This window comes from Ornithinibacter aureus (assembly GCF_009858245.1).
GTDB lineage: Bacteria > Actinomycetota > Actinomycetes > Actinomycetales > Dermatophilaceae > Fodinibacter > Fodinibacter aureus.
The window spans coordinates 742,851-800,521 of the sequence record NZ_VMSB01000001.1 but is presented as its reverse complement, the minus strand read 5'-3'; the positions used below and the strand labels follow the sequence as shown (position 1 = coordinate 800,521).

The 57,671-nt window shown below is 71.3% G+C and carries 52 protein-coding genes (2 of these 52 cut by a window edge); 33 read left to right on the top strand and 19 right to left on the bottom strand.

Annotation, left to right across the window (positions count from 1 at the left end; genetic code table 11):
* Together C8E84_RS03860 and C8E84_RS03855 are read left to right on the top strand one after the other, a co-directional pair.
* Nucleotides 1-455, top strand: the final stretch of a protein-coding gene (locus tag C8E84_RS03860; protein ID WP_159899623.1) for a class II 3-deoxy-7-phosphoheptulonate synthase. It extends 898 nt beyond the left edge of the window; only the last 455 of its 1,353 coding nucleotides appear in the window; the start codon falls outside the window, past its left edge; its stop codon occupies nt 453-455.
* Between the two features lie 5 nt (nt 456-460).
* A complete protein-coding gene (locus C8E84_RS03855; RefSeq protein ID WP_159899621.1) occupies nt 461-1,507 on the top strand; it encodes a threonine aldolase family protein in 1,047 nt (348 codons plus the stop codon).
* Between the two features lie 136 nt (nt 1,508-1,643).
* On the opposite strand, the gene C8E84_RS03850 is transcribed toward C8E84_RS03855, so the two are convergent.
* Both C8E84_RS03850 and pknB read right to left on the bottom strand, forming a co-directional pair.
* Nucleotides 1,644-2,564, bottom strand: coding sequence for a DMT family transporter (locus tag C8E84_RS03850; protein ID WP_159899619.1), 921 nt, complete (start codon nt 2,562-2,564; stop codon nt 1,644-1,646).
* Between the two features lie 8 nt (nt 2,565-2,572).
* The gene (gene pknB / locus C8E84_RS03845; protein ID WP_246196760.1) at nt 2,573-4,540 is read right to left on the bottom strand and encodes a Stk1 family PASTA domain-containing Ser/Thr kinase; all 1,968 of its coding nucleotides are present in this window, start codon (nt 4,538-4,540) and stop codon (nt 2,573-2,575) included.
* Between the two features lie 101 nt (nt 4,541-4,641).
* On the opposite strand from pknB, the gene C8E84_RS03840 reads away from it, so the two are divergent.
* The gene (locus tag C8E84_RS03840) at nt 4,642-5,052 is read left to right on the top strand and encodes an Rv2175c family DNA-binding protein (RefSeq protein ID WP_159899617.1); all 411 of its coding nucleotides are present in this window, start codon (nt 4,642-4,644) and stop codon (nt 5,050-5,052) included.
* Between the two features lie 66 nt (nt 5,053-5,118).
* Entirely contained in the window at nt 5,119-6,135 is a 1,017-nt protein-coding gene (locus tag C8E84_RS03835; RefSeq protein WP_211675381.1) for a serine hydrolase domain-containing protein, read from the top strand.
* Nucleotides 6,136-6,160: 25 nt separating this feature from the next.
* On the opposite strand, the gene C8E84_RS03830 is transcribed toward C8E84_RS03835, so the two are convergent.
* A complete protein-coding gene (locus tag C8E84_RS03830) occupies nt 6,161-7,246 on the bottom strand; it encodes a polyprenyl synthetase family protein (protein ID WP_159899615.1) in 1,086 nt (361 codons plus the stop codon).
* 101 nt (nt 7,247-7,347) lie between these two features.
* On the opposite strand from C8E84_RS03830, the gene metF reads away from it, so the two are divergent.
* Nucleotides 7,348-8,253: a methylenetetrahydrofolate reductase [NAD(P)H] gene (gene metF / locus C8E84_RS03825; RefSeq protein ID WP_159899613.1), complete on the top strand. Its 906-nt coding sequence runs from the start codon at nt 7,348-7,350 to the stop codon at nt 8,251-8,253.
* 18 nt (nt 8,254-8,271) lie between these two features.
* Here the strand turns inward: metF and C8E84_RS03820 are convergent, their stop codons facing one another.
* The 3 genes from C8E84_RS03820 to C8E84_RS03810 form a co-directional block, all read right to left on the bottom strand.
* Entirely contained in the window at nt 8,272-10,797 is a 2,526-nt protein-coding gene (locus tag C8E84_RS03820) for a polynucleotide kinase-phosphatase (RefSeq protein ID WP_159899611.1), read from the bottom strand.
* 42 nt (nt 10,798-10,839) lie between these two features.
* A complete protein-coding gene (locus tag C8E84_RS03815; RefSeq protein ID WP_159899609.1) occupies nt 10,840-12,261 on the bottom strand; it encodes a 3' terminal RNA ribose 2'-O-methyltransferase Hen1 in 1,422 nt (473 codons plus the stop codon).
* A 248-nt stretch (nt 12,262-12,509) separates the two neighbouring features.
* Nucleotides 12,510-13,034, bottom strand: a complete 525-nt coding sequence (locus C8E84_RS03810) for a YbaK/EbsC family protein (protein WP_159899607.1) — start codon at nt 13,032-13,034, stop codon at nt 12,510-12,512.
* A gap of 122 nt (nt 13,035-13,156) precedes the next feature.
* Between C8E84_RS03810 and C8E84_RS03805 the strand changes: the two genes are divergently transcribed.
* The 3 genes from C8E84_RS03805 to C8E84_RS03795 all read left to right on the top strand — a co-directional run bounded on the left by C8E84_RS03805 (nt 13,157) and on the right by C8E84_RS03795 (nt 18,094).
* Nucleotides 13,157-13,456, top strand: coding sequence for a DUF6504 family protein (locus C8E84_RS03805; protein ID WP_159899605.1), 300 nt, complete (start codon nt 13,157-13,159; stop codon nt 13,454-13,456).
* Between the two features lie 80 nt (nt 13,457-13,536).
* Nucleotides 13,537-13,968, top strand: a complete 432-nt coding sequence (locus C8E84_RS03800) for an SAV_6107 family HEPN domain-containing protein (protein WP_159899603.1) — start codon at nt 13,537-13,539, stop codon at nt 13,966-13,968.
* Nucleotides 13,969-13,975: 7 nt separating this feature from the next.
* Nucleotides 13,976-18,094, top strand: coding sequence for a DNA polymerase III subunit alpha (locus C8E84_RS03795; protein WP_281348903.1), 4,119 nt, complete (start codon nt 13,976-13,978; stop codon nt 18,092-18,094).
* 152 nt (nt 18,095-18,246) lie between these two features.
* On the opposite strand, the gene C8E84_RS03790 is transcribed toward C8E84_RS03795, so the two are convergent.
* A complete protein-coding gene (locus C8E84_RS03790) occupies nt 18,247-19,221 on the bottom strand; it encodes an IS5 family transposase (RefSeq protein WP_159904451.1) in 975 nt (324 codons plus the stop codon).
* A 135-nt stretch (nt 19,222-19,356) separates the two neighbouring features.
* Here C8E84_RS03790 and C8E84_RS03785 point away from each other — a divergent pair, with 135 nt between their 5' ends.
* From C8E84_RS03785 to C8E84_RS03775, 3 genes are read left to right on the top strand one after another with little or no spacing between them, the layout of a single operon-like run.
* Nucleotides 19,357-20,142: a class I SAM-dependent methyltransferase gene (locus C8E84_RS03785; protein WP_159899601.1), complete on the top strand. Its 786-nt coding sequence runs from the start codon at nt 19,357-19,359 to the stop codon at nt 20,140-20,142.
* An 18-nt stretch (nt 20,143-20,160) separates the two neighbouring features.
* Nucleotides 20,161-21,417, top strand: coding sequence for a DNA polymerase IV (dinB, locus tag C8E84_RS03780; protein ID WP_159899599.1), 1,257 nt, complete (start codon nt 20,161-20,163; stop codon nt 21,415-21,417).
* Between the two features lie 57 nt (nt 21,418-21,474).
* The gene (locus C8E84_RS03775) at nt 21,475-21,864 is read left to right on the top strand and encodes a DUF3040 domain-containing protein (protein ID WP_159899597.1); all 390 of its coding nucleotides are present in this window, start codon (nt 21,475-21,477) and stop codon (nt 21,862-21,864) included.
* 32 nt (nt 21,865-21,896) lie between these two features.
* Here C8E84_RS03775 and C8E84_RS03770 read toward each other — a convergent pair whose 3' ends face one another.
* Together C8E84_RS03770 and C8E84_RS03765 are read right to left on the bottom strand one after the other, a co-directional pair.
* Complete coding sequence (locus tag C8E84_RS03770; RefSeq protein ID WP_159899595.1) at nt 21,897-22,391, bottom strand: DUF456 domain-containing protein; 495 nt, start codon at nt 22,389-22,391, stop codon at nt 21,897-21,899.
* Nucleotide 22,392: 1 nt separating this feature from the next.
* Entirely contained in the window at nt 22,393-22,611 is a 219-nt protein-coding gene (locus C8E84_RS03765; RefSeq protein WP_159899593.1) for a DUF7455 domain-containing protein, read from the bottom strand.
* Between the two features lie 268 nt (nt 22,612-22,879).
* Between C8E84_RS03765 and C8E84_RS03760 the strand changes: the two genes are divergently transcribed.
* From C8E84_RS03760 to C8E84_RS03750, 3 genes are all read left to right on the top strand, one after another.
* A complete protein-coding gene (locus C8E84_RS03760; RefSeq protein WP_159899591.1) occupies nt 22,880-25,006 on the top strand; it encodes a DNA gyrase/topoisomerase IV subunit B in 2,127 nt (708 codons plus the stop codon).
* Nucleotides 25,003-26,802, top strand: a complete 1,800-nt coding sequence (locus C8E84_RS03755; protein WP_159899589.1) for an ABC transporter ATP-binding protein — start codon at nt 25,003-25,005, stop codon at nt 26,800-26,802. Before C8E84_RS03760 ends, C8E84_RS03755 begins: the two co-directional genes overlap by 4 nt.
* Before the next feature lie 90 nt (nt 26,803-26,892).
* Nucleotides 26,893-28,359, top strand: coding sequence for an APC family permease (locus tag C8E84_RS03750; RefSeq protein ID WP_159899587.1), 1,467 nt, complete (start codon nt 26,893-26,895; stop codon nt 28,357-28,359).
* 10 nt (nt 28,360-28,369) lie between these two features.
* Here the strand turns inward: C8E84_RS03750 and C8E84_RS03745 are convergent, their stop codons facing one another.
* The 6 genes from C8E84_RS03745 to C8E84_RS03720 form a co-directional block, all read right to left on the bottom strand.
* Nucleotides 28,370-29,356: a LacI family DNA-binding transcriptional regulator gene (locus tag C8E84_RS03745; RefSeq protein ID WP_281348902.1), complete on the bottom strand. Its 987-nt coding sequence runs from the start codon at nt 29,354-29,356 to the stop codon at nt 28,370-28,372.
* 56 nt (nt 29,357-29,412) lie between these two features.
* Nucleotides 29,413-30,363 carry a carbohydrate ABC transporter permease gene (locus tag C8E84_RS03740; protein ID WP_159899585.1) on the bottom strand — a complete coding sequence of 317 codons (951 nt, stop codon included), beginning with the start codon at nt 30,361-30,363 and terminating at the stop codon, nt 29,413-29,415.
* Nucleotides 30,364-30,366: 3 nt separating this feature from the next.
* On the bottom strand, nt 30,367-31,383 hold the full coding sequence (locus C8E84_RS03735; RefSeq protein WP_343041386.1) for a carbohydrate ABC transporter permease: 1,017 nt from the start codon (nt 31,381-31,383) through the stop codon (nt 30,367-30,369).
* A gap of 118 nt (nt 31,384-31,501) precedes the next feature.
* Nucleotides 31,502-32,869 carry an ABC transporter substrate-binding protein gene (locus C8E84_RS03730; protein WP_159899583.1) on the bottom strand — a complete coding sequence of 456 codons (1,368 nt, stop codon included), beginning with the start codon at nt 32,867-32,869 and terminating at the stop codon, nt 31,502-31,504.
* Between the two features lie 208 nt (nt 32,870-33,077).
* On the bottom strand, nt 33,078-35,531 hold the full coding sequence (locus tag C8E84_RS03725) for a DNA gyrase/topoisomerase IV subunit A (protein ID WP_159904444.1): 2,454 nt from the start codon (nt 35,529-35,531) through the stop codon (nt 33,078-33,080).
* An 87-nt stretch (nt 35,532-35,618) separates the two neighbouring features.
* Nucleotides 35,619-36,248 carry a nitroreductase family protein gene (locus C8E84_RS03720; protein WP_159899581.1) on the bottom strand — a complete coding sequence of 210 codons (630 nt, stop codon included), beginning with the start codon at nt 36,246-36,248 and terminating at the stop codon, nt 35,619-35,621.
* A 68-nt stretch (nt 36,249-36,316) separates the two neighbouring features.
* On the opposite strand from C8E84_RS03720, the gene C8E84_RS03715 reads away from it, so the two are divergent.
* From C8E84_RS03715 to C8E84_RS03700, 4 genes are read left to right on the top strand one after another with little or no spacing between them, the layout of a single operon-like run.
* The gene (locus tag C8E84_RS03715) at nt 36,317-38,983 is read left to right on the top strand and encodes a bifunctional acetate--CoA ligase family protein/GNAT family N-acetyltransferase (RefSeq protein ID WP_246196758.1); all 2,667 of its coding nucleotides are present in this window, start codon (nt 36,317-36,319) and stop codon (nt 38,981-38,983) included.
* 8 nt (nt 38,984-38,991) lie between these two features.
* On the top strand, nt 38,992-39,591 hold the full coding sequence (locus tag C8E84_RS03710; protein ID WP_159899578.1) for a DUF5998 family protein: 600 nt from the start codon (nt 38,992-38,994) through the stop codon (nt 39,589-39,591).
* Nucleotides 39,592-39,599: 8 nt separating this feature from the next.
* Entirely contained in the window at nt 39,600-40,781 is a 1,182-nt protein-coding gene (locus C8E84_RS03705; RefSeq protein ID WP_159899576.1) for an alkaline phosphatase family protein, read from the top strand.
* Between the two features lie 11 nt (nt 40,782-40,792).
* Entirely contained in the window at nt 40,793-41,482 is a 690-nt protein-coding gene (locus C8E84_RS03700) for a thymidine kinase (RefSeq protein ID WP_159899574.1), read from the top strand.
* 25 nt (nt 41,483-41,507) lie between these two features.
* Here C8E84_RS03700 and sepH read toward each other — a convergent pair whose 3' ends face one another.
* Nucleotides 41,508-42,761 (bottom strand): septation protein SepH, encoded by a 1,254-nt coding sequence (gene sepH, locus C8E84_RS03695; protein WP_159899572.1) that lies wholly within the window; start codon nt 42,759-42,761, stop codon nt 41,508-41,510.
* A 109-nt stretch (nt 42,762-42,870) separates the two neighbouring features.
* Between sepH and C8E84_RS03690 the strand changes: the two genes are divergently transcribed.
* From C8E84_RS03690 to C8E84_RS03660, 7 genes are all read left to right on the top strand, one after another.
* Nucleotides 42,871-43,980, top strand: coding sequence for a ferrochelatase (locus tag C8E84_RS03690; RefSeq protein ID WP_159899570.1), 1,110 nt, complete (start codon nt 42,871-42,873; stop codon nt 43,978-43,980).
* A complete protein-coding gene (locus C8E84_RS03685) occupies nt 43,980-44,855 on the top strand; it encodes an inositol monophosphatase family protein (RefSeq protein ID WP_159899568.1) in 876 nt (291 codons plus the stop codon). The genes C8E84_RS03690 and C8E84_RS03685 overlap by 1 nt, the downstream gene beginning before the upstream one ends.
* Nucleotides 44,856-45,003: 148 nt before the next feature.
* Nucleotides 45,004-45,303 (top strand): DUF4193 domain-containing protein, encoded by a 300-nt coding sequence (locus tag C8E84_RS03680; RefSeq protein ID WP_159899566.1) that lies wholly within the window; start codon nt 45,004-45,006, stop codon nt 45,301-45,303.
* Nucleotides 45,291-45,755 carry a dUTP diphosphatase gene (gene dut / locus C8E84_RS03675; RefSeq protein WP_159904442.1) on the top strand — a complete coding sequence of 155 codons (465 nt, stop codon included), beginning with the start codon at nt 45,291-45,293 and terminating at the stop codon, nt 45,753-45,755. Before C8E84_RS03680 ends, dut begins: the two co-directional genes overlap by 13 nt.
* A gap of 37 nt (nt 45,756-45,792) precedes the next feature.
* Nucleotides 45,793-46,605 carry a DUF3710 domain-containing protein gene (locus C8E84_RS03670; protein WP_159899564.1) on the top strand — a complete coding sequence of 271 codons (813 nt, stop codon included), beginning with the start codon at nt 45,793-45,795 and terminating at the stop codon, nt 46,603-46,605.
* Nucleotides 46,605-46,964, top strand: a complete 360-nt coding sequence (locus C8E84_RS03665) for an OB-fold nucleic acid binding domain-containing protein (RefSeq protein ID WP_159899562.1) — start codon at nt 46,605-46,607, stop codon at nt 46,962-46,964. Before C8E84_RS03670 ends, C8E84_RS03665 begins: the two co-directional genes overlap by 1 nt.
* Nucleotides 46,961-47,659 (top strand): DUF3159 domain-containing protein, encoded by a 699-nt coding sequence (locus C8E84_RS03660; RefSeq protein WP_159899560.1) that lies wholly within the window; start codon nt 46,961-46,963, stop codon nt 47,657-47,659. The genes C8E84_RS03665 and C8E84_RS03660 overlap by 4 nt, the downstream gene beginning before the upstream one ends.
* A gap of 53 nt (nt 47,660-47,712) precedes the next feature.
* Here C8E84_RS03660 and C8E84_RS03655 read toward each other — a convergent pair whose 3' ends face one another.
* Entirely contained in the window at nt 47,713-48,237 is a 525-nt protein-coding gene (locus C8E84_RS03655; protein ID WP_159899558.1) for a hypothetical protein, read from the bottom strand.
* A 167-nt stretch (nt 48,238-48,404) separates the two neighbouring features.
* On the opposite strand from C8E84_RS03655, the gene C8E84_RS03650 reads away from it, so the two are divergent.
* A complete protein-coding gene (locus tag C8E84_RS03650) occupies nt 48,405-49,577 on the top strand; it encodes a sensor histidine kinase (RefSeq protein WP_159899556.1) in 1,173 nt (390 codons plus the stop codon).
* Nucleotides 49,574-50,281, top strand: coding sequence for a response regulator (locus C8E84_RS03645; protein WP_159899554.1), 708 nt, complete (start codon nt 49,574-49,576; stop codon nt 50,279-50,281). The genes C8E84_RS03650 and C8E84_RS03645 overlap by 4 nt, the downstream gene beginning before the upstream one ends.
* A 15-nt stretch (nt 50,282-50,296) precedes the next feature.
* Here the strand turns inward: C8E84_RS03645 and C8E84_RS03640 are convergent, their stop codons facing one another.
* Nucleotides 50,297-50,998 carry a potassium channel family protein gene (locus tag C8E84_RS03640; protein WP_159899552.1) on the bottom strand — a complete coding sequence of 234 codons (702 nt, stop codon included), beginning with the start codon at nt 50,996-50,998 and terminating at the stop codon, nt 50,297-50,299.
* Between the two features lie 18 nt (nt 50,999-51,016).
* The gene (locus C8E84_RS03635; protein ID WP_159899549.1) at nt 51,017-51,679 is read right to left on the bottom strand and encodes a potassium channel family protein; all 663 of its coding nucleotides are present in this window, start codon (nt 51,677-51,679) and stop codon (nt 51,017-51,019) included.
* A gap of 91 nt (nt 51,680-51,770) precedes the next feature.
* On the opposite strand from C8E84_RS03635, the gene C8E84_RS03630 reads away from it, so the two are divergent.
* The 6 genes from C8E84_RS03630 to acnA all read left to right on the top strand — a co-directional run.
* Nucleotides 51,771-53,780: an APC family permease gene (locus C8E84_RS03630; RefSeq protein WP_425495945.1), complete on the top strand. Its 2,010-nt coding sequence runs from the start codon at nt 51,771-51,773 to the stop codon at nt 53,778-53,780.
* Nucleotides 53,780-55,075 (top strand): class I SAM-dependent RNA methyltransferase, encoded by a 1,296-nt coding sequence (locus C8E84_RS03625; RefSeq protein ID WP_159899547.1) that lies wholly within the window; start codon nt 53,780-53,782, stop codon nt 55,073-55,075. Before C8E84_RS03630 ends, C8E84_RS03625 begins: the two co-directional genes overlap by 1 nt.
* Nucleotides 55,076-55,333: 258 nt before the next feature.
* Complete coding sequence (locus tag C8E84_RS18315; RefSeq protein WP_281348900.1) at nt 55,334-55,465, top strand: hypothetical protein; 132 nt, start codon at nt 55,334-55,336, stop codon at nt 55,463-55,465.
* Between the two features lie 41 nt (nt 55,466-55,506).
* Nucleotides 55,507-56,229, top strand: a complete 723-nt coding sequence (locus tag C8E84_RS03620; protein WP_159899545.1) for a helix-turn-helix domain-containing protein — start codon at nt 55,507-55,509, stop codon at nt 56,227-56,229.
* A gap of 253 nt (nt 56,230-56,482) precedes the next feature.
* A complete protein-coding gene (locus C8E84_RS03615; protein WP_159899543.1) occupies nt 56,483-56,776 on the top strand; it encodes a hypothetical protein in 294 nt (97 codons plus the stop codon).
* Nucleotides 56,777-56,990: 214 nt separating this feature from the next.
* Nucleotides 56,991-57,671, top strand: the 5' end (the start) of a protein-coding gene (gene acnA, locus C8E84_RS03610; RefSeq protein ID WP_159899541.1) for an aconitate hydratase AcnA. Its footprint extends 2,001 nt past the window's final position; only the first 681 of its 2,682 coding nucleotides appear in the window; the start codon lies at nt 56,991-56,993; its stop codon lies off the right edge, out of view.

Sequence of the window (57,671 nt, the reverse complement as noted above, 5' to 3'; positions counted from 1 at the left end):
CCGACGACCTGCTGCGCATCATCGACAAGGTCGACCCGCAGCGCGAGCCGGGCCGCCTGACCTTCATCACCCGCATGGGGTCGGGCCGCATCCGTGAGGCGCTGCCGACCATCGTGGAGAAGGTCACGGCATCCGGCGCCTCGATCACCTGGGTGTGCGACCCGATGCACGGCAACACCTTCGAGTCCGCGTCGGGCTACAAGACCCGCGACTTCGACGACGTCGTCGAGGAGGTCGAGGGCTTCTTCGAGGTGCACCGTGGCCTCGGCACGGTCCCCGGCGGCATCCACGTCGAGCTGACCGGCAACGACGTCACCGAGTGCATCGGTGGGTCCGAGAAGATCCTCGACGCCGACCTGAACCTGCGCTACGAGACGGTGTGCGACCCGCGCCTGAACCACCAGCAGAGCCTCGAGCTGGCGTTCCTCGTCGCCGAGATGCTGAACCAGGACTGACGTCGGTGCGCGCCGACCTGCTCTCGGACACCCTGACCCGGCCGACTGCGGCCATGCGCCAAGCCATGGCGAACGCCGAGGTCGGTGACGACGTCTTCGGCGAGGACCCCACGGTTCGCGCGCTCGAGGACAAGGTCGCCGCGCTGCTCGGTCACGAGGCCGGGCTGTTCGCGCCGACCGGATCCCTGGCCAACCAGCTCGGGCTGCGCCTGCACGTCGGCCCCGGCCAGGAGCTCGTCGCCGACCAGCTGGCGCACGTGCTGCGCGCCGAGCTCGGGGCCGCGGCGGCGTTCTCGGGCATCACGAGCCGGTCCTGGCCCAGCGAGCGCGGGCTGCTCGACCCGGCGGGGCCGATGTCGCTCGTCACGACCGGGGTCGGGCCCTACCAGGTCGAGACCTCGCTCGTCGTGCTGGAGAACACCCACAACTTCGGTGGCGGGACGGTGCAGCCGATCGAGGCCATCCGAGAGGTTCGGGCAGCCACCGCGCCCCTCGGGGTGGCGATGCACCTCGACGGGGCGCGGCTGTGGAACGCCCACGTCGCGACCGGGGTGCCGCTCACGGCATACGGCGAGCAGTTCGACACGGTCAGCGTGTGCCTGTCCAAGGGGCTCGGCGCCCCGGTGGGTTCGGTGCTCGTGGGCTCGGCGGAGCGGATGGCCCAGGCTCGGATCTGGCGCAAGCGGTACGGGGCGGGGATGCGGCAGGTCGGCATCCTGGCGGCGGCCGGCATCCACGCCCTGGATCACCACCTCGAGCGCCTCGCCGACGACCACGCCCGGGCGGCGCGCTTCGCCGCGGCGTGTGCCGAGGCGGCTCCCGGGTCGGTGGACGCCTCCACCGTCGAGACCAACATCGTCGTGCTCGACGTCGGGGCTCTCGGCTGGCAGGCGCCGGCGTTCGTGGCGGCCCTCATGGAGCAGGGAGTGCGCACGTATGCCGTCGGGCCGGGTCGGGTGCGCCTGGTGTGGCACCTCGACGTCGACGACGCGGGCACGGATGCCGCGATCGACGCCGCCACCACCCTCCTGCGTACCCCGATCGACCAATAGGGCACTGGGGGTACGGGCCTGCACGGGCGTTGGCGTACCCCGAACGACCAATAGGTCACTCGGGGTACGGGCCTGCACGGGCGTTGGCGTACCTCCATCGACCTATTGGGCACTGGGGGTACGGGCCTGCGATCGCTCAGACGTCGTGGTGCAAGGCCTCCACCGGCGGATCGTCGGCAGCACTGGCGTCCGGATCGCGCGGTGTCGACTTGAGCTCGACGAGGTACATGGCCGTCACCACCATGGCACCGCCGATCAGCATGCGCCGGGTCAGGCTCTCACCGCCGAGAAGCACGGCGAAGAACGCGGCGAACACCGGCTCCAGCGCCATGACGATGGCCGCCCGGGTCGCCGTGAGGTGGGCCTGCGCCCAGGTCTGCGCCCACAGCGCACCGGCCCCGGCGATGAGCGCCATGTAGAGCAGCGACGCCCACTGCCCCCCGTCGGCCGGCAGGGTCAGCCCGCCCGGGACGGCGGCGACGCCCGTGACCACGGCGATCACCGCGGCCTGCACGGTGGCCAGCCCGACCGCGGCCCGTGCCGTCGACCACCGCCCCAGAGCGACGATGTGGCCGGCGTAGAGCACGGCGGAGAGCAGGGTCAGCGCCTCGCCCGCCCCGACGGCGAAGCCCCGGAGCGACAGCACCGCGAGCCCGGCCGTGGCCAGGGCGACGGCAGCCCACGTCACCGGCCGGATGTGCTCGCGCAGCAGCACCGCCCCGAGCACCGGGGTCAGCACGACGTAGGTGCCGGTGATGAAGCCCGAGACCGACGCGTCGGTGTGCTGGAGCCCCATCGTCTGGAGCACCTGTGCCGACCCGTACAGCACCCCGAGGACGACCCCGATGCGCAGGTCGCGGCGACTGAGCGCCAAGGTCTGGCGCCGGAAGAGCGCGAACATCACGATGGCGGCGATGCCGAAGCGCACCGTGAGGAAGTCGGCCGGGGGAACGGTCTCGACGAGGTCGCGGATGAGGAAGAACGTCGAGCCCCACACGGCGGTGACGCCGATGAGCAGCAGCGTGGCGAGCCGGGTCCGCCCGGCGGGAGCACTCATGACGGCGCTCAGACGATCGTCAGGGTGATGGTGCTGCCCTTGGGGGCCTGACCGCTGCCAGGCTCCTGCAGTCGCACGGTGCCGAAGAACCCGCCGAGGGCCTTGCGCACGGTGACCTTGAAGCCCGTGGCCTCCAACGCGGCGCGGGCTTGGTCGACCTGCTGCCCCACGACGTTGGGGACGTCGACCATGACCGGGCCCTTGGACACGACCAGCGTCACGGTGTCGCCCTTGAACAGGGTGCCGTCGCTCGGGCTCTGGCTGATCACCTTGCCCTTGTCGACCGTGTCGCTGTTCTCCTCCTTGCTGGCGTCGACCACCAGTCCGAGGTCGGTGAGCGCCTTGCGCGCCGCGGCGGCATCCTTGCCGGTGTAGTCGCGCACCTCGATGGGTTTGCGGCCCTTGCTCACCGTGAGGTTGACCTCGACGCCCTTCTTCAGGCTGGCGCCGGGCCCGGGATCGGCCGAGATGACCTCGTCCTTGGGCACGGTCTCGTCGAAGACCTCCTTGACCTCACCGACGACGAGGTTGACCTCGCCGATGCTGGCCGTCGCCTGGGCGAGGGTCATCCCGACCACGGGCGGCACCTCGTAGCGTTCCGGCCCCTTCGACACGACGACGGAGACCCCGGCGCCACGGCGAATCGTCTCGCCTGCGCCCGGGTCCGTGGAGATCACCTGGCCGGCCGGGACGACCTCGTCGAAGGCCTGCGTCACGGTCGCGGTGAGCGACGCGTCGTCGACCGCGGCCACGGCGGCGGACTCGGTCTGGCCCTGCACCGAGGGGACGGTCGCCATCGCGCCGGGTCCGAACATGAAGAACCAGGCCGTCAGGGCGGCGATCAGGGCGGATGCCGCGATGGCTGGCCACCAGCGTCGCGTGCCACCCGATCGGCCACCACCGGCGACCACCCGGCCCTCGAGCGGTGCGGGGGCAGAGGGGGGCGAGGGGGGCAGGGTGAGGGCCCGCGTGTCGGTGTGCGAGCGGGTCGGGACGCTTCCGGATGCCGTCGCGGAGCTTCCCGGGATCGGCAGCGCGGCGGTCGCGGCAGGGGAGGCAGCAGCGGTGGTCGGCACGGCGGCAGCCGCGAGGGCCTCGGCGCCGGCGGGGCGCGAGTCCAGGGCCGCGGGGGACAGCAGTGCGCGGGTGCGCCGCAGCATCGTGAGCAGGGCCGCGGCATCCGCGGGGCGGTCGTCGGGGTCGCGGGCCGTGGCGGCGGCGACGAGGTCGTCGAGCGCGGGGTCGAGACCGGGCACCCGACTGGAGGGCAACGGCATCCCCCCGTGGACATGCTGGTAGGCGACGTGGATCGCCGTGTCCCCGGTGACGGCCTTGGTGCCGGTGAGCATCTCGAACAGCATCAGCCCGGCGGCGTAGACGTCGCTGCGGGCGTCAGCGATGCCGCGCTCGACCTGTTCGGGGGAGAGGTAGGCGACGGTGCCGAGCAGCACACCGGAGGTGCTCGTCACCGTCTGGCTGGTCACGGCCCGGGCCAGACCGAAGTCGGCGACCTTGACCGTGCCGTTGTCGTTGATGATGACGTTCTCGGGCTTGACGTCTCGGTGGATCAGGCCGTTGGCGTGCGCCTCGCCGAGGGCGAGCAGCACCGGTTCGAGGACGTCGAGCGCGGCGCGTGGGGTCAGGGCCCCCTCCTCACGCATCACCTCACGCAGGGTCAGCCCCGGAACGTGCTCCATGACGAGGAACATGACGTCGCCGTCGCGACCCTGGTCGTAGACGGCGACGACGTTGGGGTGTGACAGGGATGCCGCGGAGCGCGCCTCGCGGTGGAAGCGGGTGACGAAGCTCTCGTCGTGGACGAGGTGCTCGCGCATGACCTTCAGGGCCACCTCGCGGTCGAGGCGCTCGTCGAGGGCCAGGTAGACGGTGGCCATTCCGCCGTCGGCGAGTCGACGGAGCACTCGATAGCGTCCGTCGAGGGTGCGCCCGATGAGCGCGTCGCCGGTGGATGACACCGTAGGAGTGTACGTAGATCCGGGCCACGATCCCTCATCGCAGCGCCCCGCCGGGGGTGTGTCCTCCCGCCGGAGACGGGTGCTGTGGCACGCTGAGCGCCGTGAACGAGACCCCGCAGAGCGAGACGACCGACGCCGCCGACGCCGCCCCCGGTGCTGACCTCGAGGCCCTGGTCGGGGAGTGGCTGACCGTCCCGGACATCGCCGAACGCCTCGGTCTGCCGCTGTCGACGGTGCGCCGGCTCATCGAGGACCGCGAGCTGCTCTCCCACCGCGTCGGGGAGCGACGGGTCGTGGCCGTTCCGGCGGGCTTCCTCACCGACGAGGGGCCGCACCACGCCCTCAAGGGCACGTTCACCGTGCTGGCCGACGGCGGCATGACCGACATCGAGATCATCCGTTGGCTGCACACGCCCGACGACACGCTTCCCGTGCCGGGTACGCCGATCAACGCCATCCACGCGGGCTTCAAGACCGAGGTGCGCCGCCGCGCCATGGAAGAAGCGTTCTGACCGGGGCTGACCCTTCCGTCGGGGCATCGGCCGCGCCATGATGGGGGTTTCCGGAAGGAGCCGCACGTGGTGATCGACGAGCAGGCCCTCGATGACGCGGTGGCCGCGCAGGCGTTCACCGGGGTGGTGACCGTCGACGTCGGCGACTGCCGTGTCCTCGAGCGGTGCGAGGGCTTCGTGCACCGGGCGCTGCGGGTGCCGATGACGGTCGATGCCCGCGTCGGGATCGCCAGCGGCAGCAAGGCGTTCACCGCCCTGGCCGTGATGCGGCTCGTCGAGCAGGGTGTGCTGGAGCTCGAGGGTCGGGTACGCGAATGGCTCGGCGAGGACCTGCCACTCATCGACGACGGCGTGACGATCGAGCAGCTGCTGGACCACACGTCCGGGATCGGCGACTACCTCGACGAGGACGGCGGCTGGTCGCCGTCACAGTTCGTCATGACCCTACCGGTGCACACCCTCACCACGGCACAGGCGTTCCTGCCGATGCTCGACGGGCGTGCGCAGCGCGGTGAGCCGGGGCTGCGGTTCACGTACTGCAACAGCGACTACGCCGTGCTGGCCGTCGTGCTGGAGCGGGCGACCGGGCAGACCTATCACGACGTCGTGCGCCGACTCGTGCTCGAGCCTGCTGGCCTGGAGCGCACCGGCTTCCTCCCCCTCAACGACCTGCCGGGGGACGTGGCCCTGGGCTACCTGGCTGCGAGGGGCAACCTCGTCAACACGTTGCACCTGCCGGTGCTCGCCGCCGGCGACGGTGGCGCCTTCACCACGGCCGCCGACCTGCACCGGTTCTGGGTGGCCCTGACGGAGGGGAAGATCGTCTCGCCCGCCACGCTCGCGCGGATGACCGCACCGCGGCACGACGTGCCGCAGGAGGGGCTGCGCAGCGCGATGGGTTTCTGGCTGCACCGCTCGCACCCGGCTCTCATCATCGAGGGCTACGACGCGGGGGTCTCCTTCCGATCGACGCACCTCGTGCCGTCGCGGGCGACCGTGAGCGTCCTCGGCAACAGCTCCGAGGGTGCCTGGCCGGTGATCGCGGCCCTCGCGCGCGACATCGACGTCGAGCTCGTGGGATAGCGGCCCGTGGTCAGGCGGCTCGAGGTCAGGCAGTACGGGCGGTGGTGATGCCGACGAGGTCGAGCAGGGCGGCGCGAGCCTCGTCATCGATGGACGGGGCATCCCCGAGGGCGCTCGTCGCGGCATCCGCGAGCCGGGTGATCTCGTCCTCGAGCCGCGTCACCGCACCCGACCCCACGATCGTGGCGCGCAGCTCCTCGACCTGCGACGCGTCCAGGTCGGCGCGGCCGACGAGCGACTCCACCCGCTGCTGCCCGCTCGTGTCGACGCCGGCCAGCGCATGGGCGAGCAGCACGGTGCGCTTGCCCTCGCGCAGGTCGTCACCGGCGGGTTTGCCGGTCTCCTGCGGGTCGCCGAAGACCCCGAGCAGGTCATCACGCAGCTGGAAGGCGCGGCCGAGGTCGAGCCCGTAGCGCGACAGCGCCCCCACGCCGACGTCGTCCAGGCCACCGGTCGTGGCGCCGATGAGCAGCGGGTGCTCCACGGAGTACTTCGCGCTCTTGTAGCGGATGACCCGGTCGGCCCGCTCGATGCGCTCGGCCGCGGGCAGCCCGTCCCACGGGCGCATCGACTCCACGACGTCGAGGAACTGCCCGGCCATGAGCTGGCTGCGCATCCGGTCGAAGACAGGGCGCCCCCGCGCCACATCAGCGTCGGGCAGCCCGCACGTGGCGTACACCTCATCGGTCCACGTCAGGCACAGGTTGCCGGCGAGCACCGCCCCGGCCAGGCCGAACCGGTCGCTGTCGCCTCCCCAGCCCCGCCCGGCGTGGGCGCTCGCGAACGCGCGGTGGGCGGCCGGCATCCCGCGGCGGGTGTCGGAGTCGTCCATGACGTCGTCGTGGATGAGCGCTGCCGCCTGGAACAACTCCATCGAGCTGGCGAGCCGGATGAGAGCGTCGGAGTCGGGGCGACCGGCCGCGCGGTGCCCCCAGTAGAGGAAGGCGGCGCGCAGGCGCTTGCCCCCACGCAGCAGCGCCGAGATCGACGTCACCAGTTCGTCGACGTCAGGACCGAGCTCGGCGAGCACGGCGGCCTGGGTCGTGAGCTCGGCGTCGAGGCAGCCCTGGACCCGGTTCCGCAGGTCTGCGGTGTCGAGCGGGCTGGCCACGGGTTCCTCCTGGGGGGTGACCGTGCGGCGCAGCGCGCGCCGGTGGTCAGATGCTGGGTCCCCAGAGCCTACGGCGTGAGCGCTGGACTACCCTCACCGCCATGGCGCACTACGGAGGCGGAGGGCGGCCGGCGCACCTCGTGGCATCGATTCCGGCCAGTCTGGCGCAGCCTCGACCCTCGATCAGCTTCGAGTTCTTCCCACCCAAGGACGACGCCTCCGAGGCCCAGCTGTGGACGGCCATCCGCGACCTCGAGCGGCTGCGACCGGCATTCGTGTCGGTGACCTACGGGGCGGGCGGCACCACGCAGGACCGCACCGTGCGCGTCACCGGCCGCATCGCCGACGAGACGACCCTCACCCCGCTGGCCCACCTCACCTGTGTCGGGGCGTCCAAGCGGGCGGTGCGCCAGGTCGTCGGCGCGTACGCGGCATCCGGGGTCCGCAACATCCTCGCGCTGCGTGGTGACCCGCCCGGCAACGTGCGCGGCCAGTGGACCCCGCACCCCGAGGGCCTGGACCACGCCGACCAGCTCGTGGCCCTGATCCGCGGCCTCGGCGACTTCACGGTGGGCGTCGCCGCCTTCCCCGACGTGCACCCCGACAGCCCCGACCTCGGGCACGACGTCGACGTGCTCGTCCGCAAGGCGGATGCCGGGGCGAGCTTCGCGGTGACCCAGATGGTCTTCGACGCCGACAGCTACCTGCGCTTTCGTGACCTCGTCGCTGCCCGGCGCGACCTGCCGATCACCCCCGGCCTGATGCCGGTCACCAACCTCAAGCAGATCCAGCGGATGTCCGAGCTCATGGGCACGCCGCTGCCACCCGCGGTCATCGAGCGGCTCGAGGCCGTCAAGGACGACCCGGCCGCGGTGCGCGCCGTCGGCGTCGAGATCGCCACCGAGATCGGCCAGCGGATGCTCGACGAGGGCGCGCCGGGCCTGCACTTCATCACGATGAACCGGTCGACCGCGACCCTCGAGGTCTACGAGAACCTCAGCCTCTGAGGCGGCGCCCGCCGCTGGTCACAGGCGGGGGTCCACCGGCTCCGACTCCAGCGCGAGCACCGCGAACACCCGCTGGTGCACCTGCCAGAGCGGCTCACCGGCGACGAACCCCGCGAGGGCGTCGAGCCCGAGCCCGTGCTCGCGCAGCGCCAGGCGCCGCTTGTGGGTGAGGTTGCGATCGCGCAGCAGCGGCAACGACTCGGTGTAGTCGGGGCCGTAGATGATCCGCAGGTACTCGCGCCCTCGCACCTTCAGCCCGGGCTGGACCCGCCCCGTCACGAGGTGGGCCGGCTTGACGACCATGCCCTCCCCACCGGCGGCGGTGAGCTCCTCCCACCACCGCACGGCATCCTCGCGCTCCCGCTGCGAGGTCAGGTCGACGACCCGGTGCCGGGTCGGGGTGATGAGGTCGCTGGTCAGGCCCGCGAACTGGGTGAGGTGCCACGGGTGCGGGTGGGTCTCGGCGAGCAGGTGCCCCTGCACGGCGAGCACCTGGAACGGGGCCAGGGTGACCCCGTCCAGCCCGTCGGTCGGGCGCACGTAGGCCGCGTAGGCGCCGCGGAAGGCCAGGGCGTTGGCGTGCCGGGCGTCGGTGCGTCGCCGCAGGTCCTCGACGTCCAGACCGCGACCGGATGCCGCGTCGAGACCGGCGAGCGCGGCCGGCAGGGCGTGCCGGGCGGCCGCACCGACCGAGGCGTACTGGTCGGTGATGAGGTCCAGGGCCTTGGCCGACCAGGGCAGCAGCTCGCAGTCCAGGGCGACCCAGTCGGTGTCCAGCGACGCGAACAGGGGCGCGACGGCATCCCGCAACGACTCGACGAGGGGCGCGGTGTCGGCGAAGAACGGTCGGCCCGTGCGGGTGTGGATGCAGCCGCTGCTGCCGTCGTCGATGCCGAAGCGGCGGGCCGCGACCGTGGCGTCGCGGGTGAGCACGGCGATCGCGCGCGAGCCCATGTGCTTCTCCTCGCACACCACCGAGGTGACCCCCCACGCGGCGTACTCGTCGAAGGCCTCCTGCGGGTGCTCGAGGTATCCCTCGCGGGACGAGGCACGCGCCGGTGACATCGTCGGCGGCAGGTACACCAGCCAGCGGGGGTCGACGGCGAAGCGGCTCATCACCTCGAGGGCGGCCGCGGCGTTCTCCTCCTCGACCTTGACCCGGCCGGCCCGGGTGCTGTCGAGCCAGCGGTTCCCGCCGACGTCGTCGAGGCGCAGCACCGAGGGCTGCCGCTCGGTGCTCGGAGCCCCGAGCGGCCGGATCGGCTCGTACCACTGCTGCTGCGCCGGCACCGAGACGATCTGGCGCTCGGGGTAGCGCAGCGCGGTGAGCGCGCCACCGAACACCGCGCCGGTGTCCAGGCAGATGGTGTTGTTCAGCCACTGCGCGCTCGGCACGGGGGTGTGCCCGTAGACCACCATGGCCTTGCCCCGGTAGTCCTGCGCCCACGGGTAGCGCACCGGCAGGCCGTACTCGTCGGTCTCGCCCGAGGTGTCGCCGTACAGCGCGAAGGCCCGCACCCGGGCGGAGGTTCGCCCGTGGTACTCCTCCTTCAGGCCGGCGTGGGCGACGACGAGGCGGCCGTCGTCGAGGACGTAGTGCGCGACGAGCCCGTCCATGAACGCCAGGGCGTCGGCGCGGAACTGCTCGGGTTCGCGCCCGAACTGCTCGAGCGACTGGGCCAACCCGTGCGAGACGGTCACCGCGTTGCCGCGCAGCGCCCGCACGAGCTTGGCCTCGTGGTTGCCCGAGACGCACAGGGCACTGCCCTGCTCGACCATGCCCATGACGAGCCGCACGACGCCGGGGGAGTCCGGTCCGCGATCGACGAGGTCGCCGACGAACACGGCGAGACGACCCTGCGGGTGGGTGGCGCCGACGGCACGCCCTGCGTCGTCGAGGTCGAGGGTCCACCCGAGGTCCTCGAGCAGGGTGCGCAGCTCACCGAGGCAGCCGTGCACGTCGCCGATGACGTCGAACGGGCCGTGCACCTCGCGCCGGTCGTTCCACGGCCGTTCGCGCACGATATGCACCCGCGGTGGTGCACCCCCGGCGTCGAGCACGTGCACCCGCCGGAAGCCCTCCTTGCGCAGGCGCTTCATCGACCTGCTGAGGTCACGCTGCTGGCGCCGCACGACCGTCATCCCGACGTCGCGGTCGGCACGCCCGGCGTTGCGCGCCCCGGCGACGGTCTCGGGCACCTCGAGCACGATGGCGTCGACGAGGGCGTGGTGTCGGCGGGCCAGGCTGACGAGCTCGGCCCGGGCCCTGGACTGCACGTTGGTGGCGTCGACGACGGTGAGCAGCCCCCGGCGCAGCCTCGTGCCGACGATGTGGTTCAGCAGCTCGAAGGCGTCCGGTGTGGCGCTCTGGTCGTTCTCGTCGTCGGAGACCATCGCCCGGCAGGCATCGCTGGACACGATCTCGGTGGGGCGGAAGTGCTCGCGGGCGAAGCTCGACTTCCCGCTGCCGGAGACCCCGACGAGCACGACGAGCCCGGATGCCGGGACGCGCACCTCGGTCGTGTCGCTCGTCTCAGGGGTCACGGGTATCTCAGGGGTCACGGGTATCTCCGGGTCACAGGTGTCTCAGGCGTCACGGGTGAACACCCCCAGCTGGGTCGGGTGGCCGGTGGCGGCCTCGGGATCGCCGATGCCGCGGATCACCACCGCGTACCCGTGGGTGGCCGCGACGCGCGCGCACCAGGTCGCGAACTCGTCCCTGTCCCACTCGAAGCGGTGGTCGGGATGCCGCATGCCGGTCAGGTCGTCGTAGTGGACGTTGTACTCCCGGTTGGGGGTGGTCACGAGCACGGCACCGGGGGAGGCGGTGCCGAAGACGACCGACTCCAGGGCGGGCAGCCGGCTCGGGTCGACGTGTTCGATCACCTCCATGAGCACGGCGGCGTCGAACCCGGCGTAGCGCGGGTCCTCGTAGGTCAGGGCGCCCTGGAAGAGCTCGACCCGGTCGGCCTGGCGCTCGGTCATGGTGTCGAGGTGCAGGCGGCGAGCCGCCTGGTGCAGCGACCCAGTCGACACGTCGCTGCCGGCGACCTTGGTGAAGGAGGGGGTGCGCACGAGGCGCTCGAGGAAGGCCCCGGGGCCGCAGCCGAGGTCGATCACCGAGCTCACGCCGAGGTCGAGCAGCTCGGCGAGCACGGCATCGTGCCGCTGGCGGTTCAAGGGAGTGCGCGCGGTGGTCTGCGGCTCGGTGGTGAGGGGCTCGGAGGTGAGGGGTGCGGCGTCCTGCTCCACGGCATCCGATGTCCGGGAATCGTCGCCGAGTTCGGTGAGGCGTTCGAGGGCCACCCGGGTGTATCCGGTGCGCGCGAGATAGCGCCGGGTGATGAGCTCGGCCTCGGGGTGGCCCGCGAGCCAGTCGCCGCCGGAGCGCAGGAGCTTGTCGACCTCGTCCGGGCCCTGCCAGTAGTGCTTGGACTCATCGAGCACCGGCAGCAGCACGTGCAGCTGGGTGAGGGCGTCGGCCAGGCGGACGGTGCCGGTGAGGGTGAGGTCGACGTAACGGGAGGGGCCCCACTGCGGGAAGGCCTCGTCGAGGGCGATGGGGTCGGCGACGACCTGCCAGCCCAGCGGCTCGAAGATCCGGTGGGCGATGGCGGGTCCGCCCCGGCACGGCAGCACGGGGATGCGGATCTGCAGGGGAATGGGGGAGTCGGCCAGGTCCTGGTGCGACGCGCAGCGCCCGATCCGCGCCGTGCTGAACACCTCGGCCAGGGTCACGGCGAACAGGGAGGACGCGGCGTACGAGCGGTCGTTGACGTACTGGCCGAGGCTGAAGTCGGGCAGGTTGCGGGCCCGACCGCGGGCCAGGCGCACCGGGTCGATCTCGAGGAGCAGGGCGGCCGTGCAGCGCTCGTCGGTGGCCTGCGGGTAGAAGACCGTCGCGACCCCGAAGCTCTGGGTGAACTGCTGGACCCGGTCGGGGTGCTTGTGCAGCAGGTACCCGAGATCCGTCGCGGGACGGTGGGTCGTCGAGATGGTCAGGTACACCGCGTCAGTGTTGCCGACGACCGGTGTGCCCGCACGCCGATTTGTCGAGCCGGGCCGCGCCCTCATGGGTCGGTCGCGCCGGCCGCGGGCACGGACCCCCCTCAACGTCCACTCCCGCGGTCGGCGCGACCACGTGTGTCGAGCATGACGGCCAGCACGGGGCTGCCGCATGCGTACTCGTACTCAGATGTGCCAGATGGCGATCTGGTTGCGGGAACTGGGGTTCAATCAGCCCGTCTTCGGCGATGTCAGGCGACGTCCATCGGCTGACCGCCGGTGATCCGCACCAGGTCGTCGTAGGTCGTCGCGAAGACGCTGTGGCTGTGGCCCGCGGCGGCCCAGACGACCGTGTACGTCGCGAGGTGCGTGTCGATGATCGTGCGCAGCGGGTGGGGGTGGCCGACCGGAGCGACGCCGCCGATCGCGAAGCCGGTGTGCTCGCGCACGAAGGCGGGGTCGGCCCGCTCGATGCTCGCGAGGCCGGCCCGGTCGGCGACGGAGACGACGTCGACCCGGTGCCCTCCGGAGGCCATGACGAGCAGAGGCAGGCGCTCGCCGTCGTGGGTCGTCGCGATGAAGACGAGGCTGTTCGCGATCTCGGCAGGCGAGATGCCCAGGGCGTCGGCGGCGGCCTGGGCGGTGCGCACGGCGTCGGGGAGGTGGCGCACCTGCGGGGTGAGACCGTGCTCGGCCAGGGCCTGCATCACCGAGCGCACGCCGGCGTGGTCGGAGAGGTCTCGCGGGGGGTTCTGCTCGCTCGGCGGCTGGGTCATGGCGGCAGCGTAGCGACCCGGTGACGCGGGCTTGACGAGCTGTCGGTGGGCCGCGTTATGGTGGAGGCATCGAACATCTGTTCGACAAAACTGTTCGACACCACTGCGGGGAAGGGGAGGTCATGGTCCGCCGCCACGATGAGACCATCCGTGTCCGCAGCGCCACGGTCAGTGCCGGCATCGACGGCCCTCGCGACTTCGTCTGGCGCGGTCGGCGCTACACCGTGTGCGCCGTGCTGGCCTCGTGGCAGGAGCGTCGGGCCTGGTGGCGCGAGGTCGGTGACCTCACCGGTGGGGCCGCGTTGCCGAGCCCGCAGCGCCGGGTCTGGCGGGTCGAGGCACGCCCACCCTCCGGCACCGCCGGGGTCTTCGACCTCGGGCTCGACGACGACCGCTGGCTGCTCCTGCGAGCCCACGACTGAGTCCCACCGCCATGGACCCCGCACCGAGCACCACAGCACCGAGCACGCAGCATCCGATGAACCATCTTCAGGAGCCCCCGATGAGCCACGCCGCGACCACCCTGGACCTCCTCGACCGGTCGCGAGAGTCCCTGACCAGCGGGTACGCCGCCTCGGCGGCATCGGCGCGCTACCTCGCCGCCTCGCTGGCAGCCCTGCGTGCCGGGGCGGCGATCGTCGCGGCCCGGGCGGCGACCCACCCCGGTGCCGGGTTGGCCGCTCGCGGCAACGGCCCCCACGACGTGTGGGCGCTCACCGCCAGGGTCGCCCCCGAGCTCACCGAGTGGGCCCAGCGCTTCGCGGCCTCTACGGGGCAGCGGGTCGGGGTCGAGACCGGGCTCGTGCGGGTCAGCGCCCGCGAGGCCGACGACCTGCTGCGTGACGCCGAGACCTTCGTCGACCTCGCGGCCCGTCGCCTCGGGGTGCCCGGGGTGCAGCGCCCGCAGCGGCTCGTGCCCGTGCGCTCGGCCTGAGGGCGTCGTGGACGGGTTCGCCCACCTCCACGTCGCCTCGGGGTTCTCGATGCGCTACGGCGCCTCGATGCCCGAGGACCTCGTCGAGCGTGCCGTCGCCCACGGCCAGGGCGCGCTGGCGCTCACCGACCGCGACGGGCTCTACGGCGCGGTGCGGTTCGCCACGGCGTGCGGGCGGGCCGGCATCGACCCGGTCCTCGGGGTCGACCTCGCCGTCGACGTGGGTGGCGGTGTCACGGCTGGCGGTTCCACGTCGGGGGGCGGTGGTTCGGCTGGAGGCTCCAGCTCGGGCGGCGGCGTCACGGCTGGCGGATCCACCTGGGGTGGGGGCGCGAGGTCGGATGCCGTGAGTCACCCCCCGCGCCCGCGCACCCCCGTGCGGGGTGGGGCCATCGTCGACCCCCGCCGCCCACGGGTGACCGTGCTCGCCCGCGGCCAGGTCGCCGGGGTGGCTCCCGGTGCGGGGTGGGCTGCCCTGTGCCGGCTCGTCACGCAGACCCACCTGCGCGGCGAACGGGGGGTCCCGGTGACCAGCCGCGACCTCCTCGCCACCTGGGCCTGGGGTGCTGATTCCCCGGGCGCCCCACCACACCCCGACTTCGTGCGACGTACAGACGGTTCTCACACCTCGGAGGCGGGCGGAACCGCCACAACGTCGCACGACGTCGGGGACGTTCTCGGGCCGAGCCGGCTGCTCGTGCTGCTCGGCCCCGACTCCGACGTCGGGCGGGCAGCCCTCGCGGGTCGCCGAGACCGCGCCCGGCACCTGCTCGCGGCCTGGCAGGCCGTGCTGCCCCGTGACGCCCTCGCCGTCGAGGTGGTGCTGCACGGTGGTCCGGAAGGAACCTCCGGATGCCGGTCGCACGCCGCCAGGTTGCTCTCCCTCGCCGACGCGGCCGGCATCCCCGCCGTCCTCACCGCTGCCGTGCGCCACGTCGACCCCGACCAGGTGCGCACCGTCGACCTGCTCGACGCCGCCCGCCGCCTCGTCGTCCTCGACTCGCGCCACCTCGACCGGGTCACCGACTCGGGGCACCTCGCGAGCACCGCGCAGATGCACGCCAACGCCCTCGATGTCACCGGGGGAGACCGCTCCCGTGCCGACCGCCTCGTCGCGATGACCGCACTCGTCGCGGCCGAGTGCACCCAGCAGGCCCGGCCCGACCTCGGCATCGGGGCGGTGCACCTGCCCGAGGCGCAGGTGCTCGGCCTCGGCGCCGCGGACGACCCCATGGCGGTGCTCACGCAGCGCTGCCGCGACGGGGTCGGCCGCCGCTACCCGGGAGCCGGGGAGGCCGAGCGCCAGGTGGTGCTCGACCGGCTGGAGGAGGAACTGGCCGTCATCGAGACCCTGGGCTACCCCACGTACTTCCTCACCGTCGCCGAGGTCACCGACCTCATTCGGGCCCGTGGGGTGCGGGTGGCCGCCCGCGGCTCGGGTGCCGGCAGCCTGGTCAACCACCTCCTCGGCATCAGCGGGGTCGACCCGATCCGGCACCGGCTGCTCATGGAGCGGTTCTGCTCCCCGCTGCGCGCCGAACTGCCCGACATCGACGTCGACGTCGAGTCGGCCCGGCGCACCGAGATCTACGAGGCCGTGCTCACCCGGTTCGGCGGTGAGCGGGTGACGTGCGTGTCGATGATGGACACCTACAAGGTGCGCCACGCCGTGCGCGACGTCGGCGCCGCGCTCGGGCTGCCCCCCACCGAGGTCGACGAGATCGCCAAGGCGTTCCCGCACATCCGCGCCAAGGACGCCCGCCACGCCATCGCCGACCTGCCCGAACTGCGCAGTCGCGGCCTCGACAGCCCTCGCATGGCGGCCTTCTTCGACCTCGTCGAGGCCCTCGACGGTCTCCCGCGCCACATCGCGCTGCACCCCTGCGGCATCGTGCTGTCCAACGCGGGCCTGCTCGACCGCACCCCGGTCGAGGCGAGCTGGTTGGGGTTCCCGATGAGCCAATTCGACAAGGACGACGTCGAGACCCTGGGCTTCCTCAAGCTCGACGTGCTCGGCATCCGCATGCAGTCGGCGATGGCCCACGCGGTCGCCGAGGTCGAGCGGGTGAGCGGGGAGCGCATCGACCTCGACGACGAGGAGCAGGTGCCCCACGAGGACCCGGCCACCTACGAGCTGATCCGCACCACCCGCACCCTCGGGATGTTCCAGATCGAGAGCCCGGGGCAGCGCGAGCTCATCGGCAAGCTCGGGCCGCGCCGGTTCGACGACCTCATCGTCGACATCTCGCTGTTCCGGCCGGGCCCGGTCAAGTCCGACATGATCACCCCGTTCCTCAACAGCCGCCACGGGTGGAGCGCAGGCCGCTTCATCCACCCGAGCCTCATCCCGGCGCTGGAGGAGACCGAGGGCGTCGTCGTCTTCCACGAGCAGGTGCTGGTCATCGTCGCCGAGACGACCGGGGTGAGCCTGGCCCAGGCCGACGAGGTGCGCCGCAGCATGGGCACCCCGCAGGGCCAGGTCGACGTCGAGGCCTGGTGGCGCCCCGCGGCCGCCGCCCGGGGCTACACCGCCGAGGACCGCGACCGCATCTGGGAGGTGCTGAAGTCGTTCGCGAGCTTCGGGTTCTGCAAGGCCCATGCGGCCGCCTTCGCCCTGCCGACCTTCCACTCGGCGTGGCTGAAGACCCACCACCCCGCGGCCTTCCTCGCCGGCATCCTCACCCACGACCCCGGCATGTACCCCAAGCGGCTGCTGCTCGACGACGCCCGCTCGTTCGGCATCCCCGTGCTCGGCTTGGACGTCAACGCCTCCACCGACACCTACCGCATCGAGCAGGTGTGCGAGCCCACCCCGGATGCAGGGCCCCCGGTCGAGAGTAGGCAACTCGCCGCTGGCAGCACCGACGAGACGGCGATTCCCTTACTTTCGACTGAAGGGGAGTCGGATGCCGTGGAGTCGGATGCCGTGGAGCCGGCGTGGCAGCGCGCGAACCAGCCGTACGGCATCCGACTCTCCCTCGCCGACGTCAAGGGGATCAGCGCGGCCGAGGTCGCCCGGGTCGTCGCGGGTCAGCCGTACGCCGACCTCGGTGACTTCTGGACGCGGGCCCGGGTGAGTCGCCCGGTCGTCGAGCGGCTCGTCCTGGCCGGGGCGTTCGACTCGCTGCACGGGATGGGGGACGGTGGGCTCGGCCGGCGTGGTCGGGTCACCCGCCGCGACCTGCTGCTGCACGTCGCCGAGCTCGAGCGGTGGGACCGCGGTTCCGGGGGGCCCGTGAGGCGCAGCCGACGCCTCCCGGTGCCGAGCATCGCCCCGCCGCGCGAGGACGGCGCGGCTGCGCTGGCCGGGCTCCCGCTCGACGTCCGGGAACAGGCCGCTGCCCAGTCGCAGGCGGCGCGCGAGGTCGTCCCGGCGGGTGCCCAACCGACCCAGCTCACCCTCGACCTCGGTGACCGGCCCGAGCTGGTCCCCGGGGCCGGGCTGCCCGAGCTGACCGGCCCCGAGAAGGTGCGCGCCGAGCTCGACGTGCTCGGGCTCGACGTGTCCGCCCACGTCGTGCAGTTCTACGACCCGCTGCTGCGGGCGCTTCGGGTCACCCGCAGCGTCGACCTGCTCGCCACCCGCAGCCGCAGCCGGGTGTGGGTGGCCGGGGTCAAGGTCGCCACCCAGACCCCGCCGGTGCGTTCGGGGCGACGGGTGGTCTTCCTCACCCTCGACGACTCCACCGGGCCAGCCGACTGCACCTTCTTCGAGGACGTCCAGGGCCCCTACGCCGACGTCGTCTTCCACTCGTGGCTGCTCCTCGTGCGCGGGGTGCTGCGCCGAACCGGGGATCGTGGCGTCTCCATCCGCGCCACCGGGGCCTGGGAGCTCGCCGGTCTCTGGGACGCCTGGCAGCTCGGTGGCCTCGAACGGGTGCAGGCCGTCATCGCGGCGGGGGAGGCGGATGCCGTGGCACGCGCCGAGGCCGCCCGGCTCGCCGCGATCGAGCAGGACGCCCACACCGGGCGGCGCGTCCTCGTGCACGCCTCGGGCTTTCGCCAGTCGCCCTACGCCGACACCCGCCCACCGGGGCTGGACCCGCGCTCGGGGCGGGGTGCGCCGGTCGACGCGCTGCCCCCGCGCAAGCTGTGGCACGCCAGCCCCGGCAGTTCCGGACACTAGGGAAGCGCTGATCAAGGGGGCAGTTGGTTGGTGCGGGGGCCCGGCGGGGTCGGGGGCACTCCCCGGGGGCTCGTTTCGCCCGGTGGGTTGGGCTCTTGACCCCCGGGTCTCGGGGTGTTTCTAGCGGTTGCGGGCAGGCTGAAGCCTGGCCGTCACCCCATGAGGGCGGCGGCCCTGGCGCGCATCAACCAGTTCGCGGAGGCGAACAACACGTTGAGGTGGTTGAGGTTCTTCGCGATCCCGCGGTAGCGGGTCTTGGTGAAGGCGAAGTCACGCTTGACGATGAGGAACGGGTGTTCGACCTTGGCCCGCACCGACGCCTGGCGTGATGCCACGGCGCGGTCATGCTCGGGCATCGTCTTGAGCACCCCTTTACGTGGGGCGACTTGCCACGTGATTTGTGACAGGTCTTCGTTCTCGGCGATCTCGGGCCGCTTCGCAGCTCCTTGGTACCCGGCGTCGGCGTACACAACCTCGTCATCGGCGCGCACCAGGTGCACCGCCTCGTCCAGGTCATGCACGTTCGCCGCGGTCGCGGTCACCGTGTGGACGTACCCGGTCCCGGCATCAGCGCCGATGTGGGCCTTCATCCCGAAGTGCCACTGGTTGCCCTTCTTCGTCTGGTGCATCGCCGGGTCGCGGGTGCCGGTGGCGTTCTTCGTTGATGACGGCGCCGCGATGATCGTGGCGTCGATGATGGACCCGCCCCGCATGATCCAGCCCTGCTGCGCGAACACCTCGTTCTGCGCCGCCAACAGCTTCTCCCCGAGGTGGTGCTCCTCCAACAAGTGCCGGAAGTGCAGCAGCGTCGTGGCGTCCGGGACCTGCTCGACCGCGAAGTCCAACCCCATGAACCGGCGCATCGCGTACGAGTCGTACACCGCGTCCTCCACGCCCTCATCGGACAGGGAGAACCACACCTGCAGCAGGTACATCCGCAGCATCGTCTCCACCGGCTTGGCCTTACGGCCCCGCTTACCCGCACGATCCGCGTAGTAGAACGGCTCGATCACCCCCACCCACGACGCCCACGGGATCGTGGCGTCCATCGCTTCCAAGAACTTCTCCCGACGCGACACACGCCGCCGGTTGCCGTACTCAATGTCGGTGAAACTGGGCTGATCGATATCCACACCCCATTCTCCCGGGACCCCACCCACCAAGGCCGAAGACGCCCCGGCCAGCCGAGAAAATCAGTGATTCCCTAGGGTGGGACGCCAGACACCGACCCTGCGGTACCGACCTGAGCGAGGAGACCAGCCGTGGCTGACGAGCGGGCCCGATCCCGTCGGGCAGCAGGCCCTCCCGGGCTGCGCACGGCTGCCGTCCACGGCGCCCTCGACGCCTTCGCCGCCCGGCGCAGCGCCGAGCTCGGGCGTCCCCTGCGTGTGCTCGACCTCGGCGGCGGCACCGGCGGCACCGCCGTGCCCCTCGCCGTCGCCGGGCACGACGTCACCGTCGTCGACCCCAGCCCCGACGCCCTCGCCTCGCTGCGCCGCCGCGCCGCCGAGACCGACACCTCGCAGCGGATCCACCCCGTGCAGGGTGACACCGACACCCTCGGCGAGCTCGCCGCGGGCGGCGAGCCGGCGGCATACGACCTCGTCTGCCTCCACGGCACCCTCGAGGTCGTCGACGACCCGGATGCCGCGATGGCGGGCATCGCGACCGTGCTCGCACCCGGAGGCACCCTCTCCCTCGTCGTCGCCCAGCGGCTGCCTGCCGCACTGGCCCGGGCCCTGGCGGGGCAGTTCGCGCGGGCGCAGGCCATCCTCGAGCGGCCTGACGGGCGTTGGGGTGACGACGACCCGGCACCACGCCGCTTCGACGAGAACGTCGTCCTCGACCTGCTGCGCACTCACGGGTTCACCCCGGTCGACAGCCACGGGGTGCGCATCTTCAGCGACCTCGTCCCCTCCGCGCTGGTCGACTCCGAGGCCGACCGGGCTGCGCTGCTCGAGCTCGAGGAGGTCGCGAGCCGCCACCTCGACCACCCGCTGCTCGGTGGCCTCGGCAGCGTCCGGCACGTCCTCGCCACCCGGGGCTGACGGCACCGGAGGCCACCGATGAGCCGACGCCAGTACGCCCTCCCGCACCGGGACGCCAGCGAGCCGCCCGACGACACGGGGTGCACGGTCCTGCACGTCGACATGGACGCCTTCTACGCGGCGGCGACCCTGCTCTCCCACCCCGAACTCGTCGGCACCCCGGTCATCATCGGCGGGGGCAACCGAGGGGTGGTGCTCTCGGCCACCTACGAGGCGCGCCGGTTCGGGGTGACCTCGGCGATGCCGATGTCGCGGGCGCGACGGCTCTGCCCCCAGGCGGTCGTCCTGCCCCCCGACCACGCCCGCTACAGCGCGATCTCCGCAGCCGTCATGGAGACCTTCCGTTCGGTGACCCCGGTCGTCGAGCCGCTCTCGCTCGACGAGGCCTTCCTCGACGTCTCGGGGGCGGTTCGGGCGATGGGCAGCCCGGCGACCATCGGTCAGCACATCCGCGACACCGTCCACGACGAGCAGGGCATCACCTGCTCGGTCGGTGTGGCCTCGACGAAGTTCGTCGCGAAGATCGCCTCCGGACTGGCCAAGCCCGACGGGATGGTCGTCGTGCCGCGCGACGAGGTCGTGCCTTTCGTCCAGCAGCTGCCGGTCGGGGCGCTGTGGGGGGTGGGGGAGCGCACCGAGGACGCCTTGCTGCGCCTGGGCCTGCGCACCGTCGCCGACATCGCCCACACCCCGCTCGCCACGCTCGTGCGCGGCCTCGGCGAGGCCACCGGGCGCCACCTGCACGACCTGTCCTGGGGGCGCGACCCGCGATCGGTCGAGCAGGTGCAGCGGGAGAAGAGCATCGGCAGCGACCAGACCTTCGAGCACGACATCGACGACTCCGCCGAGATCCACCGGCGCCTGCTGGCCCTCAGCGAGCGCACCGCGGCCCGGATGCGGGCCGCCGGACTGACCGGTCGAACCCTCACCCTGCGGGTGAGGTTCAGTGATTTCACGACGATCACCCGGTCGAAGACGCTGCGTGAGCCCACCGACAGCGGGCGGGCCATCCACGAGGGGGCCGTGGCGCTGTTCGACGCCCTCGGGCTCCAGCGGGCCCGGATCAGGCTCGTCGGCGTGCGCATGGAGAAGCTCGTGGAGGCGTCGGCCTCACCCATCCAGGGGGTGATCGGGGAGCCCGAACACGGCTGGCGGGATGCCGATCGTGCCGTTGACCGGGCCCGCTCGCGCTTCGGTGCGGGGTCGGTTCGACCGGCCAGCCTCATCGAACGTGATACATCGACTTCCCCGGGGAGACATCGGGACCTATCCTGAGGGCTCAAGGGACAACAGGGCGTCCGCCGGATGCCCGGGCCGACCACGGGAGGATCCGTGCCCCTCTCAGACCACGAGCAGAAGATGCTCGAACAGATGGAACAAGCCCTCGCTGCCGAGGACCCCAAGTTCGCCTCGCAGATGCAGGGAAGTTCCTTGGCGTCCATGCAGCGGCGACGCTGGTTGATCGGCGCCGTCGGCATCGTGCTCGGGTTGGCCCTGGTCCTCGTCGGCGTCAACACCACCATGTGGGTGGGCGCCATCGGGTTCGCCGTCATGGTGACCGCGGCGGTCTTCGCCGCCACGCCCCCGCGACGAGCGGCGCTGGGTGTCGTCCGTGGTGACGGCAGCACGGCGCCGCACCCGTCAGGGGGCCGCAAGAAGGGTCAGAAGTCGTTCATGGACCGGCTCGATGACCGGTGGGAGAAGCGCCAGAACAACTGGTGAGGTTCGCGACTCAGGGTCGAGTGCCGTGCGACTCAGGTCGCGACGAGCCCACCGACGAACAGGGCGGCGATCGTGAGCCCCGCGGCGAGCTCGATCCCCATGCTGTGCAGCACGGCGACGAGGGCGTGCTTGGTCCGCTCCCAGGCCAGCGCGGTGTCCTTGCTGCGCAGGTACTCGACGACGAAGATCGCCAGCACGAAGCCGATGATCGCGCCGACGACCGGCACCACGAAGAAGCCGACGATGCCGACCAGGACGGCGATGGCCAGCGTGGAGCTGCTCACCCCCCGATCACGCATCCGCTTGCCCGGCAGCGTGTACTGAAGCACCCACCCGATCACGGCGACGAGCAGGCTCGCCGCGAAGATCAGCCATGCGGTGGTTCCACCCTCGAGGGCGGCCCACAACAGGACCCCGCCGAGGATGAGCAGCAGCCCCGGCAGGACGGGCACGACGATGCCGAGGAGCCCCACGATGATGAGCAGCGGGGGGATGACCAGACCGATCTCGTCGACGAGGCCGTCCATGTCAGAGAGAGCTGCCGCCCATCGGGCTCGGCTCCATCAGGCGGTCGCTCTCGTCGTGGATGTCGGCGAGGCCGGCCAGGGCCGGGATGTGCTCGCGGCCGTGGTGGGCACAGAAGAGCAGTTCACCCCCGGCGTGGAGGGTCGCTCGGACGTATGCCTGGGCGCTGCAGCGGTCGCAGCGGTCCGCAGCGTTCAGGGTCGGTGCCAGTGCGGCGTTCACGTCGGCTCCTCAGCTCGCTCGGGTCTGCGTGGTTGCCGTCCGGGGTGGTCGGCGTGCGTTGCAACAGTCAAGCACGTCGGATGCTTCCCGCTGTGCAGGGTGTGGCGGTGTGGCCCCGGTCATGTCCGGATCGTGATCTGCAGCCTGCTGGGCCAGCACCCTCCCGAGGCGCGCCGTGACCGGGAGCGCGACGGGTGCCACGGCATCCGACATCGCCGCGCCGTGCGCCTGAACGAGCCTGTCGCAGGCGGCGACTACCCTGCCTTTCGTGTCCCCCACTGCTGCCAAGAAGGCCGCGACGAGCAAGTCAGCGTCCGAGTACACCGCCCACCACCTCCAGGTCCTCGAAGGGCTGGAGGCGGTGCGCAAGCGTCCCGGCATGTACATCGGCTCCACCGACTCCCGCGGGCTCATGCACTGCCTGTGGGAGATCATCGACAACGCCGTCGACGAGGCCCTGGGTGGCCACTGCGACCGCGTCGAGGTCACCCTGCACGGCGACGGTTCGGTCGAGGTGCGTGACAACGGCCGTGGCGTTCCTGTCGACATCGAGCCCCGCACCGGGCTCAGTGGCGTCGAGCTCGTGTTCACCCGGCTGCACGCCGGCGGCAAGTTCGGCGGCGGCTCGTACACGGCATCCGGTGGTCTGCACGGGGTCGGCGCGTCGGTCGTCAACGCGTTGTCCTCCCGGCTGGACGTCGAGGTCGACCGCGGGGGCAAGACCTATGCGATGAGCTTCCGCCGGGGCGAGCCCGGGGTGTTCTCCGACGTCGCCGGCGCCAAGGGCACCAAGGACCCGTCCCACGAGTTCACGCCCTACGTCGACGTCAGCGAGCTCGAGGTCATCGGTAGGACCCGCCGTGGGGTGTCCGGCACCCGGGTGCGGTACTGGGCCGACAGCCAGATCTTCCTCAAGGACGCGACGTTCGACCTCGAGGGGCTGCTCGCTCGCGCCCGTCAGACCTCCTTCCTCGTCCCCGGGCTGACCATCGTCATCAGCGACCAGCGCGGCGACGAGGTCCGTGAGGAGGTCTTCGTCCACGACGGCGGCATCTCCGAGTTCTGTGAGTACCTCGCTCCCGACCCGGCGGTCACCGACGTGTGGCGGCTGCACGGCAGCGGCACGTTCACCGAGACCGTCCCGGTGCTCGACGCCAACGGCCACATGAGCCCGACGGAGGTCGAGCGTGAGTGCGGCGTCGACGTCGCGGTGCGGTGGGGCACGGGGTACGACACCAAGGTCTCCTCGTTCGTCAACATCATCGCCACCCCCAAGGGCGGCACCCACCTGGCCGGCTTCGAGCAGGCGCTGCTCAAGGTGCTGCGCAAGCAGCTCGAGGTCAACGCCCGGCGCCTGAAGGTCGGCAACGACAAGCTCGAGAAGGACGACGCCCTCGCCGGGCTGACGGCGGTGGTCACCGTGCGCCTGGCCGAGCCGCAGTTCGAGGGGCAGACCAAGGAGGTGCTCGGCACCAACGCCGTGCGCGCCATCGTCGCCCGTGTCGTCGAGAAGGAGCTCACGCAGCGGCTGCTGTCGACCAAGCGCGGCGAGAAGCAGCAGGCCGCGCTGCTGCTCGAGAAGGTCACCGCCGAGATGAAGTCGCGGATCAGCGCGCGGCTGCACAAGGAGACCCAGCGACGCAAGACCGCGCTGGAGTCCTCGACCCTGCCCGCCAAGCTCGTCGACTGCCGCAGCACCGACGTCGAGCGCACCGAGCTGTTCATCGTCGAGGGCGACAGCGCCCTCGGCACGGCCAAGCTGGCGCGCAACAGCGACCACCAGGCGCTGCTGCCGATCCGGGGCAAGATCCTCAACGTCCAGAAGGCCTCGGTCACCGACATGCTCGGCAACGCCGAGTGCGCCGCGATCATCCAGGTGATCGGCGCCGGGTCCGGGCGCACCTTCGACCTCGAGTCGGCCCGCTACGGCAAGGTCATCATCATGACCGACGCCGACGTCGACGGCGCCCACATCCGCACCCTGCTGCTCACCCTGTTCTTCCGCTACATGCGCCCCCTCGTCGAGGCGGGGCGGGTGTACGCCGCCGTGCCTCCGCTGCACCGCCTCGAGGTGATCAACCCCGGGTCCAAGGCCAACGAGGTGATCTACACCTACTCCGAGGCCGAGATGCGCCGCACCCTGGCCGGGCTGAACCGCCGGGGCAAGAAGATCAAGCCCATCCAGCGCTACAAGGGACTGGGCGAGATGGACGCCGACCAGCTGGCGGAGACGACGATGGACCCGGCCCACCGCACGCTGCGCAAGGTCACGGCCGAGCACCTGGAGTCGGCGACCAAGGTCTTCGAGCTGCTCATGGGCGGCGAGGTCGGGCCCCGCAAGGACTTCATCATCGAGTCCGCCCACGCGCTGGACCGCGAGCGGATCGACGCGTGAGCCTGGCGGCCGGCCAGGACGAACTGCGGATCGACCACCCCCTGGCCGCCCTCTGGGGGCGGTACCGCGCCTATCGGGTGCGCTTCATCGCGGCGGTCATCGCCTCGGTGGTCAACAAGGTCGCCGACGTCGTGCCCGAGCTGCTCATCGGGGCGGCCGTCGACGTCGTCATCCGCGGGCAGAACTCGTGGGCGGCCGAGGTGCTCGGGGTCGAGTCCCGGCACGCCCAGCTGGCGTGGCTCGCGGCGATCAACGTCGTCGTCTGGATGATCGAGTCCGGGTCGGAGTACGTCGCTGCCGTGCTGTGGCGGGGGCTGGCCCAAGGCGTGCAGCACGACCTGCGGGTCGAGGCCTACGACCACGCGCAGCACCTCGACCTCACGTGGCACGAGTCCAGGGCGGCCGGCGCGACGGTGGCGACGCTCAACGACGACGTCAACCAGCTCGAGCGTCTGCTCGACGTCGGGTTGCCGTCGATCCTGCAGACCACGCTCAACGTCATCCTCGTCGGGGCGGTCTTCGCGGCGTCGTCGCTGACCCTGCTCGTCGTCGCCTTCCTGCCCATCCCGCTCATCGTGCTCGGCTCACTGGTGTTCCAGCGCCGCCTCGAGCCGTTGTACGCCCGGGTGCGGCAGTCGGTGGCCGACCTCTCCGGGGCCCTGAGCGCGAACCTCGCAGGGGTCTCCACCATCAAGGCCTTCACCGCGGAGGACCGCGAGCGTCAGCGGATCGAGGGCTACTCGAGCGCCTACCGCGAGGCCAACGTGCGGGCGATCGGCTCCTCGGCGGCCTTCGTCCCGCTGGTTCGGATGGCGATCCTCGCGGGATTCACCTGCACGCTGCTCATCGGCGGCTGGTCCGTGCTCGACGGCCAGCTCGAGGTGGGCCTGTACACCGTGCTCGTCTTCATGACCCAGCGCCTGCTGTGGCCGCTCACCGACATCGCCGAGGTCCTCGACCTCTACCAGCGGGGTCGGGCGTCGACGACGCGCATCCTCGAGCTGCTCGCGGTCCCGATCACCGTGCACGCCGGCACCCGAACGGTGCCACGGCCGGTGCGCGGCGGGCTCGAGCTGCGAGGCGTGCGCGCCGGCTACGGCGACGGGCCCGACGTGCTGCACGGCATCGACGTCGTCATCCCCGCGGGTCAGACGCACGCGATCGTCGGTGCGACGGGCTCGGGCAAGTCCACGCTGCTGCGGCTGCTCCTGCGTTTCGACGACCCCCGCTCGGGAGAGGTGCTGCTCGACGGCATCGACGTGCGCGACCTGGACTGGGACTCCCTGCGCGGGTCGATGGGGTATGTCGCCCAGGACGTCTACATGTTCGCCGGCACGATTGCCGACAACATCGCCTACGGCCGGCCCGACGCCTCGCAGGAGCAGATCATCGGCGCCGCCCGGGATGCTGCGGCGATGGAGTTCATCGACGCCCTGCCCGACGGCCTCGACACGTGGGTCGGGGAGCGGGGGGTGACCCTCTCGGGTGGTCAGCGCCAACGGCTCGCCCTGGCCCGGGCGCTGCTGCGCGACCCGGCCGTCGTCGTGCTCGACGAGGCGACGAGCGCGGTCGACAACGAGACCGAGGCGGCCATCCAGCGCGCTCTCGGCGTGGCCACCGCCGAGCGCACGACGGTGGTGGTGGCCCACCGGCTCTCCACGGTCAGGCACGCCGACCGCATCTGGGTGCTCGACCAGGGTGTCGTGCGCGAAGCCGGCACCCACGACGAGCTCGTGGCGGCCGACGGCGCCTATGCCGCCCTGTGGCGCGTGCAGACCGGTGATGCCGCCAATTGATCTGCACCCAAAGCGCCATCAGGCGGGCCACCGGGCCACTGTTGGTCTCGAGGGTGCCGCCCGGCATCCACCGCGGGGTTGGGAGGCGACATGAGCGCGACGGTGGACCAGGGAGCGGGCGCACACGACGGCGGGGATGCCGTGGCGGGGGAGGAGCGGACCGAGCTCAAGCGGGCGATCGGGCCGAAGCTGCTGCTGTTGTTCATCGTCGGGGACATCCTCGGCACGGGTGTCTACTCACTGACCGGGCGGGTGGCGAGCGAGGTCGGTGGCGCCGCGTGGGCTCCGTTCATCGTCGCGTTCGCGGTGGCGCTGGTCACGGCGTTCAGCTACCTCGAACTCGTGACGAAGTACCCGAAGGCTGCCGGTGCGGCCCTGTACACGCACAAGGCGTTCGGCATCCACTTCCTCACCTTCCTCGTGGCGTTCACCGTCATGTGCTCCGGAGTGACCTCGGCGTCCACCGCCGCCAACGCGTTCGCCGCCAACCTCGCCGACGGTTTCGGTCTGGACGGTGAGAACAGCACCCTCGTGCTCGGCATCGCGCTGGCGTTCATGCTGCTCGTCGCCGCGGTGAACGTCCGCGGCGTCAGCGAGAGCGTCAAGGCCAACGTCGTGCTCACGGCCGTCGAACTGTCCGGCCTGCTGCTCGTCATCCTCGTGGGCATCTACGCCGCGACGGGTGGCAAGGCCGACTTCTCTCGGGTCACCGTCTTCGACACCGGGGGCGACAAGAGCGTCTTCCTCGCGATCACCGCCGCCACCTCCTTGGCGTTCTTCGCCATGGTGGGCTTCGAGGATGCCGTGAACATGGCCGAGGAGACCCACGACCCGGTGCGCAACTTCCCGAAGATCATGCTGACCGGGCTCGGGATCACGGGGCTGATCTACGTGCTCGTCGCCATCTTCTCGGTGGCTCTGGTTCCGGTCGGCGAACTGGGGGAGGGCGACACGCCGTTGACCAAGGTGATCTCCGCGGGCCTGCCGGACTTCCCCGCTGACAGCGTGTTCCCGTTCATCGCGATGTTCGCCGTCGCCAACTCCGCGCTGATCAACATGCTCATGGCCAGCCGGCTCATCTACGGCATGGCCCGCCAGGAGGTGCTGCCCCCGGCGCTCGGGTGGGTGCACCGCGGACGGCAGACCCCGTGGGTGGCCATCGTGTTCACGACCGTCATCGCCTTCGGCCTCATCACCTTCGTGAGCACGAGTGACAGCGACGTGGTGCCGGCGCTCGGTGGCACGACGGCCCTGTTGCTCCTCGCGGTGTTCACCGTCGTCAACATCGCCGTGCTCGTCCTGCGCCGCGACCCGATCAACCGCAAGCACTTCGTCACCCCGACGGTGCTGCCCGTGGTCGGGGCCCTGGCCTGCTTCTTCTTCACCCTGCCGGTCACCGGGCGCGACCCCATCCAGTACACCATCGCGGCCTGGCTGCTCGGCATCGGAGTGGTGCTGTGGGCACTGACCTGGGCTGCCAACCGGGCGTTCTTCGGCAAGAAGACCTACCTGCGCGACCCGGAGGACCTCGCGCCCGACGACGCGCCGAAGAACTGACGCAGGACGGTCAGGAAAGCGGGCCGGTCGACTCGCGCACGATGAGCTCGGTCGGCAGCACGACCTCGTCGGTCGGCTCGTCATCATCGAGCAGGGCGCGCAGGAGCAGTTCTGCGGCGGCCCGGCCCTGGGCAGCGACGTCCTGGCGCACCGTGGTCAGACCCAGGACCTCGGAGAGGAGGTAGTCGTCGATGCCGATGACGGACAGGTCGCCGGGCACGGACAACCCGAGGCGGCGGGCGCTCTCGCGCACCCCGATGGCCATCTCGTCGGATGCCGCGACGATGGCGGTCGGTCGGTGGTCACCACGCAGCAGGTCCCGGCTGTCCTGAGCCGCGGCCTCGGCGGTCCAGTCCGAGTTCAGGATCCAGGCCGGCTCGCAGGTCAGGCCGAACTCGACGACGCTGGCCTTGAAGGCCTCGAGGCGGTCCTGCGGGGTCTGGATGTGGGCGACGTTGTCGGGGACGGAGCCGATGTAGCCGACCTTGGTGTGGCCGAGGTCGGCCAGGTGCTGCACCGCGGTGCGCAGGGCGAGCCGGTCATCGATGCGCACGCACGCCCGACCCGGCACGGGTGAGCCGATGGCCACGAGGGGCAGCTCGAGCCGGTCGACGAGGTCGACCTCTTCGGCCGTCATCGGCACGTTGAGCGTGATGATGCCGTCGACCCGCTTCCAGAGCATGTTCTGGGTCAGGGTGAGGCGCTGGTCGTACGTGTCGTCCTCGAGGCCGAAGAGGACGATGTGGTGGCCCTGCGCCCGCAGGGACTTCTCGATGGCGCTCACGAGGGTCGCGAAGAACCACCGGGTGAGGAACGGCGCGACGACGGCCACGACCCTGGTGCGCCCGGAGGCGAGGGACGTGGCCGTCGGTGACGCGACGTAGTGCAGGTCCTCGGCGACGCGAAGGACCTTCTCCCGGGTCTGCGGCGAGACCCGGTCCAGACCCCGAAGGGCGCGGGAGACCGTGGCGACCGACACTCCGGCCACCCGCGCCACATCGGTGATGGTGCTGATGGTCCTCGTTCCTTTCCGAACGCGCGGACCTGAGGGCCTCAGCCCTTCAGGCCACCTGCGAGCAGGCCGCGCACGAAGTACCTCTGGAGGGCCAGGAACACTGCGACCGGGACGATCATCGAGATGAACGCACCAGCCGAGAGCAGGTACCAGGCACTTCCGCGGGAACCGGACAGCTCGGCGACGCGCACGGTGATCGGCGCGACGTCAGGAGTACCACCGAGGAACACGAGCGAGACGAGCAGGTCGTTCCAGACCCACAGGAACTGGAAGATGCCGAAGGCTGCGAGCGCCGGGGTGAGCAGGGGCAGGAGGATCTTGAAGAAGATCGTCACGTGACCTGCACCGTCGACGCGGGCTGCCTCCATGAGCTCGGCGGGGAGCTCCCTCATGAAGTTGTGGATGAGGAAGATCGCCAGTGGGAGCGCGAAGATCGTGTGCGACAACCACACGCTCCAGTACGACGCACCGAAGCCCAGCTTGTTGACGTAGATGTCGAGCAGCGGGATGAGCGCGACCTGCAGCGGGACGATCTGCAGGGCGAACACCGCGACGAACAACGCGTCGCGACCCGGGAACGGCATCCACGCGAACGCGTAGGCAGCCAGGGAGGCCAGGAACAGGGGCAGGGCCACCGCCGGGATGGTGATGACGACGGTGTTGATGAAGTACTGCCCGAGGCCCGCCGATGATCCGGGAGCAAGTGCCTGGCGGTAGTTCTCCAGGGTGAAGGCCCCCGGGTCGCCGAACGCCGTCCACCAGCCGCTGCGGTTGATGGCGCGCTGGTCGCGGAAGGAGGTGACGAGCAGACCGATCGTCGGGATCGTCCACAGGACGGCGATGACGATCGCTGCGACGGACGCCCACGGCGAGGAGATGGCGCGGGCAGCGTCACCCGCGGCGGTCTTCTTCTTGCGGCGGGGCTTGGCCGTCTGCTCCATCTCTGGAGAGATCTTGTCGGGCACGGCCACCGGTTCGAGGGTGCTCATGGCTCAGGCCTCCTTTCGCATCTGGATGATGTTGTACGTCACGATCGGGATGACGAGAATGAACAGCAGCACCGCGAGGGCCGCGCCGAGTCCCGGAGCGTTGAAGCGGAAGCTCTGGCTGTAGAACTCGTTGGCGACGACCGAGGTGTCGAACTGCCCACCGGTCATGGTCCGCACGATGTCGAACACCTTGAGCGTCCCGATGCCGATCGTCGTCACGACGACGACGAGGGCGGCCCGGATGCTCGGCAGCGTGATGTAGCGGAACATCTTGAACGCCTGGACGCCATCGAGCTTGGCGGCCTCGATGATCTCGTCGGGGATGGCCTTGATGGCGGCGGAGAGGACCGTCATCGCGAACCCGGCCTGGATCCAGACCATGACGATGATCAACATGAAGGTGTTGAGCGGCGCGTTGATGAGGAACTGCTGGGTCTCGAACCCGAGCAGCTTCAGGACCGCGTTGAGCAGGCCGATCTGCGGGCGGGACGTCTGCTTGTACTGGTAGACGAACTTCCAGATGATGCCGGCGCCGACCATCGAGATCGCCATCGGCAGGAAGATCAGGGCCTTGGCGAAGGCCTCGCCGCGCGCGCGGTCGATGAGGATCGCGTAGATCAGCCCGATGCTGGTCGCGAGGATCGGGACGAGGATGACCCACAGGGCCGTGTTGCGCAGCACGAGCAGCAGCTCGGGCTGGGTGAACATCGCCGAGTAGTTGCTGAGGGTGAGTCCACCCTCACCGGAGCGCCCGCGCAGCGACTGGTTGATCGTGAGGATCGCGGGGTACATCAGCCCGATCGCGAGCAGGACCACGGCTGGGCCGACGAACAGGGCGCCCTGGACCCGCTCGCCGTTCTTGCCCTTGAACAGGGAGGCGAGGAAGAGCACGAGGCCGAACACGAGCGCGAAGAAGAAGATCGCGAAGAACATCAGGAAGAACTTGCCGGGCACGCTTTGCGCCCGCAGGAACGGCTCGGGAATCGCGGCGGGAACTGCGCCGATGACCGTCGATACCACTGGACATCACCTCCGAGAGGATTACGTCAGGACAGGGGAAACCAAGAGAGCAGGGGTGGGGTGGGGGAGTCCCACCCCACCCCTGCTCGTTGACCTGGGGTGAATCAGGTCAGGGTTGTCACTTCGGCCAGGACTGCTCGATGAAGTCGAGCGTTGCCTTGTCGTCCTTGCCGATGATCCAGTCGGTCATGCCCTTCCAGAACGTACCCGCACCCACGGCACCCGGCATGAGGTCGGAGCCGTCGAAGCGGAAGGTGGCTGCACTGTCGGTGAGCGCCTCGGCGGAGAGCTTGTCGACGGGGTTCTTCAGCAGCGAGGGGTCGGCGTTCTTGTTGGCCGTCACGCAACCACCCGTACCACAGGTCTTGGCGCGCTCGTCAGCCCACTCGACCGAGGAGAGGTAGGTCTGGAAGGCCTTGACCTCGGGACGGTCGGCGAAGGCCGCGGTGAACTCGCCACCACCGAGGACCGGCTTGCTGGAGGAGTCGACGGAGGGCAGGTAGAACGCCCAGACCTCACCCTCGGGACCGACCTCGGTGCCCTCGGGCCAGTTGGCCGCGTAGAACGACGCCTGACGGTGCATGTAGCAGGTGCCGTCGAGGATCGGCTGACCGGCGTCCTGGAAGGACGTCGAGGCGATCGTCTTGACGTCGCCGAAGCCACCGTTGACGAACTTGTCGTTCTTGAGGATCTTGCCGACCTCGGCGAGCGCCGTGGCGACAGCCGGGTCGTTGAACGGGATCTCGTGGTTGACCCACTTGTCGTAGGTCTCGGCGCCGGCGGTGCGGAGCATGACGTCCTCGACCCAGTCGGTGGCCGGCCAGCCGGTGGCGTCACCGGACTCGATGCCTGCACACCAGGGCTTGACGTCGCCACCCTCGGCGGCCATCTTCTCGGACAGGGCGAGCAGGTCGGCCCACGTGGTGGGGACCTCGTAGCCCTTGTCGGCGAAGGCCGACGGCGAGTACCAGACGAAGGACTTCACGTTCGCACCGAGCGGCGCGGCGTAGAAGGTGCCGTCGACGGTGCCGTAGTTCTTCCAGTCCGGCATGTTCTTGTCGACGTTGGCGGCGACCTCCGGCGGGGCGGCCTTGATGGCGCCCGTCTGGACCAGGGTGTTGAGCAGACCCGGCTGGGGCAGGTAGGCGATGTCGGGGGCGTTGCCACCCTTGACACGCACCGGCAGCTGGGCCTCGAACTCCTTGGAGCCTTCGTACTTGATCTCGACGCCCGTGCAGTCCACGAAGGGCTGGTAGGACGCGATGTGCGGTGCGTCCTCGGGAGCGGTGATCGAGGTGTAGACGGTGACCGTCTTGCCCTTGAGGTCGCCGAACGCCGTGTAGGGCGCGCAGTCGATGCTGCTGGTGCTGCCGCTTTCGGCGGTGTCGCCACCGCCGTCGCTGCTGCTTCCGCAGGCCGTCGCGGTGAGTGCCACCGCGAGGACTCCGGACAACGCCGCGATGCGACGCTTGGTGTAGAGGGCCATGTGCCCGCCTCCATTTCACTGGTCGCGCCGAGACGCTGTGGCCTCGGCGATGAGGGAACCGGGACCAAGGTAAAAGCGTTTACACATGCTTCGCAACGTCTCCACGCATCGAGGCGGTAACGATTGCGTAACACGGCGGCAACGCTGCGGTGGCGGGCGGTTCGAACCGCCGGTGAGAGAGCGCGATCCCCGCCTGAGGGTGGGGACCTCAGCGCACCGGTGAGCCGATACCGCCGATGACGGCCGGATAGGCCGTTCCGGAGCCGTCTCGCCTGCCGGACGCCTCGGGGAGCTCGAGCGCCACGCCGGCGGCCCCGCTGGCCCGTGCCGGACGGGCCCCGACCCACGCCAGGACCAGCGCATCCTCACCGCGCAGGAAGCGGTGTGCCCGAACCCCGCCCGTCCCACGACCCTTCGGTGGGTACTCCGCGTACGGGGTCACCTTGATGGCACCGGGCTGGGTGCCCGGCAGGGCGTCGGAGGCACCCGAGGAGGTGACGACGACGGCATCCGACGTCGGGTCGACGGCACCGAAGAACACGACGCAGGCGCCGGGGTTGAGGCGGATGCCGGCCATCCCACCGGCCGCTCGGCCCTGGGGTCGCACCGACGACGCCGAGAAGCGCAGCAGCTGCGCGTCACTGGTGACGAAGACGAGATCCTCCTCGCCGTCGCGCAGGGCAGCCGCGCCGACGACCCGGTCACCGTCCTTGAGGGCGATGACCTCCCAGCTCGCCCGAGCAGGGTGGTCCGGGGTGACCCGCTTGACGACACCCTGGGCGGTGCCGAGCGCGATCCCCGGCCCATCGGCATCCAACCCGACGATCGTCAGCGGCTCCTCCCCGGCGGGGAGGTCGGCGAAGACCGCGAGCGGAGCACCGCCGGACAGGCTGGGCGCGCCCCCGAGCGGGGGCAGCGTCGGCAGCTCGATGGCCGACATCCGCAGCATCCGCCCGGCCGAGGTGACGAGGCCGAACTCGCCGCGGGCCGTGGTGCGCACGGCACCGATGATGGCGTCGTGCTTGGCGCGGCCACCGTCGGCGGGCACCGGGTCGACCGAGGACGTGCGCGCCAGCAGGCCGGTGGACGACAACAGCACCCAGCACGGGTCGTCGGCCACCTCGAGCGGCGCCCCCACCGATGCGGGCACCCCCGCCGACTCCAGCAGCACGGTCCGTCGTGGGGTGCCGTGGGCCTTGGCGACGTCGGCGAGCTCGCCGGAGACGGTGCGGTGCAGCAGCTTCTCGTCGGCGAGGATCGCCTCGAGCTCCTCGATCTGGCGGCGCAGCTCGTCGCGCTCGCTCTCGAGCTCGATGAGGGAGAACTTCGTCAGCCGGCGCAGCTGGAGCTCGAGGATGTACTCGGCCTGGGCCTCGGAGAGGTCGAAGACGGACATCAGCCGTGCCTTCGCCGTCGCCGCGTCGTCGGAGGTGCGGATCAGCTGGATCACCTCGTCGATGTCGACGATGGCGATGAGCAGGCCCTCGACGAGGTGCAGTCGGTCCTGGCGCTTGCGCAGCCGGAACTCGGTGCGGCGGCGCACGACCTCGATGCGGAAGTCGACGTAGGTGCGCAGCAGCTCCTTCAGGCCCAGGGTGCGGGGTTGCCCGTCGACGAGGGCGACGTTGTTGATCCCGAACGAGTCCTCCATCGGGGTCAGCTTGTACAGCTGCTCGAGCACGGCGTCGGCGTTGAAGCCGTTCTTGACCTCGAAGACCAGCCGCAGGCCGTTCTTGCGGTCGGTGAGGTCCTTGACGTCGGAGATGCCCTGGAGCTTCTTGGCCTGCACCAGGGTCTTCACCCGCTCGATGACCTTCTCCGGGCCGACGAGGTAGGGCAGCTCGGTGACGACGATGCCCATCCGCCGCGGGGTGAGCTTCTCCACGCGTGCGGCGGCGCGGGTGCGGAACGAGCCCCGCCCGGTGAGGTAGGCGTCGCGGATGCCGTCGAGCCCCACGATCCGCCCGCCGCCCGGCAGGTCAGGGCCCGGGACGAACTTCATCAGGTCGTCCAGGGAACAGTCCGGGTGGGCGATGAGGTGGCGGGCGGCACCGATGACCTCGACGAGGTTGTGCGGGGCCATGTTCGTGGCCATACCGACGGCGATCCCGGACGCGCCGTTGACGAGCAGGTTGGGGTAGGCAGCGGGCATGACGCCGGGCTGCAGGAGCGAGTCGTCGTAGTTGGGGACGTAGTCGACGGTGTCCTCGTCGAGCCCGGACACCATGAGCAGTGCTGCCGGGGCCATCCGGGCCTCGGTGTACCGCGAGGCGGCCGGGCCGTCGTCGAGGGAGCCGAAGTTGCCGTGGCCGTCGACGAGCGGCAGGCGCATCGTGAACGGCTGCGCCATGCGCACCAGGGCGTCGTAGATCGCCTGGTCGCCGTGGGGGTGGTACTTGCCCATGACCTCACCGACGACCCGGCTGGACTTCACGTGGGGCCGGTCAGGGCGCAGGCCCAGCTCGCTCATCCCGAACAGGATGCGGCGCTGCACGGGCTTGAGCCCGTCGCGCGCATCGGGCAGGGCACGGGAGTAGATGACGCTGTAGGAGTACTCGAGGAACGCACTGCGCATCTCGTCCTCGACGTCGATGTCGATGACCCGCTCGACGCCGTCCTGCGGGGTCTCCCCGGGCGGTGGGGTGGTGGTGCGCTTGGCCATGGGGTCGGGCTCTGCTCTGGGTGAGGGTCGGACCGCGGATGCCGCGGCAGGGGACGCCGTCATCCTCACCCATCGGTCAGCGGCCGTTCACGCCGACGCGCCGGACCACCCGCCGAACCGTCCCGCGTGCAGCACGTCCCCCAGGGGGCGACGTGGCCTCGTGCGCGGTGACCCGCCGGTGTGCGCGGCCCGAGCGGCCGGGGTGCCCAGGGCGATGACCCCGACCAGGCGCCGGTCCTCGGGGATGCCGTGCGCCTCACGAACCGCGTCGTGGCGCTGGCCCGGGATGCCGAAGAACAAGGCGCCCAGCCCGGCATCCTGTGCGCCCAGGAGGATGATCATCGCCGCCATGGCGGTGTCGGTGTCCCAGTAGGGGATCGGCCAGCGATCGGGGGAGCGGTCGACCCACCCCTTGTCCGCCTGCGCGTACCGGTCGAGGTAGGCGCCGGCATCGGACAGGCACAGCACCAGGGCGGGAGCGGCGGACACCCCGCGTAGCCACGCATCGGCCGGGCCCCCGTCGTCGGCAGCGGCCCAGAAGGCCGCGCGGTCCTGCGGGTTCAGCAGCGCGACGAAGTCCCACCCCTGGCTGAACCCGGCGCTCGGGGCCCGCACCGCGAGCGCGACCAGGTCGCGCACGACCTCCATCTCGACCGGGACGGACGGGTCGAACCGGCGCACCATCCGCCGCCGCAGCACTGCGTCGCGTAGCTCCACGACCCCAGTGTGCCGGTGGGTGCCGGGAGTGTGTCCGACGGGTCCCTCGTGGTGGCACGATGGTGCCCATGGACGACGACCCGCTGCCTCCGGGTTACCCCAGCGAGTGGGAGGCCGACGTCGTCCTGCGCGACGGCACCGTCGCCCACGTCCGGCCGATCCGACCCTCGGACACCGACGGCATCCACCGTTTCCACAGCGGCCAGTCCGACGAGTCCATCTACCTGCGATTCTTCGCCCCGCTGCGGCAGCTGAGCGACGCCGACGTCCACCGCTTCACCCATGTGGACTACGTCGACCGGGTCGCCCTGGTCGTCACGCTGCGCGAGGACATCGTCGGGATCGGTCGCTACGACCGCATCGACGCCCGCAGCGCCGAGGTCGCCTTCAACATCAGTGACAACTACCAGGGCAAGGGCATCGGATCGGTGCTCCTCGAGCACCTCGCCGCGATCGCGCGCGACGTCGGCATCACCCGCTTCACCGCGGAGGTGCTGCCGCAGAACCGCAAGATGCTCTCGGTGTTCTCCGACGCCGGGTACGACGTCACGCGGCACATCGAGGACGGGGTCGTCGAGGTCGGGTTCGACATCGAGCCGACGGACTCCTCGAAGGCCGTCGCCATGTCCCGCGAGCACCGCGCCGAGGCCCTGAGTGTCGCCGCGATCCTGCACCCCCGCACGATCGCCGTGATCGGCGCCAGCCGGCGGCGCAACTCCATCGGCAGCCAGCTGCTCGAGCGCATCGTCGCGGCGGGGTTCACCGGCGAGATCCACCCGGTCAACCCCAACGTGCGCACCCTGCGGCGGCGCACCGCCTACCCCTCGGTGGCGGCCGTGCCCGGACGGGTCGACCTCGCGGTCATCGCCGTGCCGGCCCACGCCGTGCTCGAGGTCGTCGACGAGTGCGCCGAGGCGGGGGTCAAGGCGCTGCTCGTCGTCTCGGGCGGGTTCGCCGAGGAGGGGCGCGACGGCGCCCGCCTCCAGGCCGAACTGCTGCGTCGGGCCCGCGGGGCGGGGATGCGGGTCGTCGGGCCGAACTCCTTCGGGCTGATCAACAACGACCCGTCACTGCGGCTCAACGCCTCGCTCGCGACGACGCTGCCACCGGCGGGCCGGGTCGGTCTGTTCGCGCAGTCAGGGGCCCTGGGGATCGCCGTGCTCGCCTCGGCCGCGCGCCGCAACCTCGGCATCTCCACGTTCGGCTCGGCCGGCAACCGCGTCGACGTCTCGGGCAACGACTTCATGCAGTACTGGATCGACGACGACAGCACCGACGTCGTCGGCCTCTACCTCGAGTCGATGGGCAACCCGCGCAAGTTCTCGCGGATCGCCCGCAATCTCGCCCTCATCAAGCCGGTCATCGTCGTGAAGTCCGGGGTGTCGAGGTTCGGGGTGCCCCCGGGGCACCGGGTCCGCCGCACCAAGGCCCGCCCGGCGGTGTTCAAGGCCATGCTCAAGCAGGCCGGGGTGCTGCGCGTCGAGAACGTCCACCAGCTCTTCGACATCGCCCAGCTGCTCGCCACGCAACCGCTGCCCCGCGGCGACCGCGTCGCCATCGTCGGCAACTCGACCGCGCTCGGCACGTTGACCGCCGATGCCTGCACGAGCTGGGGCCTGAAGGTCGCCCACGGCCCGGTGAGCCTGCCGAGCGCGGCCACCGCCGCCCAGTTCCGCACGGCGCTCGCAGCCGCGTTCGCCGACCCCAAGGTCGACTCGGTGCTGACCTGCTTCATCCCGCCCCTGGTCACCAACGACGAGGACGTGGCCGCCGCCGTGCGCGACATGGCGCACGGTGCCGACAAGCCGTGCGCCGCCACCTTCCTCGGCATGCGCGGCGTGGACGACGGGCACTCCTCCGTCACCGGCACGGGTGGCTCCACGCAGGCGATTCCCGTGTACGGGATGCCCGAGGATGCCGTGCGCGCGCTGGCCGCGGCCACCCGGTACGGCACCTGGCGCTCCAAGGACCACGGGGTGCCCGTGGCGCCGGCCGGCATCAACCGGCGGATCGCGGAGGACATCGTCGAGACGGTGCTCGCGATGGAGCCCAAGGGTCGGCGCCTCACCCCGGACGAGTCCACCGCCCTCCTGCAGGCGTACGGCATCGACGTCTGGACCAAGCAGGAGGTCGGCACCGTCGACGAGGCGATCGCGGCGGCCGAGCAGGTCGGCTACCCGGTGGTGCTGAAGTCGACGGCGCCGATGGTCCGCCACCAGGGCGGCATCAGCGGGGTGCGCGTCGACCTGCGCACCGAGGCCGCACTGCGGGTCGCGTGGGAGTCGCTCACCGAACGGCTCGCCCCGCTCGACGCGGATCGCCTGGTCGTGCAGCGCATGGCGACCCCGGGGGTGCCGTGTGTCGTCACCTCCGACGAGGACCCGCTCTTCGGGCCGGTCATCGGCTTCAGCGTCGCCGGGCTGCCCACCGAGCTGCTCGGTGACATCGGCTACCGCATCCCGCCCCTCACCGACGTCGACGTCTCCGAGCTGATCTCGTCGGTGAAGGCGTCCCCGGTGCTGCACGGCCACCGGGGGGCGACCCCGGTGAACCGGGCTGCGCTCGCCGATCTCATCGCGCGGGTCTCGGTGCTCGCCGACGACCTCGCCGAGGTGGCCTCGCTGGTGCTCAACCCCGTCAACGCCCACCCCGGAGGAGTCGAGGTGCTGGGCGCCGAGATCGTGATCGCGCCTGCGCCCCGCCGCACCGACCCCGGGCGCCGGTCGCTGACGTAGCGGGCACAATGGACCCCATGAGCCCTGCCCCCGACGCCCCCGTCCTCCCGGCGGACCTGACCGCCGCGATCGTGCGGGCCGGCTACTACCCAGCCCTGGTTGCCGACATCGTCGCCGCGGCCCTGGTGCACGAGCCGATCCACAGCCACCTGGTGCACCTCGAGACCACCTTCGACCGCGACGTCGTGCGCCGCCACATCACGGTGCTCGTGCTGACCCCCACCCGGCTGCTCATCGCCCACGCCGACGACCACGCCGACGAGCCGCCGGCTCCGCAGGACGTCGCCACCGCGACCACCGAGTCGATCCCGCTGTCCGCGGTGCGTGGGGTCATGCTGACCCACGTCGTGGAGAGCCCGTCGACCTACGTGCCGGGCAGCCTCGGCCGCGAGATCACCCTCACCCTCGGGTGGGGCACGGTGGCCCGCCTCGACCTCGTGCCGGCCTCCTGCGCCGACCCCGACTGCGAGGCCGACCACGGCTACGAGGGCACCATCACCGGTGACGACATCGCCCTGCGCATCTCGGCCGCTGCCGACGGTGAGGACGCACTGGCGCAGGCCCTGTCGTTCGCGCGCGACCTGTCCGCGGCGCTCGGCCAGGCCTGACCACCCGGATGCCGTCCACCGGGGACCCATCGGCTCTCGCCCCCGTCGGGCCCGCGCCCTCGCTGGCCGACGTGCTCCCCAGCGTCGCGAGGAGCCTCGGCGTCGCGTGGGGTGCGCCGCGAGCGGGAGGTGACCGGGCGGCATCCGACGGCTTCGCCTTCCCGCCCACCCGCCGGGCGGTCGTCGTGCTCATCGACGGGCTGGGGCACGACCTCCTGGTCCGGCGGGCCGGCCACGCGCCGTGGCTGCGGTCGAGGCTCGCGAGCACCCAAAGGGTCGCCAGTGGTTTCCCGTCGACCACCGCCACGTCGATGGGCACCTTCGGCACGGGGCTGGCGGCCGGCGCCCACGGGCTGCTCGGCTACGAGGTGCTCGTTCCCGGTCATGACCGGCTCCTCAACGAGCTGTCGTGGGAGGACGGGCCGGACCCTCGCCTCTGGCAGCCGCACGGCACGGTCTTCGAGGCCGTGGAGCGCGACGGCGTCGAGGTCGTGCGCATCGGCCCGGCGTACTTCGACGGGTCGGGGCTGACCACGGCGGCCCTGCGCGGCGGCCGGTTCGTCGCCGCGACCTCCTTGGGGGCCCGGGTCGACGCCGCCCTCACCGCCGTGCGCGCTGCGCCGCGCACCCTGGTGCACCTGTACTGGGGTGAGCTCGACAAGGTCGGCCACGTCCACGGCTGCGACTCGTGGCAGTGGGGCGAGCAGCTCGAGGCGCTCGACCGGGAACTGGCCCGGCTGGCCTCCCGGCTGCCGGCTGACTGCTCGCTCACCGTGACGGCCGACCACGGCATGGTCGACTCCCCGCACGAGCTGCGCCTCGACGTCGCCCACGAGCCGGTGCTGGCCCACGGGGTGCGTCACGTCAGTGCCGAGGCCCGGGCCCCGCAGCTCTACGTCGAGCCCGGCGCCGCTGACGACGTCCGCGCAGCCTGGGCCGAGCATCTTGGCGACCGGGCACTGGTCCGCAGCCGGGAGGAGGCCGTCGCAGCAGGGTGGTTCGGTGCGGTGCTGCCCGAGAACCTGCCGCGCATCGGCGACGTCGTCGTCGCGATGCGGGGCCGCTTCGCCGTCGAGGACTCCCGCCGCGCCCGCCCTGAACTGCTCGCGCTCATCGGCCTGCACGGGTCGCTCAGCGACGACGAGGTGTCGGTTCCCGTCGTGCACGTGCCACCGGCCGTCGTCGCCTAGGGTGTCGCCTCGTGGCTGAACTGGTGTTCTTCTCCGGAACGATGGACTGCGGCAAGTCGACCCTGGCCCTGCAGATGGACCACAACAACTCCGCCCGCGGCCGGCAGGGGCTGATCTTCACCAAGCTCGACCGCATGGGGGAGTCGGTGCTCTCCTCGCGGCTGGGCCTGTCGACCCCGGCCATCGAGGTCTCCGACCACCTCGACTTCTGGGACACCGTCGTCGAGCGGCTCACCCAGGGCGCCCGGGTGGACTACCTCATCTGTGACGAGGCGCAGTTCTACACCCCCGAGCAGGTCGAGCAGCTGGCCCGCCTCGTCGACGAGCTCGGCATCGACGTGCACGCCTTCGGGATCACCGCAGACTTCCGGACCGAGCTCTTCGCCGGGTCGCGCCGCCTCATCGAGCTCGCCGACAGGGTGCAGCTGTTGCAGGTCGAGGCGCTGTGCTGGTGCGGGCGCAAGGCCACCCACAACGCCCGCATCGTCGACGGGGTGATGGTCGTCGAGGGGGAGCAGGTCGTCGTCGGCGACACCGCGAGCGCCTCGGTGGGGCTCGTCGAGTACGAGGTGCTCTGCCGCCGCCACTACATGCGGCGGATGAACAGCCACGCCGCACGCGCCGCGGCCCTCTCGCCGGACACGCTGCCGTTCGACCTCGACGTGTGCGCCGTGCCGCCCCAGCCGCCTTCTCGCGCCTGACGCGCTGACACGGCGGTCGGCCGGGTCAGCCCTGGCCGCTGCCCTTGGTGCCGAAGACGATGTCGTCCCAGCTCGGCACGCTCGGGCGCCCCTTGCGCGACGGCGTCGGACGCATCGGCGGACGCTTGGCCCCGGACCGCTCGGATGCTGTGTTCTCTGGTGTCGCGCTGGCGTTGGGTGCCGGGTCGGCGTTGGATGCCGGGTCGTCAGCGGGTTCTGGGTCGTCCATCGGGTGCTCGGCCTCGGCTGGCGCGGCATCGGCGTCATCGACCGGCAGGTCGTGAACGATGAACTCCTCGACCTGCGCAGTCAGCTCATCCTCCGCAGGCACCTCGTCCTGCGCAGCCAGCTCGCCGTGCGCAGTCATCTCGTCGTGCGCCCCAACCCCGGGGCCATCCCCATCGGCGGGCACGGCGACAGGCGGTGGTGGCGGCGGCACGAACGTCGGGTCGAGGTGGAGGTCCTCCAGGGGGAGGGCGTCGCCGCGCAACGCATCGGCTCCCGGGGCGTGGGTCGCAGAGGAGCGTCGGCGCTTTCGACCTCGGGCGCTCTGCTCACGCATGGCCGCCATGAGGTCGATCGGGTCGTGCGGGCCGCGTGCGGGCCGCGTGGGCTCCCGAGGGGCGCGCTCGAGACCGCCGTCCGCGTCGATGTCGTACACGTCGAGGTCGCCCTCGAGGGCAACCCGGTGCGGGGTGGGGATCGCCCCGGGTGTGGCGTCCTCGCTGAGCCACCGGGCCTCGTCGTTGGTGGCCGTCACCGACCCACCGAGCGGTTCGTAACGCCAGGTCGCGGTGCGCTGGCGCCCTCCGGCACTGAAGGTCATGCTCAGCTGCCAGGTGCCCTCCTCGTCGCGCGCGGAGTCCCAGTCCACGGCATCCCGCTCGACTCCGCGGTCCTTGAGCCGGTCGGCGACCCGGTCGGCGAGCGTGAGCGGCCCGTTGCCCCGCGTCCCGACGGCGCACTGCTGGGCCTTGGTCGCGACGTACTCGCGCTCGGCGAGCACGGGGCCCTCGAAGCGTCGAACCTTCTCCAGGGTCCACCCGGCGCGGTCGGCGACCTCCTCCGCGGACAGCCCGCGGCGGATGAGCGCCTGCACGTCCCGCGGTCGCAGGCCACCCTCGATCTCGATCTGCAACTGGCCCAGCCGTGGCCGGTCCCGCCGGGCCGCCGCGCGCAGGGCCTCGTCGAGGGGCAGCCGGAAGCGCCCGCCGTCGGCGTTCGCCAGCAGCAGGTGTTGGCCGTCCTCGTGGACGCCGATGAGTCGAAGGTCCTGCATGTCGGGGCTCCCGGTGGTGCTCGTGGTCAGGACGACTGTGCCACTGCCCGACGGCCAGATGCCGCAGCCCACGCCGAGGCTCGCCGGATTGCCCGCTTACGCTTGTCGCATGCCTGACTCCGCGTCCCCACTCGCCCCGTACGACGCCGTCCTCCTCGTCTCCTTCGGCGGCCCCGAGGCCCCCGAGGAGGTCGTGCCCTTCCTGCGCCGCGTCACGGCCGGTCGCGACATCCCCGACTCCCGCCTCGAAGAGGTCGGTGAGCACTACTTCGCCCGCGGTGGGCGCAGCCCGATCAACGACCTCAACCGCGACCTGCTCGCGCGACTGCGGGCGGAACTGGATCGCCGCGAGATCTCGACCCCGCTGCTCTGGGGCAACCGCAACTCCGAGCCGTTCCTTGCCGGAGCCGTCCACGAGGCCCTCGACCAAGGGGCGTCCCGCGTCCTCACCCTGGTCACCAGTGCCTACTCGTGCTACTCCTCGTGCCGTCAGTACCGCGAGGACCTCGCGGCGGCGGTCGACGACGTCGGCCCGGCCGCCGACGGCCTCGTCATCGACAAGGTGCGCCCCTACTTCGGACACCCGGGGGTCGGGAGGGCGTGGCGCCGGGCCCTCGTCGAGGCGCTGTCGGCCCTGCCCGATCCGACGAGCGCGCGCATCCTCTACGTCACCCACTCCATCCCGACGGCGATGGACGACACGTCCGGCCCGGGCGACGGCGAGGGCAACCTCTACGTCGACCAGCACGTCCGGCTGGGCCGCCGCCTCACCGACGAGGTCAACGCCGACCTCGGCCTGGCCGTCGAGGGTGAGCTCGTCTTCTGCTCCCGCTCGGGTCGCCCCGGCCAGCCCTGGCTCGAGCCCGACGTCAACGACCGCATCGAGGAGCTCGCCGCGGAAGGTGGGGTCAGCGCGGTCGTCGTCGCACCGATCGGGTTCGTCTCCGACCACATGGAGGTCGTCCACGACCTCGACACCGAGGCGGCCGAGACCGCGCAGAAGGTCGGGATGCCGTTCGTCCGGGTCGCGACTCCGGGCACCGACGACCTGTTCGTCGAGGGCATGGTCGACCTGCTGCTCGAGCGCGCGGCGCAGGCCCGCGGCGAGGTCGTCCTGCCCGAGACGTGGGTGCCCGGCGACGTGCGCCCGTCGGTGTGCGACCCGGGCTGCTGCCCGAACCTGCGCGCCGTGAAGCCGGCCCTGTGCGGCAGCGACTGATGACCACGCACCCCGCCCCCACGGCATCCGACCTGCCCGTCGGCCTCGCCGCCGTCCTCGAGGAGATCGCCTGCACGGTCGCGCGCGCCGCCGGGCGACTCGTCGTCGACGAGCGGCCGGTCGACCTGGGCGTGTCGTCGAAGTCGAGCGCGACCGACCCCGTGACCGTCATGGACCAGCGCAGCCAGGAGCTCATCATCGAGCTGCTCGCCGCGGCCCGCCCCGACGATGCCGTGCTCGGTGAGGAGGAGGGTGCCTCGACCGGCACCAGCGGGCTGACCTGGGTGATCGACCCGATCGACGGCACCGTGAACTACCTCTACGGCATCCCGGCGTATGCCGTGTCCGTCGCCGTCGTCGTGGGGGACCCTGCCGTGGCCGGTGCCTGGCAGCCGGTGGCGGGCGCGGTGCTGAACCCTGAGTCGGGCGAGCTCTTCCATGCGCACCTCGGCGGGGGAGCGAGACTGACGACGGATGCCGGGACGCGCACCCTGCGCGCCACGGCCGCCACCGACGTCGCGCACGCCCTCGTCGGCACGGGGTTCGGCTACGCCGCCGACCTGCGCCGGCGACAGGCCGAACTGCTCGTCGACCTCCTGCCGCGGGTGCGCGACATCCGCCGCCACGGCGGGGCCGCCCTCGACCTGTGTGGTCTGGCCGCGGGACGTCTCGACGCCTACTACGAGAGCGCCCTCAACCCGTGGGACCGCGCCGCCGGGGAGCTCGTCGCCCGTGAGGCCGGGGCCGTGCTCGGCGGGCCGGTCGGTGACGTGCTCACGCGCGACCTCGTGTGGGGGGCCGCGCCCGGACTGGCTGCGCAGTTCGGTCCGCTCGTGCGCGACCTGGCGGCCCGGCACGTCGGTTCGCTGGACTGACGCCGGTTTTCTTCCTGCCCGCTGGGACGACATGGCTTTTGTGCCGTTCATGGTGCACAATCGCCGCGCACGGCGCAGCCCGGGCACAAAATCGGAACCAGATGCGTTCTGAGGGTCCCGGGACACGACGAAGGGTGGACGACAGGTAATGGCAACCGACTACGACGCACCGCGCAAGACCGACGACGAGCTGTCCGAGGACTCCATCGAGGAGTTGAAGAGCCGGCGCGTCGACAAGCGCGCCTCGAGTGTCGACGTCGACGAGACCGAGCAGGCCGAGGGCTTCGAACTGCCCGGTGCCGACCTGTCCGGCGAAGAGCTCTCGGTGCGGGTGCTGCCGCGCCAGGCCGATGAGTTCACCTGCTCGCGGTGCTTCCTCGTGCACCACCGCAGCCAGCTCGCGACCGACAAGGGTGGCGTGCTCGTGTGCCGGGAGTGCGCGGCCTGAGCACCGTCGCCGTTCGCCGGCTGCACCCGGACGCCCGCCTGCCGCTCTACGCCACGCAGGGGGATGCCGGTGCCGACCTCACGAGCGTCGCGCAGGTGACGTTGGCCCCGGGGGAGCGGGCGCTGGTGCCCACCGGCATCGCGCTGGCGCTCCCGCCGGGGACGGTCGGTCTGGTCCACCCGCGTTCGGGCCTCGCGGCCCGGCACGGCATCACCGTGGTCAACGCCCCCGGCACCATCGACTCGGGGTACCGCGGCGAGGTGCACGTCAACCTCGTGAACCTCGACCCGCGCGAGTCGTTCACGGTGCAGGTCGGTGACCGCATCGCCCAGCTCGTCGTGCAGCACTACGTCCAGGCGACCTTCGAGGTCGCGGATTCGCTTCCGGAGAGTGACCGGGGGGAGACTGGGCACGGGTCCACGGGCGGCTTCGGTTCGCACCAGCCCGCCTGACCCGCAGGACACCAGACCAGATTCGAGGACGACCCCCGTGAGCATCTTCAAGCGTTCCAAGAAGTCCGACCCCGCCGGTCCGGCCGAGGAGGTCGACGGCGTCGAGACGCTGGAGGGCCAGGACGACACCGACACCGACACCGACGGCACGGACGGTGGCGACGCCGCGGGCGATGTCGAGGTGACGCGCACGGCATCCGTGGTGCTCGACCGCAGCGAGGGCCCGTTCGACGCGAGCGAGGTCGACGGCCGTGGGGGTCGGGTCGACCTCGGCGCACTCTGGATGCAGGGCGTTCCCGGCATGGAGCTGCGCCTCGAGGTCGACCAGAACACCCAGCAGGTCAACGCCGCGATGGCCGTGATCCGCGACTCCACGCTCCAGCTGCAGGCGTTCGCGGCGCCGCGCTCGGGTGGGCTGTGGGACGAGATCCGCGCAGAACTCGTGACCGCGATCGAGACGCAGGGCGGCACCGCGGAGGAGCGGGTCGGCCCGCTCGGCACCGAGCTGCGCACGCGGATGCCGTCGCGCGGCGAGAACGGCCGCACGGTGTTCGCTCCCGCGACCTTCCTCGGGGTCGACGGGCCGCGCTGGTTTCTGCGCGGGGTGCTCGCCGGTCGCGCGGCGATCGACGACGAGGCGGCAGCCCCGCTGCTCGAGGTGCTGCGCGCGGCCGTCGTCGTGCGCGGCACCGAGCCGATGGCTCCGCGCGAGCTGCTGCCGCTGGCCCTGCCGCGCGAGGCCGAGCGCGCTGCCGAGGCTGCCGAGGCGGAGGCTGACGCCGCCGACGAGGCCGAGCGCACGTCGCTGGACCCCTTCACGCGAGGGCCTGAGATCACCGAGGTGCGGTGATGGGCCTGCGCGAGCTGCTGCACGACCTGGGCAAGACCTCGGTCGAGCACCAGGCCGACGCGCTGCGCAGCCAGTCCGAGACAGCGGGGGGTGATGACCTCACGGCCCTGGCTCCCCGGCATCCGGCCTGCGTGTGCGGCACCGTGCGCACCGTGACCCTGCCGCCGCGGCGCAGCGTGCCCGCCCTGGTCGCGGAGGTGTGGGACGGCAACGGCTCGGTCAACCTCGTGTGGATCGGTCGCCGCAGCATCGCCGGCATCGAGCCGGGCACGTTCCTGCGGGCGCGCGGCCGAGTGGCTGAGGTGCGCGGGGTGCCGACGATCTTCAACCCGGCCTACGAGATCGTGCCGACCGCGTGAGCGACGCTGTGACCCCCGCGACCCCGCAGACCGTCGAGGCGCTGATCCGGCACCGGCTGTCCACCGCCCTCGGGGGGTGGCGCGGGTCGATCGAGACGGCGCTGCCGACCGTGGTCTTCGTCGCCCTGTGGACGTGGCGCCAGGACATCCGGCTCGCTGCCGGGGCGGCCATGGGCATCGCCCTGGTGCTCGCCGTGGTTCGGCTCGCGCAGAAGTCGTCGCTGACCCACGTGCTCGGCGCCGTCTTCGCGACCGGCATCGCCGCGTTCTTCGCCCTGCGCTCGGGGCGCGCCGAAGCGGCCTTCCTGCCCGGCATCCTCACCAATGCCGCCTACCTCGTCGGCACGGTGTTCTCGATCCTGGCCCGCTGGCCGGCAGTCGGGTTCCTCGTCGGCGCCGGCGACCCGCGTGCTGCCGAGGACCCGTTCGGGTGGCGCAAGGACCGCGGCATGGTGGCAGTGTGCTCACGCCTGACGTGGGTGCTCGTCGGGGTCTACGCGATCCGGCTGCTCATCATGGTGCCGCTCTACCTCGCCGCCGAGGTGGCCTGGCTCGGCGTCGCGAAGATCGCCCTCGGCTGGCCGCTGTGGGTGGCCTCCATCGCCGTCATGGGCTGGATGCTGGTGGCTGGCCACACCCCGCTGGAGCCTGACTCCGACACGAGCCCGGAGGCCGAGCCAGCCGACACCGCCTGAGTCGAGTGAGCGCAACACGCCGTGTGCGCTCGACCGACAGCACCGTGGTGCGCTCACTCGTTCGCGTGTGAGCGATCGCGACCCGTACCCCGGGCGGCCACGAGCAGGCCGATTGACACCAGAACCAGCCCCGGGGGGTAGGGCGGCAGGAGGAACACCACAGCGCCGAGGCCGATGAGGGCTGCGCCAGCACGTCCGAGGGTCCCCGAGCGGCGGCCGAAGATCGCCAGCGCGGCGAACGCCACCAGCCCCAGGACCGACTTCGGGACGAACAGGGCACTCACCCCTGCGGAGCTGCCGATGTCGTCGAAGACCGGGTCCGTGGTCGTCGACGCGATACCGACGATCGCGGTCGCGTCGAACCACGTCAACGCGAGGGTGAACGCGAGCGCAGCGCCGACCATCGCAACGACCCAGCGCTGAACTCCCACCAGGAACGCGGGCAGGCACCAGATGAGCACGGCCAGCCCAACCGTGGCGATGGCGCTCCCCACGATGCCGACGGGCAGCAGGAAGGACTCCCGTGCACTGAGGTCACCTCCCGCGGCAACCGTCGAGATGAAAGCGAGGCTGCCCAAGAGCGTGGCCGTGGCCCCGATCCGAACGGCGGTGGTCGGGGATGAGGTGGGGGCGGACGATGTGGTGGTTGGGGACGTCGCGGCGGTGGTCACGGCACTGCCCTTCCTGCTCGTGAAATCTGTCAGCACCGACGGTGTCGTGATCTCGGCACGGTGGGTACCGGCAGGTGGGACAGCGACCCTTCCCCCACATGGGGGATGCCGTGGCGCCGGGCCGGCTCTATCGTCGGCACATGGTGAGGCGCCTCATGGAGCGGTGGCGCGCCGAGGACTGGCGCGTCGAGCTCGCCATCGCCGTGATCGTCGCCGTGGTGAGCGCCACGGGCGCGTGGGTGGGTGACCCGGCGGACAGCGGTCGTACGGGCGCCTTTCCTGCCACCGTCGCGCTGTGCGCCGGTCTCGTCCTCGTGGCGCGGCGCGTCACCCCGATGGCGGTTCTTGGCGTCGTGCTCGTGCTTCTCGTGCTGGCTTCGGTCGACGGTCACCAGCTGGGTACGACACCGGTGGCCCTGCTCTTCGCGAGCCACGCCGCGGGGCGGTGGGCTCCCGGAGCCCGGGGCGTGATCGCTCTCGCGGCGATCTGGGTCGTCTTCGCCGGACTGGCGCTGTGGGGTGACCCGTACTTCCGGAGCCCGATCGCGGTCCTGGCCCCCGTCATCTATGGCCTGCCGTTCGTGGTCGGCCGCTACGTCGCTGCCCGAACGGAACGGACCGAACGGGAGTGGCACGAGGCGCGCGACGCCGAACGCGCCCAGATCGCGCGGGAGCTGCACGACATCGTCACCCACGCGTTGACGGGAATCACCGTCCAGGCTGGGACGGCACGACACCTGCGGCTGGGGGGTGGGGCAGCGATCGAGACGTTCGCCCAGATCGAGACCCAGGGCAGGCAGGCGCTCGGAGACCTGCGCCGCATGCTCGACCTCCTGCGTGAGGACCACCCCGGTGAAAACCGGCCGACCCCCGGCATCGGCGACCTGCGTCAGCTCGTCGACGCCCACCGCAGTGCTCACGGGCCCGTCACCTTGACGCTCGATGATGGTTGGCAGGAGATAGGGGCCAGCGCCGGTCTGGCGACCTTCCGCCTCGTTCAGGAGGCGCTCACCAACGTGGCCCGACATGCTCGCGGCGCTCCGGCGCTGGTGGTGGTTGCGTGCGGCGCTCGCGACGTCCGGGTCAGTGTCGAGGACACGGGCCCCGGTCCGACTCCCGAGCGGCCGGACTCCTACGGGCTCGTGGGGATGCGCGAGCGTGTCGAGCTGTTCGGCGGCACCTTCGAGGCCGGGCCACGACCGGAGGGTGGCTTCGCCGTCCGCGCCCTGATCCCGTGCGGCCGATGACACCACCCCCCGAGCAGATTCCACCGATTCGGGTCGTCGTCGTGGATGATCAGGACCTCGTGCGTGCCGGGTTCGTCGCGCTGCTCGAGGCGGAGCCGGGCATCTCCGTGGTGGGCCAGGCGAGCAGGGGAGACGACGCGCTGCGGGTGGTCCGTCGCACGGTTCCCGACGTGGTGCTGATGGACGTGCGGATGCCGGGGCTGGACGGGATCGAGGCTGTCCGCCGCATCCGTGCCGAGGCTGCGCTGGAGCGGGTCCGGGTCCTCGTGCTGACCACGTTCGGGCTCGATGAGTACGTGTACGGGGCGCTGCGGGCGGGTGCTCGTGGGTTCCTGGTCAAGGACACCGCGCCGGAACAGCTCATCGCGGCAGTCCACCAGGTCGCCGGTGGTGCCGTCGTCCTGGGCGAGGGTGTCGTGGACCGTGTGGTCGCCGAGATGCTGCGCACGACACCTGCGGTGAGCCGGCCCTTGCCGGTGCTGACACCGCGGGAAAGAGATGTCCTCCGCCTGCTCACCGAGGGGCTGACCAACCGCCAGATCGCCAGTCGCCTCCGGATCGGGGAGGCGACGGTGAAAACCTACGTGAGCAGGTTGCTGCTCGCCTTCGAGGTGGAGTCGCGCGTCCTGCTCGCAGTGCGGGCGATCGAGTCGGGCGTGCTCGGCCCACCCCGCTCAGCCCGGGCAGAGCCCTGCTGGCGCTGACCTCGAGTCCAGCGGTCAGCGCTCGTCGTCGGGGTCCTCGGAGTCGCGCTTGTGCCGCTGGCCGGGGCTGAGCAGGGTCTCGAGCTCGGCCTCGACGTCCGGCGTGGTGAGGAAGAGCAGCTCATCGAGCGGCTCAAGCGCGTCGTCGCGGGTGGGGGCGATCGGGTGGCCCTCGCGGATGATGCCGGTGAGCACGGTGTTGCCCGGCAGCGGCACGTCCCCGACGCGCGAGCCGGCGTAGGGGCTGCCCACGGGCAGGGTCATCTCGACCATCATCGCCTTGCCCTGCTGGAACTCGAAGATCCGCACGAGGTCACCGACGCTCACGGCCTCCTCGACCAGGGCGGTCATGATCCGCGGGGTCGAGACCGCGACGTCGACGCCCCAGGCCTCGTCGAACATCCACTCGTTCTTGGGGTTGTTCACCCGGGCCACCGTGCGCGGCACGCCGAACTCCGTCTTGGCGAGCAGGGACAGCACGAGGTTGACCTTGTCGTCACCCGTGGCGGCCACGACGACCTCGCAGTCGGCCAGGCCCGCCTCGCTGAGTGCCTCGATCTCGCAGGCGTCGGCCTGCAGCCAGCTGGCGTCGGGCACCTTGGCCACCCGCTCGCCGTCGGCGTCACGGTCGATGAGGAGCACGTGGTGCTCGTTGCGCAGCAGCTCGCGGGCGATCGAACGCCCGACGCTGCCGGCTCCGGCGATGACGACGCGCATGGGTGACGGGCCTTTCGGTCAGTGGGCCGGGGGAGCGGCGTCGAGCACCCGCTCCGCGGTGGCGAGGTCCTCACGCAGCAGCGCGAGGTGGAGGAGGTCGCCCTCCTGGTACACCGTGTCCGGTCCGGGCAGCAGGCCGTCGCCGAGCCGGGTCAGGTAGGCGGTGCGCCCACCCGTCGCGCCCTCGATCTCGCTGATCCGTCGGCCGATCCACCCGTCGGAGATCGGCATCTCGGCGATGACGACCTTTCCTGACGGATCGGTGAACTCGGGGACGTGGCCCTGCGGCAGCAGGCGGCGGACCATCTGGTCGCTCGTCCACTTGACGGTGGCCACGGTGGGGATGCCGAGGCGCTGGTAGATCTCGGCGCGACCGGGGTCGTAGATGCGGGCGACGACGTGCTCGACGCCGTACTTCTCGCGGGCCACCCGGGCGGCGAGGATGTTGGAGTTGTCACCGCTGGAGACGGCGGCGAAGGCGTAGGCGTTCTCGATGCCGGCCGCGCGCAGGGTGTCACGGTCGAAGCCGACTCCGGTGATCGTGCGGCCCTCGAAGGTCGTGCCCAACCGGCGGAACGACGACTCGTCCTGGTCGATGACGGCGACCTCGTGGCCGGCCCGCTCGATGGCTCTGGCCAGGGAGGCCCCGACGCGGCCGCAGCCCATGATGACGAAGTGCACGGAGTCGACGCTACACCGAGGCTCGACGTGCGGTGAGAGCGTCCCGCAACGGGTTCCCGGGGAGGCGGGCACCCGGCATACAGTGTGTGACGTGCCAAATTCTGGGCGCGTGGTCAAGCGCGTCATCCTCGGTCGCGCGATGCGCAGCGACAACCTCGGTGAGACGCTCCTTCCCAAGCGGCTCGCCCTGCCCGTCTTCGCCAGTGACGCTCTGTCGTCGGTGGCGTACGCCCCTGACGAGATCTTCCTGACGCTCGGCCTGGCCGGCGGCGCGCTCGCGCTCACCCACTCGTGGGAGATCGCCCTGGCGGTCGTCGTCGTCATGGCCGTGGTCATCGCGAGCTACCGGCAGAACGTGCGCGCCTACCCCTCGGGCGGCGGCGACTACGAGGTGGCCAGTGTCAACCTCGGGCCCAAGGCCGGGCTCGGGGTCGGCAGCGCCCTGCTCGTCGACTACGTGCTGACGGTGGCCGTCTCGATCTCCTCCGGCGTCCAGAACGCCGCGGCAGCATTCGGGTTCGTGCGCGGGCACGAAGTTCTCGTTGCCATCCTCCTCATCGCGGCCCTGACCGCGATGAACCTGCGGGGGGTCCGCGAGTCGGGCACGGCGTTCGCGATCCCGACCTACCTGTTCATGGCGACCGTGCTCGGCATGGCGCTCATCGGGGTGGTCCGCAAGATGACCGGCAGCCTGCCCCAGGCCGAGAGTGCCGGGCTCGAGCTGCTGCCTGATCCCAGCCACGATGCCATCACCGGGTTGGCCCTGGCCTTCCTTTTCCTGCGCGCGTTCTCCTCTGGGTGCGCCGCCCTCACCGGGGTCGAGGCGATCAGCAACGGGGTGCCGGCGTTCCGCAAGCCCAAGAGCCAGAACGCGGCGACGACGCTGCTGCTCATGGGCATGATCTCGGTGACGATGATGCTCTCGATGGTCGCACTCGCGACGTGGACCGGGGTGAAGTACGCCGAGGACCCGGCCGTCCAGCTCGCTCGCGACGGGGTGCTCGTCGGTGAGGACTACGAGCAGCACACCGTGATGGTGCAGGTGGCCCAGTCGGTCTTCTCCGGCTTCCACGCCGGGGTGGTGCTCGTCTCGATCGTCACCGGGTTGATCCTCGTACTGGCCGCGAACACCGCGTTCAACGGCTTCCCGGTGCTGGGCTCGATCCTCGCCCGCGACGGCTTCCTGCCTCGCCAGCTGCACACCCGGGGCGACCGGCTCGCGTTCTCCAACGGCATCATCATCCTGGCCGCCGCCGCGGCGCTGCTCGTCGCCATCTACGACGCCAAGGTCACCGCCCTCATCCAGCTCTACATCGTCGGGGTGTTCGTGTCGTTCACCCTGTCGCAGATCGGGATGGTGCGGCACTGGACCCGCCACCTGCGTCTGGAGCGCGACGCGGCCGAGCGCGGTCGGATGCTGCGCAGCCGGGTCATCAACGGGGTCGGCGCTGCGATGTCGGGCACGGTGCTGCTCGTCGTGCTCGCGACGAAGTTCGTGCACGGAGCGGGCTACGCCATCGCCGCGATGGCCGTCCTCTACCTGCTGATGACCCGCATCCGGCGCCACTACGACCACGTGCGCGACGAGTTGACCGTGCGCGAAGACGACACCAAGGCGCAGATGCTGCCGTCGCGGGTGCACGCCATCGTGCTCGTCTCCAAGATCCACAAGCCGACCCTGCGGGCCGTCGCCTACGCCCGGGCGACCCGCCCGACGATCCTCGAGGCACTGACCGTCGACGTCGACCCCGACGAGACCAAGGCGCTGCAGGCCGAGTGGGTGCGCCGCGACATCCCGGTGCCGCTCAAGGCCCTCGACAGCCCGTTCCGCGAGATCACCCGCCCCGTGGTCGACTACGTGAAGTCGATCCGCTCGGGCAACCCGCGCGACCTCGTCGTCGTGTACATCCCGCAGTACGTCGTCGGCCACTGGTGGGAGCAGATCCTGCACAACCAGAGCGCCCTGCGCCTGCGCTCGCGCCTGCTGTTCACCCCGGGCGTCATGGTGTCGTCGGTGCCGTGGCAGCTGGCGTCGTCGGAGGGCATGGAGGAGCGCCTCGACGGCCCGGTCGCGGGCGACGTGCGCCGAGGCGAGGGCTGATGGGAAGCCACGGCGCCACGCACGCGAGCAGCCTCGCCGTCGGGGACGAGGTCGAGGTCGACGTCACGACGATCGCCCACGGCGGCCACTGCATCGCCCGCCACGAGGGGCAGGTGCTGTTCGTGCGGCACGCCCTGCCCGGGGAGCGGGTGCTCGCCCGGGTGACCGAGACGGGTGCCGGGGAGCGTTTCGTGCGGGCGGATGCCGTCGCGGTGCTCTCGGCGTCACCGGACCGGGTCACGCCGCCGTGCCCGTGGTCGGGGCCGGGCCGCTGCGGTGGGTGCGACCTCCAGCACGTGTCGCTCCCGCGGCAGCGCCAGCTCAAGGCTGACGTGGTGCGCGAGCAGTTCTCCCGATTGGCCCGCCTCGACGTCGACGTCACGGTCGAGCCGGTGCCCGGCGACGACGGTGGCCTCGACTGGCGCACCCGCGTCGAGTTCGCGGTCGGTGACGACGGCCGTGCCGGGCTGCGCCGACACCGCTCGCACGAGGTCGTCGCCGTCGACCACTGCCGCATCGCCGCACCGGGAATTGATCGCCTGCGGGTCACCTCGCGGTCGTGGCCGGGCGCGGACGCCGTGGATGCCGTCGCGCCCTCGGTCGGGGAGCCGGTCGCCGTGACTGTGCCCGGCGACGAGGTCCCGCTCGTGCGCGAGAGGGTCGTGGTCGGTGCCAGTGGCGAGCGTGAGTTCACCCTCTCCGCTCGTGGCTTCTGGCAGGTGCACCCCGGGGCGGCGCAGACTTTCGTGGATGCCGTGCTCGAGGCGGCTGCTCCCCGCGCGGGGGAGCGGGCCCTCGATCTCTACGCGGGTGTCGGGCTCTTCGCCTCCGCACTGGCCCAGGCGGTCGGCCCGACCGGGCAGGTCATCGCCATCGAGTCCGATGCGGTGGCCTGTGGTCACGCCCGCGACAACCTCGCCGACCATGCGCAGGTCGCGGTGCTCGCCGCCCGGGTCGACGACGCGTTCGGGGTGGCTCGTCCGTCGCGGCGCGGCAGTTCCTCGCAGCGGGGGTCGCGCCCACGCAAGCCGTCGCGCTCGACCCTCGTCCCGGCATCCGCCGACGTCGTCGTCCTCGACCCGCCGCGAACGGGCGCTGGCAAGGGTGTCTGCGCGGAGATCGCCGCGATGGCCCCGCGTGCGGTGGTCTACGTCGCGTGCGACCCGGCTGCGCTGGCGCGCGACACCGCCTACCTCGCCGACCTCGGCTACCGCCTCGACATGCTGCGCGCGTTCGACGCCTTCCCGATGACGCACCACGTCGAGTGCGTCGCCCGGTTCACCCGCACGGGCTGACGTCACCGCTGATTGCCGGGACGAGGGGGCACGCGTTGATGATGGGGTGGTCCGCACTCGACGCGGCGACGAGGACGTTCTGGCGCACCGCGGGGCGCTCTGTTGACCTGTCAGGGGAGCACGTGTGGCTCGACGCCCCGATTTCCGACCGCGAACGCGTGGAGGACGCGTGGCTGGTCGACGCAGGCATTCGGGCCGGCGGTGGGCTCCGGCGCGACGACCGAGCCCGGTTCTGCACCGGGCCACCACGGAGCTCGGGTGCCGATCCACGAGCGGTTCGTCCTCTACAGAGACGGCGACGTGGTGCGCACCGACCACCACCTGTGGTTGGGCCACGCTCTCGTCGTCCGACTGCACTACCGGATGGAACGCCTGACCAATGTTTCGTGAACCATACCGATCGCGGTATGGTTCACGAAATGAGGTGGCTGATGGAGATCGACGTCAAGGAAGCGTCGCGCCGTCTGGGTCTCAACGATTCCCGTGTCCGGCAACTGCTCCGGGCGGGTGATCTGCGCGGTCGCCGCCTGGGTGGCTCCTGGCTCGTTGATGGAGAGGATGTCGCGCGGCTCCAAGGGCGTGTTCGCCTCCCCGGCCGACCGCTGGCGCCCAAGCGGGCGTGGGCGGTCCTCGACCTCCTCGATGGTGGAAGGGCAGCGTGGCTTTCGGACTCCGCTCGCTCACAGGTGCGTCGGCATCTCGCTGACCTGGTTGATCCTGGCCCCGACGAGTGGATGGCAGCCCTGCGGCGGCGCAGTCGCGTGCTCGACGTCGTGGCCCATCCGGCGGCAATCGAACGACTGCGTCTCGTCGACGGCGTTCACCCGGCCGGGCCGAGCGCCGCGCTCGGGCGTGGTTTTGACCTCGTTGCGATGGGAGAGTCGATGGCTGAGTTCTATGTCGCCGAGGCGCACTGGCCGGACCTGTACCGGGCGCTGGCGCTGAGCGAGGGGCGAGAACCCAATCTCAGGGTCCACCTTCCGCGCGAGGTCTGGCCGTTCGCTGACGAGGACAACCGGGGGCGGGTCGGTGTGGGTGACGCCGTTCTGGCGGCAGGACTGCTCGAGTCGGCAGAACCGCGCGCCGTCGCCGCGGGAGCCGACCGACTGGGTGACCTGCTGGCCAGGTGGCATGACAGGCGCGCGCGCGGATGACCACGGTGATCGACCTGCCCCCATTGCCCCCGCCGATCGACGAGTTGTGGCACACGCTTCTGGACCTCGCGGAACACGTGGACGTGCCGTGGGCGCTCATCGGCGGGCAGATGGTGCTGCTGCATGCGATCGAGCACGGACAGGTCCCACCGCAGGTCAGTCAGGACGGTGACGTGATCGCGGACGTTCGCGCCGTGCCGGGAGCATTGGCACCGGCGGAACTCAGGCGCTCGGCCGGACCGAGCTCATCACCGTGGCGCACGAAGGACGAACGGGTCGCATTCCCCGGCCAACGCTGCTGGCTGCCATCGTCGGCAAGGCGGTGGCGACGACGCTTTCGGGCCCTGCCCGTCACTACCGTGACCTCGCGCTGCTGTGTGCGCTCGTCGTGGACCCGTTCGAGTTGGTCGACCAGATGACGCGCAAGGACCGGCAGCGGCTGCGCCTGGCAAGCAGGCTCCTTGACAACGCGCACCCCGCATGGCTCTTGCTCCCCGCCGCGATCAGGAGCAGAGGCCGGATCACCTACGGCGTCCTGCACGGCTGAGCCGCCCTGATGCCACGTGGGTCGAAGGCACGGCGTGATCGAGCTGCGCGGGGGGACCGTGAGATCCGCGGCCCGAAGTCGTGTGCGCGGGGCCCTCGCGGGCCGGCACGCCGCGGCATAGGCTCGACGCGACCGACCCGGTGTGGTTAGATATCTTGACATCAAGATAAATCACGGGAATCGCGCGACGACGCACGACCTGAAGGGAGCCCCGGTGGCCAGCACGAACAGCTTCGACGCCCACGGCACACTCGAGGTGGGTGAGCAGTCCTACGAGATCTACCGCCTCGCAGCGGTCGAGGGGAGCGAGTCGCTCCCGTACAGCCTCAAGGTGCTGCTCGAGAACCTCCTGCGCACCGAGGACGGCGCCAACATCACCGCCGAGCACATCCGTGCCCTCGGCAGCTGGGACGAGAACGCCGAGCCCGACACCGAGATCCAGTTCACGCCGGCCCGCGTGATCATGCAGGACTTCACCGGTGTGCCCTGCGTCGTCGACCTCGCGACCATGCGCGAGGCCGTCGCCGACCTCGGCGGCGACCCGAGCAAGATCAACCCGCTCGCCCCGGCCGAGCTCGTCATCGACCACTCCGTGCAGATCGACGTCTTCGGCCGGTCCGACGCGTTCGAGCGCAACGTCGAGTTCGAGTACGGGCGCAACAAGGAGCGTTACCAGTTCCTGCGCTGGGGCCAGACGGCCTTCGACGACTTCAAGGTTGTGCCCCCGGGCACAGGCATCGTCCACCAGGTCAACATCGAGCGCCTCGCTCGCGTCACCATGGTCCGCGACGGCGTCGCCTACCCCGACACCTGCGTCGGCACCGACAGCCACACGACGATGGTCAACGGCCTCGGCGTGCTCGGCTGGGGTGTCGGCGGCATCGAGGCCGAGGCG

Coding starts and splice junctions, on each gene's coding strand:
- C8E84_RS03850 (WP_159899619.1), bottom strand. CDS start 2,564: ATGAGTGCTCCCGCCGGGCGGACCCGGCTCGCCACGCTGCTGCTCATC.
- metF (WP_159899613.1), top strand. CDS start 7,348: ATGGCGCACTACGGAGGCGGAGGGCGGCCGGCGCACCTCGTGGCATCG.
- C8E84_RS03810 (WP_159899607.1), bottom strand. CDS start 13,034: ATGACCCAGCCGCCGAGCGAGCAGAACCCCCCGCGAGACCTCTCCGAC.
- C8E84_RS03805 (WP_159899605.1), top strand. CDS start 13,157: ATGGTCCGCCGCCACGATGAGACCATCCGTGTCCGCAGCGCCACGGTC.
- C8E84_RS03800 (WP_159899603.1), top strand. CDS start 13,537: ATGAGCCACGCCGCGACCACCCTGGACCTCCTCGACCGGTCGCGAGAG.
- dinB (WP_159899599.1), top strand. CDS start 20,161: ATGAGCCGACGCCAGTACGCCCTCCCGCACCGGGACGCCAGCGAGCCG.
- C8E84_RS03770 (WP_159899595.1), bottom strand. CDS start 22,391: ATGGACGGCCTCGTCGACGAGATCGGTCTGGTCATCCCCCCGCTGCTC.
- C8E84_RS03750 (WP_159899587.1), top strand. CDS start 26,893: ATGAGCGCGACGGTGGACCAGGGAGCGGGCGCACACGACGGCGGGGAT.
- C8E84_RS03740 (WP_159899585.1), bottom strand. CDS start 30,363: ATGAGCACCCTCGAACCGGTGGCCGTGCCCGACAAGATCTCTCCAGAG.
- C8E84_RS03730 (WP_159899583.1), bottom strand. CDS start 32,869: ATGGCCCTCTACACCAAGCGTCGCATCGCGGCGTTGTCCGGAGTCCTC.
- C8E84_RS03725 (WP_159904444.1), bottom strand. CDS start 35,531: ATGGCCAAGCGCACCACCACCCCACCGCCCGGGGAGACCCCGCAGGAC.
- C8E84_RS03715 (WP_246196758.1), top strand. CDS start 36,317: ATGGACGACGACCCGCTGCCTCCGGGTTACCCCAGCGAGTGGGAGGCC.
- C8E84_RS03710 (WP_159899578.1), top strand. CDS start 38,992: ATGGACCCCATGAGCCCTGCCCCCGACGCCCCCGTCCTCCCGGCGGAC.
- C8E84_RS03705 (WP_159899576.1), top strand. CDS start 39,600: ATGCCGTCCACCGGGGACCCATCGGCTCTCGCCCCCGTCGGGCCCGCG.
- sepH (WP_159899572.1), bottom strand. CDS start 42,761: ATGCAGGACCTTCGACTCATCGGCGTCCACGAGGACGGCCAACACCTG.
- C8E84_RS03690 (WP_159899570.1), top strand. CDS start 42,871: ATGCCTGACTCCGCGTCCCCACTCGCCCCGTACGACGCCGTCCTCCTC.
- C8E84_RS03685 (WP_159899568.1), top strand. CDS start 43,980: ATGACCACGCACCCCGCCCCCACGGCATCCGACCTGCCCGTCGGCCTC.
- C8E84_RS03680 (WP_159899566.1), top strand. CDS start 45,004: ATGGCAACCGACTACGACGCACCGCGCAAGACCGACGACGAGCTGTCC.
- C8E84_RS03665 (WP_159899562.1), top strand. CDS start 46,605: ATGGGCCTGCGCGAGCTGCTGCACGACCTGGGCAAGACCTCGGTCGAG.
- C8E84_RS03645 (WP_159899554.1), top strand. CDS start 49,574: ATGACACCACCCCCCGAGCAGATTCCACCGATTCGGGTCGTCGTCGTG.
- C8E84_RS03640 (WP_159899552.1), bottom strand. CDS start 50,998: ATGCGCGTCGTCATCGCCGGAGCCGGCAGCGTCGGGCGTTCGATCGCC.
- C8E84_RS03625 (WP_159899547.1), top strand. CDS start 53,780: ATGGGAAGCCACGGCGCCACGCACGCGAGCAGCCTCGCCGTCGGGGAC.
- C8E84_RS03620 (WP_159899545.1), top strand. CDS start 55,507: ATGGAGATCGACGTCAAGGAAGCGTCGCGCCGTCTGGGTCTCAACGAT.